Genomic DNA, 57,671 nt, shown 5'->3' with positions numbered 1-57,671 from the left:
ATGCAGTTAAATGAGGCAGAACAACGACAAAATCGTAAACAAATCGGCATGATTTTCCAGCAATTTAATTTGCTTTACAACCAAACGGTGAACGAAAATATAGCCCTTCCTCTGCGTTTAAATAAGACCTATGATCAACAACGGGTCCAGGAAGTGTTGGACTTTGTCCGTTTGTCAGAGAAAGGAGAGCATTATCCCAAACAACTTAGTGGCGGTGAAAAGCAACGTGTAGGTATTGCTCGAGCATTGATCACACAACCTAAAATATTGCTCTGTGATGAACCAACTTCGGCCTTAGACGGACAAAATGCATATGACATCATGGAATTATTACGGAGAATCAATCAAACTTTCGGAACAACGATGGTTATCGTCAGCCATGAATTAAATTTGATCAAGCAGTTATGCAATCGAACCGCTATTTTAGAAAAGGGCAAAGTGCTGGAAACGCTAGCAATTCAAAAAGGACAACAACAGCCACAATTTGAGACATATTATGAAAGAGTTCGGGAGAGTTTGGGATGATGACAGAGTATATAGATAAAATTAATTACTACCTTCCAGAACTGACAAAAGCTTTGTCGGAAAGTGGCATCATGATTATGATTTCGATCCTTGCTGCAGTGGTGCTGGGATTACCGCTTGGAACCTTTGTTTACTTAACGAAAAAAACACCAACTAAATCCAATCATTGGATAGGAATTTTCTTGAATGGCTATATTAATATTGTTCGTTCCTTCCCCTTTTTATTGTTTGTGGTTGCACTTATTCCTTTTACTCGATTTGTATTAGGAACAGCCTTTGGTACGTATGCCGCAGCTTTACCGTTAAGTTTTGTAGCCGTCGCAATATACGCCAGGCTTGTGGAACAAGTGCTCTTAGAAATGTCCAATGATATTTTAGAACTTGCACGATCTTTAGGCAGTACCAAGTTTCAATTGATCTTTCGTTTTTTGTATGTTGAAGCGCGTTCGGGGTTAGTCCTGGCTTTGACGTCAGTAATTATTAGTATGGTTTCTTATTCAACTGTAATGGGGGTGATCGGCGGTGGCGGGATCGGTGATTTTGCATTGCGTTATGGCTATCAACGCTACGAATATGCTGTGATGTATACGGCCATTGTCCTTATGATCATTTTTGTCAGTTTGATACAGATCAGCGGTAGCTGGTTGGCTAAAAAAATAAATAAAAAATAATAGTTAGGAGCAAAATCATGAAAAAAAAATTATGGATTAGTATGTTAGTGTTGGCGGGGGTAGCGGTTGTAGGGTGTGGAGGTCAGAAAAAAGCGGCTGATACAGAGAAAAAAGAAGACCAAGTTATCAAAGTTGCTTCGCATATTCCATCAACTGTTGAGGTAGTTGAGCTAGCTGCAAAAGAAATTGAACCCGGTTACAAAGTAGAATTAGTGCAAGTCAATGATAATATTCAATACAATGAGTTACTGAATGCCAAAGAAATCGATGCTAACTTTGCCCAACATGAGCCATTCATGCAAAAATTCAACGGAGAAAAAGATGGTAATTTAGTTGTAGTACAAAAAATATACAATGCTAAAGTTGGTTTTTATTCTAAAGAATATAAAGATATCCAAGATCTTCCAGAAGGTGCAAAAATTGCAATACCAAGTGATGTTTCGAATGAAGGCCGTGCATTGGCAATCTTAGACGATGCAGGTCTAATCAAACTAAAAGAAGGCGTTGGCTTTAATGGAACCATCAAAGACATTGTTGAAAATCCGAAAAAATTTGAATGGGTATCTGTTGATTTATTGAATCTAGCAGAAGCGTATAATGAAAAGGATATCGCGATGGTCTACAACTATCCAACGTATATTGCGAAAATTGGTTTAACACCGAAAGATGCTATTTTACTCGAGGAAAAAGTAGATGATCGTTTTGCAATCAGTTTAGTTGCTAGAGAAGACAACAAAGATTCAGATAAAATCAAAGCATTGAAAAAAGCAATGACGAGTGATAAAGTTCGAGAGTTACTGGAAACGAAATATAGTGAGACGTTGACAACAGCGTTTTAAAAAATCAGAGTCGTTAACATGTTAACGGCTCTGATTTTTTATTATCTGAGACAGAAAAAAAGGTTGTGATAGACTAAATTTAAGTAACAGCTATATTTGTTTGTAAAAGATAGTTTTATATAACTTGTTACTAACATATTTTAATAATGATTGCCATTCATTTTTATCCAAAGGGTTATCAAAATAAAAGAAATTTTCATTAGGGTAATCTTTTTCATAACAATCAGAAATCAGAATATCTGATTGTTCAGATTCATCAATAAAGACAATCGATTCAGAGCTAAAGAAACTTGAGAGACTTTTTTTCATTTCTGCTGTGGTGATTTGATTTTTTGAATATTGAATACAAATTTTTAACTGTTGTGACTTTTTAGAGGAGTCTATAAAGAAATAAAATAAATAAACAATATAGGTGAAAAAACCTTTTGATTTTAATTCGCAAAGATAAGGTGCTTCCAAAAATAATTGTTGTGCAAGTTCTGAAAGTTCGATTTCTATTTGCGGAAAATCAGCAAAATCAGTGCCTAAATTAGAGAGATTTTGGTCGTTTTCAAGCCATTCACTATTATCGATGGACAAGTATGTAATAGAGGTCAATGCAATCAAGAGAGCGTAATAAGAAAAAAGATAATCTTCACGCTTGGGCTTGATATCATATGCTGCATAGACTCTATCCAAAATAAATGTACAACTCTCAGAAAGTGGCAAATCAGACTCAATAAAGGCTGTAGCTATGTCTAGCTTCTGAGCTGTTGTATCAGTATTATAGATAAAAAGCCGACATAGAAAGCCAAAATAGCTTTCCTCTTGAGCAAGAGCTTCTCCAGAAATATTCATATCAACTGAAAATTTGATTGGATGAATGGTATTAAATAATTGTATGACTTCTAAAAAATCAGGATCAAGATCTATTAGCTTATTCCTATAAAGAATTCTCCATGCACATATGGTTTGATAATATTTCAAACGCATCTTTTGAGATTGTGAAACATTACATATGGGAACATCAATATCTTGAAGATAGGCTAAAGAGTCTCTGAAGGGCCAAACAACGCCTTTAAAAACCGACCAATAATAATAAAAAAGAAATAAGCGAATATTTGTCTCTAACCCCTGAAAATTTGATCGCGATTTATCTCTTGTAAAGATGAGTTTAATGTCGAAATCGCTTAAGACTTTGTTGATGGTATTTAGACTTTTATAGGTTTGAGCTACACTTAAGTTGATCTTTTGAGAGAGCGCTTCAACACTAATAAAATAATTCAATAACACAGAATGAAAAATCAAATATTCATGGGATTGCTGGATATAATGAAGTCTTAATGTATCAATAACAAAGCTTACATTTATCGAATTATCTAAAAAAATAGTAAAAAGAATATCATTTTTAATCAGACGAACATGTCCATGAGGAAAGAGTTCCGCTAAGTCATCATCAAGTACTTTAAGCTTTCGATAAATCAGATTTAATGACAGATCAGATTTCTCTGCAATTAGATTGACAGAGAGACCATTTTTACTAAATAAAATTAGTTTGAATAGTTCAAAGTTCTGCTGATCACTTTTCTTCATAAAAAAACTTTTCATAGTTTTATCCCTCCTTTGTGAATCATAATACTTATTTTAAAATAATCAATAAAAATACACGATAATTAGATTAAAAAGATAAAAAAATGAGAACGAAAGTTTCTTAGTCCCCTAAGCTTCTTTTGTTCTCATTGATTGATCACATGATATTATTATTTTTGGTCGCAGCTTCGATTGCTCTTGCATGGTGATCCATATTCATTTGATACTTATCGATCGAAGTGAGATCTTTTTCAATATGTCCTAAGCGAGCGTTTAATTCGTCAATTTTAGCTAAAGTCTTTTGTAAAACTTCAAGCATATGTTCATCTGTATTCATCATAGGTCTCCTTTATTGTTCATTCAATTTATTTTCATAAATGGGTGCTTTTGATCGGTAAAATAAGGCGTAAAGAATCGTACAAATCACTGGAATCAAACTTGCAACGAAGTATAACCCTTGGAATGAAAGAAAACTGCGTAATTCGCCTAAAACATAAGGTCCGACACCTAAACCAAGATCTAGTCCAATGAAGTAAGTGGATAATGCAATACCGATTCGATGACTATTTGGACTGGCTTTTAAACAGATTGCTTGGCCATTAGACATAAACGTACCATAACCCAAACCAATCAATCCTCCAGAAACAAGCAACATCCAACTACTTGTTGTCACACTCAGCAACAACAGTCCTGCTGTTAGAAAGATAAAACTAGGATACATCACTGCATTTTCACCACGAGCATCAAAGATTCTACCAGACATTGGACGAGTAGCTGTGATCACCAACGCATAAACTACAAAGAAAAAGGAACTAGCGCTGACCAGATCGATCACTTTGGCATAAGAGGAAAGAAAAGAGAGCACGCTTGAATAAGAAAGGCCCATCAAAAAGGCAATAAAAGAAATGAATAGCACTTTTTTTTCAATAAAACTATCAATTGTCCAACGAGATAAACTGGCTTTGTGTGCAGCACTTAATTGAATATTTTTTACCGGGAAGATAAAACAAGCAATCGTTGTAAGGAAAATAAGCACAATCGAAAACAAAATAATAAAATAAAAGCTTGTTGTATTTAACAAAATCATTCCAATAAATGGACCAATTGCGGCAGCTAAACTAGTGCTTAATCCGTAATAATTGATCCCTTCACCATGTTTTGACTTAGGAATATAAGCAGTTACAATCGCATTTGTTGCAGTTGATACTGTTCCGTAACCAAAGCCATTCAGTAAACGAACCAGATAAAGAATCCCGATACTTGGAATATAGAGATACGCAATTGTTGTGATGAGATAAAACAAAGCGCCATATCTTAAAACGGCTTTTCGTCCAAGCAGTTCCAGCATTTTTCCCATAAATAGGCGGGCAAATAAGGTACCAATAATATAAATTCCAGAGGCAAGACCCGCTTGGCTTAAGGAAGCATGAAGAGTGTCTTGAGCAATTACCGCAATGATCACCATCAATAAGTAATAAACCAGATAGACCACAAAATTGATCAAGGTGATGCTAATAAAACCTTTATTGAATAACTTTTCTTCTGAATGTTCCGTCATTGTTGAATGTTCCTTCTTTCTTGTTATGATAAGCTTAAATTGCAAATTACAATCCTTTTCTGAAAGCCAGTTGTATAGTTACTATACGAAAAAAGTTGTTAAAAAAAATGCGGATTTGTTTTCAAAAAAAGTTGTTAACAAAAAAACATAACAAAAGTCATATACATTTGTTGTTGCTTTTCGATGTGTTATCATCTTAAATAAGAATAGAATTTTTACAGAAAATTTTCATATAGATGATGAGGAGTTAGTAAATGGATAGCCACGTGTTACAAGAATATTTAGACGATCATTCATTTCCAATAGTAGTAAAGAAAAAAAGAACCTACCTTACTTATGAAGGTTTGCAAGATCGTTATGCTTATATTTTAAAAAGCGGTATTATCAAAACCAGTGTTATCTCGCCGGACGGACGAGAATTTAATCTTAGATATATCAATAGTTTGGAAATCGTGTCACTTTTGAGAGATGAATATTCTCAGTTTATAGATGCGCCGTTTAACATTCGAATCGAGTCAGAGCAAGCAGAATTGTATCAGATCGATCGGGTTCAGTTTTGGAAGGATATCAATCAAAGCAAAGAACTGCAGATGTATGTGAAAGATTATTATCGGGTTCGTTTGATGTATTCGATGAAGAAGATGCAGCAGATGTTGATGAATGGAAAATTTGGTGCGGTTTGTACACAGATTTATGAGTTGTATGACACGTTTGGCGTGCAGATCGAAGATGGCTTGTTGATTGATTTTGTGGTGACGAATGAAGAGATAGCACATTTTTGTGGAATTACTTCTGCTAGTAGCGTGAATCGGATGATGCAGCAGTTAAAGGACTTAGGTGCGATTAGGATTCAGGATCGAAAGATTGTGATTACAGATATGGAGATTTTGAAGGATAATATTATACTTTGAGTATTTTAGTAGATTGTTTCAACTCTTGTTGTAACAATCGGGTATAGGAAAGATGCATGTAAATAAAGAATAGAAAAATGCTTAGAATGTGATCATTCGTTTCTAAGCATTTTTTTGTTTTAAAAAGGGAAATTGAAGTTTAGTAGAAAATATTGCGTAACATTTAAAAATTCTTTTGTTTTGATCAGATCTTTTGATTTTGTATAATACTAGTTAATTGTTTTTGTGATTCAGTTATCAAAAACGCATACTCTTTATGAAACGTCTCAAACAATTTTGCACTAGCATAGTATTGTTTGACTACTTGCTTTTTATTGATTGGCGTAGTGGGATTGGTAAAATACTTTTCCAGAACTTCCAGCGGTTCTTTCCAGGATTCTAAACATTCGAGTGAATCCCGAAGGTTTAAAATCTCTTGATATGGGACAGTTTTGATGCAGATGACGGAATTTTTCATGGTAATGCTCCTTTTCTCTTTGTTTGATTTTTGTATGTAGAGCAAAAGAAAATGGTTAAAGCTGTCCGTCTCTATCGTTGAATGATGGCCAGTCCAGATAAAATTTCAAAAGTGTCTAGAAATTCTTACAAAAATTAGGTACAATAAAGAAGTTGGTACTACGGTACTGGCAAATGGGCAACTTGGATAGAGAGGTGCTACTTTCTATTCAGGGCTTCATTGAACGGTTGGCGCCGAACAATGAAGTGCCTATTTTTCTTTTCTCAAAATTTGCAGGATAGAAATAAAAAAAGACGATCCACAGATGACCTGTAATCGTCTACAAATAGGCAAGATAAAGAAACTATAGAATATGTCGCCACTGTAATGAGTGTACAACAAAAAATAGATTTATCCTTACGCTATTGGCAAAGTTGTTTGACAGGTGCTACTGTATAAACAAGGCTTCTGGTTTGGTTGGCGCCAGACCACGAAGAGCCAATTTATTTATTTTTAATGTTAGTTATTTCTATCCTATGTATTTTATTATACATAAAGAGTGGCTGGTTCACAATGGATTTTTTTGTGGTAAGGCATTAAATAACACGAAAATCATGCTCCTTATATATAAGAAAAAATAACAAAAATTTTTTTGAAATTGAGGATTTTTTTCTGCTAATTCAAAATTAGTGGAAATAGTCAAAATGATTTTAAGAATAGGACAAATTTGACAAAAACAGAATTATTTACGAGGAAAAGATAGCGAGAAGCAAAACCTTTGCTATGCTAAAAGTGGTCGCTTTCTCTTTTGCGATGGCGATACTGATCGCATGAAGGAGGTGAGCCATTGCTTATTTTATTTTCCACAATCATTGGTCCGATTATTGTTGGAGTAGTCTTAGGACTATTCAAATACTGGCTTGATAATCGGCAGAACTAGGAAGCGGCTAAAAGCCAAAATAAACCCCATCACTCCTCGAAAGTGATGGGGTCTTTGGTGAACCTATTGCTTATTATTTTCTATCTATAAGATACATGAAAAGAAAGGTAGAGTCAAGTATTTCTTGCTTAGTAGTTTCATTTATTGAGAATAGATTTAATTAGATAAATGAAAACCGGAGCTTGGGACGTAACTCCCAATGAAAAATCCAGATACCAGTCGATTTGATTGGCATCTGGATTATTTTTAAAAATTATACCACAAATCAAGTCATTCTTCCTCTGGATTTTAATTTTCAGTTAGAAAAAAATGCTAGTGCATTTGCCACTGTTCAATTAGTCAAAGAACAATTGATTGAAGAAGAAGTGATTTTTATTGACGGCACAAAGATTGAAGCCAACGCCAATAAAAAAACTTTGTTTGGAGAAAATCGATTGATCACTTATGCCATGTACCATAAAGAACAAAAGAAAAAATTCAAACAGAACCCTTTCCTTAGAAGAAACAGGTAAAATCTATCGCCAACAAAAAATTGACGTCGAACTAGCTTTCGGACATTTGAAGGCTAGTTTAGGGTTCACTCGATTTTCTATTCGATGGAAACAGCAACACACAATGAAATGGGTTTCGCGCTAATCGTAGTAAATTTAAGGAAATATCGGCTAAGTAAGCTAGAAAACAAGGAGGATTCTCCCAATAATCTAAAAAATAGAAGACTGAAAATCATTTTTTTACGATTTTCGCTCTTCTTATTTTATGGTTCTTGGAGTTAGGTACCAAACACATTTTCTTTTCAAAATAAGTTATCAAAACTTATAAGTATCGATAGCTTTTGTGCTATTCAAATAACTTACTGTCATTTTGCAAGTTCTTTATAGGATATTTCAATTTAAATCTCAATTGACTGGTGAGCTACTTTGGTTAATACAGTTTATTAATGTTCTCTATATTTAGTTTATAGTAAACAAAGAAAAATTGAAACGAGAGAAAGGCACCTATTAGTTTGAGATGTTTTTCTTTATATCAAAAAACGAAGATACTAGATAATTATTTTCAGTAAAATTAATTTTACTGAAAATATATTTAGTTTAAAGATATAAATTTAGCATATAAAGTTGAAATAGATAACTTTATATGCTAAATTTATATTTGTGATTTATTCACAAATATTAGTTTAGGGGAGTTATTCATGAAAAAAAGAAATTTGTTTTTAGTTATATGCTTACTTATTATAGGGGGTTCTGGATTATTTCATTCTACTAATGCTGATGCTGCAGTGATAGGAGATGATTATCCAGCTAAATGGAAAAATCTTCCTTTAGGTGCTACCATCGATGACTGGAAAATGAGCACAAGATATTGTACTTCTTTTGTAGCAAATAGACTCAGTAAGGTAAATAAATTTGATATTCAACGTGGTGGCTTGGATTGGGATGCTAATAAATGGGCAGCTAATGCTAAATCACAAGGATACCGTGTCGATAATACACCTGAAATTGGAGCAGTCGCTGCATGGTCATCAAAGTTTCATGTAGCATGGGTAGCTGATATTAAAGGAGATCAAATTTTAATTGAAGAATATAATTATGACTACAAAGGCAATTATAACGTTCGTTGGATTAGTAAAAATGCTCCAGATAATTATATTCATTTTAAAGATATTAAAGTTCAAGTACCTACTCCTACTTTACCTAATAAAAATGTAGCTCAACCAATTTCTTTAGGAATAAATTATGAAACGCATGTAAGTAAGGTTGGTTGGATGAATAATGTTTCAGATGGAGCCTTATCAGGGTCTACAGGTTTCGGAGTACCTATAGAAGCTATAAAAATTATATTTGGTAATAGAGATATAGATGGTTCTGTTGAATATAGAGTGCACGTATCTAAAATCGGTTGGATGCCATGGGTGAAAAGTGGTGAAATTGCCGGAACAACTGGTCAATCTAAAGGTGTGGAAGCATTAGAAGTTCGATTAACAGGTGAAGCTTCAAAATACTATGATATAGAATATCAAGCTCATGTAGAAAAAATGGGATGGCAAGCAACAGTAACTAATGGACAAACAGCCGGAACAACTGGTCAATCAAAACATGTACAAGCGATAAAATTTAATTTAAAAAGAAAACCGATATTACAAGGACAATCAGAACCAAACGCAAGCGGACTATACTATAGGTCGCATCTTGATAAAGAGGGATGGCTTGGATTTGTACAAAATAATGAAATTTCTGGAACTACAGGTTTAGGTATTTCTATGCAATCTCTTGAAGTATATGTTGATGGAAAAAAAGAAAATGTACAATTAGATGCACATGTTGAGAAGAAAGGTTGGATTAATAATTCTGGAGGGACAGTTGGAGAAAAACTATCTTTAGAGGCAATAAAAATTACTCTAAAAAATAATTTAGAAAATAAATATGATATTTACTATCAAACACATGTAACAAAAAAGGGATGGACTACATGGGTTAAAAATGGAGAGATATCTGGTACAGTTGGAGAAAAGAAACCTATTCAAGCAATTAGAATTAAACTAATTGAAAAAAAATAAATTCACATTTTTCATATATCTGATATTAACGAAGACAATCGATAAAGATGATTGTCTTCAGTTTTAGAGTAGAGAAATCCATTCTTTTTTTATGCAATTAGTATCTTCGTTTATGGAAAAAAATGTCATTAAATTTTATAAAAGAAGCTATCAAAAATAAAGTGAAGGAACATTCAAAAATTGGATGTTCCTTTTTAGTTTAATAAAGATTGTATCTTAAAAGTGTAAGAATAGAGTACACTCATAATTTACAAACTTGAACCAGTGATGTAAAGCCTTTTACATTGTATGATTTAGGTGTAAAATTACTTCTTTTGATAATTTGTCTTCATTAGTATATTTATGACAATTATAGCAAGAACCTCGATGTGCTTATTTTCATTCTATAATGTCAAAGAGTCTTTCCTTTTTAGTTACAATCATTTAAACTAAAAGACCACCTTGAAGTATTTGATAAAAATGGGAATGCAAAGCAAGTATTAAATTTAGATGGTAGCATTAACGAACTTAAGTCAGCTAAGATTAAAGGGAGAAAGATACGATGATAGATGTAGAAGATTTAGATTTTCTTTTCAATTTTTATGAACAACTAAATAATAAAAATGAAAAAAAAGTTGATTTAGATTCTTTTAAGAAAGAGAATGATGTAAATTATTCTTTTAAAGAAGATGTTGTGGAAGAAATTCAAGAAAATTTGAAAGAGTTTAAAGACTGTATTGCAGCTCTTAGACAAATTGATTTGAAAGATGATATACACGATACAGTTTATCTTTACTCATTTGTTTCAAACATGAATAAACTGTACAGAATCATGGGGAATTTAAGTATATCCTTTTCGGATTTCCAAGACTTTGATATTGAAATCTCAAAAAATTTGCCAAAAGGACCGAACGATGATTCCGAGCTCATTTAATTTGATAAATATTATAAAGTGATGGGTAGGGAATCAAAATGAAGGAAGATTTGAAATTTATATACAACTTCATATCTAGTGTAAATTCTCAAAAAGCTAATAAGCTGTTAAAAGAAGAAACATTAGCTGATACTAAAGAGAATGTCTATGAAAGTCTTGATACAGATTTTACGAATATGGAAATTGCTCTGAAAAAATTAAAATCCATTGATATTTTAAGTAATAATTTTGAAGATGAGATAGAATTTAAACATGGTATGGCATATCTGGGAATGGCATTAATAGATATTTCAAATGATATTGCTGAAATGAATGATATGTTGGGAGAATTAGTACAAAATTTAAACGCTGATGAGGGAAGCTGATAATACTGTAACTGATTAGGTATTAGTTTGGTTCTACGTCAAATTGTGCTGGTAAGCCAAATAACTTAGTAGTTTTTTAGCGTGAACTTTGAGCGGAGATTAATTGTAGATTATAATAGGTGTAGGACTAATGTCCGACTTTAAAAACAAGAAAAGTATCATGATGAAAATCATGGTACTTTTTCATTAGAAAGAAAGCTCAATAGAGTATAAGCAATTAACCATTTTGTGGGTGCTGCTTTAACAACAGTGTCTAATGTTCAATAGAGTTGCTCAAAATAGGATAGAGAATGCCACTATCCTATTTTGTTTATGAGAACACCTACGCCAATAACACTCATAAAAATATACGCGTTTGAATTTACAAATTCCTTTATTTTATTTAATAATAAGTTTCTGTTTAAAAAAATAAACTAAAGGACGTTAAAATATGTCAAAATCTATAGAAGACTTGTTAGAGGTTAGTCAGGGTGTCATTTTGACGACAATCGATAGAATGGGCTTTCCGAGAAATCAGCTTATTTCATTGCCAATATACAGAAATCACTACTATTCCATGCTCTTTGTGGTAGAAGAACAGTCAACACTTATTCAGTCTTTGGGAAAAAACTGCCGAGCAACAGTCTGTTTCTTCACAACGAAGCCGTATCAGGCAGTATATGTGAAAGGAATTATCACGGTACAAGAAGAGCTAAAAGAAAGCGAACTGAACGAGTACTTGCGGAAATATCCAAAATTAACGAAGTTAGTACAGCCCATGGGGCTAGATTTTCAAACATTGACAATCGAGACAGGGCAGGCTGAATCTATTGATCAGGATAGCAGCGAAATGGAAGACAGCTGTAATCGCAACGAAAGTTGAAAGGGTTCTTAACAATGTTCCCTAAAAAAGGAGGATGATTGAAGACAAGTACGGTCTTATCTGACAGTTACATGAGGCCCCTTATTCCCAATTTGAGAGAGGTGTACAAGTAGATTATCTGTAAAAGGAACTTACTCCAGTAAGTATTCTAGCTAGTAACAGATTAAAGTAAGCGATCTATTTGAGTAGGTGCTTTAGCCTTATAGTATAAAAAATACGTATATTGATGTACAAAAACAATGGTATATACGACAATAAATGTGTAATAGCAGTTAGACGAAATATACCTGAATCATCAACGCAAGGATTATGTGTGAATGCAAATAAAGAAAGCGCTTAATTATTCAGCAAGTGTACTTTTATTTTAGTACACTTGAGGATAGAATTATTTCTAAAAAAGAATAGCGAAAGGATGATTAGATGAAAAAGAGCGTGTATTTACTGTTACTATTGGTTTGTTGGGTGTGTGGAATAAGTGAGATCGGGACTGTGAAGGCGGAAGCGGAAGGTGTAGGACATATCGTGACATTTGCCCCAGATAATGATACAAGTTATCCTGATTGGTTTAAGACAGAGGTAGAAGACGGCGGTTTGGTCACAGAACGACCAGAAGATCCAGAAAAAGCAGGATACAAATTTATCGGTTGGTACCACACCTTGGATAATGAAGATCAACCGATTTATTGGAATTTTGAGAAGGATCAAGTGACGGATAATACCACGTTATGGGCAGCGTATGTAAAAAAACATATTGTGACATTTGACCCGGATAATGATACAAATTACTCTGATTGGTTTAAGACAGAGGTAGAAGATGGCGGTTTAGTCACAGAACGACCAGAAGATCCAGAAAAAGCAGGATACAAATTTATCGGTTGGTACCACACATTGGATAGTGAAGATCAACCGATTTATTGGGATTTTGAGAAGGATCGAGTGGCGGATAATACCACGCTATGGGCAGCGTATGTAAAAAAACATATTGTGACATTTGACCCGGATAATGATACAAATTACTCTGATTGGTTTAAGACAGAGGTAGAAGATGGCGGTTTAGTCACAGAACGACCAGAAGATCCAGAAAAAGCAGGATACAAATTTATCGGTTGGTACCACACATTGGATAGTGAAGATCAACCGATTTATTGGGATTTTGAGAAGGATCGAGTGGCGGATAATACCACGCTATGGGCAGCCTATGTCAAGCTGTATATAGTAACGTTTAATCCCCAGAATGGGACTGAAAAAAACGAATGGCAGACTCTTTCTGTGATCGCGGGTTCAACAATTGATCAAGCGATCTCTATTCCAAAGAGGGAAGGGTATCAATTTGTAGGATGGTCTAGAAAAAGTGAGGAACGTCTCTTTTGGATGTTTGACCATGATACTGTAAACGATGATCAACTCTTATACGCTATATGGGATAAAAATAAGGATGAAGTGAAAGAGCATGCGCCTGTGGCTAGTGATGGGACAAGTAAAAATAGGGAACAAAAAGAAACGAAACCAGCGCGTCGCTTACCACGAACGGGTACAATGACTAGCTCATTTTATTTGATCTTTATCGGACTTTTCATGTTAGGCAGTACCTATTATTTGAAATATAAAAGTATTTTAAGAAAGTAAATCCTAAAATATTAAAACGACAGTAGCAGACATGTAGAACGCAAGTAGACTCGAGCATAGGGATGGGCAATACGATCGAACTCAAAATATGGAGACCAGTCAATAGGTCGGTCTCCATATTTTATTAAATAGACTACTACCAAAAACATTAGATAACTATAATGATGGAAAGGTAGATGCGTTGCTGAACCAGTTGGCTACAAGTATTGGTAATGGGACTATTGAAACTGGTTTTTGCGCTAGAAATAACCTTCTTGGAACTAAAATAGTAATAAAAAAATCACTAGGCGATTCAACAAACGAAGGAGTTATGCAACTAACAATTGAATTATACCCTAAGCCAATTATCCCTACTGATATTAGAATTCCTCAACCAGAATATGATCAAGCTTATAGAGATGTTGAAGCTGGCAAGACTCCCCAGTTAAATGTTGAAGTTATTTTAAAAGGAGTAGCATTAACTGGTCTTGCAATTGTAATTGTTGTAGGATTGGCTACTGGAGTAGCTGAAGTGGCAAGTGTTATAGCTGCTTTCTTTGGTACTATGGCAGGAGCATTTTAATTATTAATACAACAGGGAAGTTCTAAAAGACTTCCTTGTTGTATTAATCGGAATAAAAATATAGTATACTAAGTTAATCAAAATGTATAAAAATAGAAATCTATTTTAAATAGGGGAGAAAGATAATATATGTTAAATGATTTAATAGGAGAACTTTCATTAGTAAAATATTTTTGTTTGTTAATCGTTCCATATTTCATTTGGTTTATTTTTAATAAATACTTGAGCCAGAAGTTATTGGTCGAGCAGAAAATTCCCAAAAAACAAGCAAAATTTATCAAAACTGATATGATGAATTTTCAAAGAAAAAGCTTAAAATATTATCAATTATTGATCTATTTATTTTTTTTACTATGGTTAAGTCTATTAAGTTTTATTGGGATGTTTTTCGGCTCTTATTTTGAATATGGATATTTTACCAATAGTTCTGATTCAATATCTTATGCTTTTTTAGCTTTATTAACTATTAGTCTCATATTGTTAGAGAATTTGGTTGTAGTCATAATACGATTTAGGTTCTGGAATAAAGATAGAGAAAACGAATTTTTTAAAGAATACAAAAATAGTCCAATTATATACAAATCACAAAAAAAAATAGAAATTTTATTGTCTGTACTATCGTTAATACTTTCTATATTGAATATTATTCTATTTTTTAACTCTACTGTATATTAACTACAGATTAGATATACTGAATATTAAATGTATCAATTGAGTAGATTTTTTAGCATAGGACTCACAAAAACATTATATTTGAAAAAAATTTAATGAGTAAGATATTTTTACTCATTTTTTTCGTTAGCTTGCTATCAAAACTTAAAAGTATTGATTGAAAAAAATTTAGTTACCAGAACCAAGATACTAAGCTGTCAAAAGTTACGATCACAAGTGGTCAAAATTTGAATGAGAAGAAAACCGGTACAAAATAGTGTGCTGTTTTTTCTAGAAGAAGACCTCTTAACCAAAAACATTTGTTTAAGGTCGCAAATCAATTGATATTAAAACGCTCTATAAATAAGGGGAATTTTAAATGGATAAGTAATTAGCTTAAAAGACACTGTCATAAAGAGCAGTGTTTTTTTGTTTTAACGGGGTTAGCTAATAAATTATTCATTATCCAAAGTATAAAACAAGAAAATAGCTGTATATAAGTATTTTCAAAGAGCAACTGACGGCGATAAAAAACAATACAACCTTCATTCTGGAATGCATCGTTTTCTTAACTAGCCTAAAGCGTGAAAAGGTGCGCCGAATAGATCTAATTTCTGTGTAAGCTTTTCAAAGTGATATCCAATTGTTTGCGGTTCTACTGACTGTTTTGGTTTTTTATGACATAAATAGACTGCGTTTTTTTTTGATAGCGAAGCAAAATTTTTTTAAATTTTTCAGTTAATGATATCACCCGTTTACAACGACTTGTCTTCACTGAAGTTTCTACAAGTTTAGTCCGTTGTCCAAACAGAATTAGTAGCGCAATTCGCTGTTTGGTCCGACGAACACTTAAAAGATTTCTTCAAAATCAATATCGGACCATTTAAGTGCCAAATTTCTCCAATACGCATCCCAGTCTCTAAGACCAATAGTATGGGCAATCCTCGAATTGATTTCAAACTTTCAGCCTATTGATGTACATATTTTTCGTATTAAATGCCTACTTGTTATTGTTTCAATTCGTCCTATGAATGGACAATTTTATCAAATATACCTCTTTTTCTTTAAGTATAATTATGATATGAAAATCAAATGATTCAGCACACCATTTACTCATAAGAACTATCTAAAAAAGGCGAACGTGCATAGGAAATTTTCTGAATAAAATGTGTGCATTTTTTTGAAACTACTTTTTTTTTTGAAAAAAAAAAAAAATGTCTTGTAACAGAGTATGTTATACTGCTTAAATAAAAATAACACACAGAAATTTGTTTCTATCTGTTTTCAGTATCATGTACACCTGATAATGGCTTTGTGGGAAGGTTTTCAGGAGTTTTTGTAAAGGCAGACTTATAATTAAATAACGAAAGATATTTTTAGGGTTAGTTCTCTTGTTTCATTCACTGACTAGTTACCTTTCACACTGTATAACAACGTTTTATTTTTTAATATTTAAACCTGTTCGTGTTTTATCAAAAACAAAGAAAAAATTGTTTGTCTATGTAAACTAGTTCACCAGATAGAAAGGAGAATGAAAAATTATTGAGATCAAGCTTTATTTAGGGAAAAAGCCCCCCCTCTAAAATATTTCTTATTCAAGGAATTACTTTCAGCGCCCAAGCATCAAGTGCCCTTTAATAAATTGATGGAAGAATCAACTATCTCATACGATTCATTAGTGCATCTGTTCACAGACATTTCCCGTAATCTTCAACGAATGTCTCTTGAAAAGCAAGTAGAGTTACGGCAAATAAAAAACTATAAGAAAAAATTGTATGAGTTGAGTCTACAGCAAACAGCAGTCACTAAAGATATTTTACTTTATTATTTGAACGAATCCGTTGTCTTTTCAATTACGCAAGAACTGTTGCTTGGTAATCAAGGAACCAGTGAAGACGTGGTCAACAAACACGAAATCTCTCAATCGACCTTTCGAAGAGAATTAGCGCTGTTAAATGAGTATTCGAGCCCCTTTGGCTTGTATACTTCACTACGAAAACAAGTTGAAATTGAGGGGAATGAATGGGCTATCCATCTGTTAGCGGGTTCTTTTTCGCCCAAGCTCTTGGATTCTGCCAATGAGACGAACTTTTACGAACAGTTGACTTTAGTAGAGAATGCTCAAGCTGATAATGACGGTATGCTGTAAGAGCGAAATGACTGTTTTTTTATGATTATTGTCTTTATTAATTGGCAAAGAAGAATAAAAAGAATGAGTAGACTAAGATGAAAGGAATGATCATACGTAATGAGTAAGAAACTGATTAATCACAAAATTTATGAATTAAAGGGTGTTACCTCAAGTTGAGGTTTGAAATATAAAAAAGGAGTTTATTGTGTTTCATTCATTTGAAAGGAGGCTTAGGTAGTAGCGAATGGAATACGCTCTTTTTTCAACAGATAAGTGGTAACATCGTACAAAAAAAAACATATAAACTGGAGGAAATACAATTTGAAAAAGAAGCAACTAATAAGTGTACTAGTATTATCAACCCTAGTGTTATCAAACGTCGCAACACCCGTATTCGCATTGGCGGAGACCGTGGATGAACCAAGTGCAGCAGTGAACGAGGAGAAAGAACAAGCCCCTTCTAATCGAGCAACAATTGTACAAGAAGGCAAATGGGGAACAAGCCCAATGACTTTAGATAGTGATGGAGTTTTAGTTGTTAAATCTGGGACACTCACAAATAATAGTGGTTTAAATTCTACGAAGTATGTTGATCCTAATTATCTAATTGAAAAATCTGATGTTAAAAAAATAATATTTGAGGGTAATGTTTTATTCCCTAAAGATTGTGTTAATTTATTGAGGGGGCAGTCAGACGATGCTCTACATCTGAAAACTATGAACAATCTTACTTCTGTTGATTTTACTGGTGCCAATATGAGCAATGTTGAAACAATTAACTTAATGTTTTTTCAATCTCCAGTAAGTGAAATTATTGGATTTAAGAATTTAAATTTTCCTAAATTAGTTAGTTCAAGCTACCTATTTAATCAAGCTAGTAATTTAAAAAGTGTTGAGTTGGATTGGGCTACGCCTAATTTGCTTGAAACTAAAGGTATGTTTAATTCTGAAAGTATAGAAAAAATAACTCTGGGTCAATGGGACACTTCTAAAGTAACAAATATGGAAACAATGTTTTCAAATACTGCAGTGACAGAGCTAGATCTATCTTCGTTTGATATGTCAAGTATAAGTGATATTGGTTGTAACAATATGTTTTCCCGAGATGAAAATTTAAAAAAACTAACCTTAGGACCGAAAGTTAATTTTAAATATAATAAAACTACTAATAATCCCAACTTACCTGCTATTCCTGTGACGGATACATACACAGGGAAATGGGTGAATGTAGAGAAACCTACGAAGGTATTTAACTCAAGTGAAGACTTTATGAAAAATTATAACGGTGCAACAGATGCAGGGACATACGTTTGGGGAGAAAAAGTAGGAGCAGTGACGGTTAACTATGTGGATGAAGCTGGAAAAACCTTGGCTTCTGCAGATACCTTGACTGGTAATCTGATGGGCGAAGCATATACCACGAACCCCAAAGAGATTGCGAACTATCAAGTAAAAGAAACCCCTGCAAATGCTAATGGAACCTTTTCAAAGGCCACGCAAACAGTTACCTACGTGTATGAAGTGAAAGAAGCAGCCCCTGTCACGGTTAACTACGTAGATACAGAAGGAAATGAGTTAGCCTCTGAGCGTTTAACAGGAAAAATTGGAACAACATATACGACTGAGCCAAAAGAATTCGATGGCTATACGTTAAAAGAAACACCAGAAAATGCCAATGGCACATTTACAACTGACGCACAAACCGTAACGTATGTGTATGAAGGGGAAAAAGCCGCGCCTATCACCGTAACCTATCTGAATCAATTAGGCACAGAGATTGCCCCAGCCGCAACTGTGGATGGAAAAGTTGGACAAAGTGTTGACATTGGAGCGAAACAAATTGAGGGGTATGACTTAGTTGGAGACGCTACGCAAACAGCGAAGCTATCAACTAAGCCACAAACAGTGACTTTTACTTATGCTGGACAAGAGGCAGAGGATCTAACCGTTGAATATGTAGATGCAAAAACAGGTGAACAGATTGCTGCTCCTACGACAATTACCGGTGGAAAAACTGGCGATGCTTATACCGCTGAAATTAAAGAAATTCCGGGCTATACTGTAGCCAACGAATCAGCGGCAACAGGTTTCCGTCCGTATGCAGCAACAACAATCCAAATTACCTATAACGAAAATGAAGCAAAGCCATTTGAACTAAATTACGTGGGTGTGCAGCAACAAACCGTTGTGGGCTTCTTACCTGAGGGTGTTACGACAGATGAGGTGACATTATCAGTGAAAAAAGCTAACGGTACGAAATGGGAAGCAACTGGCTATAGTGCAAAACCAACAGCGTCAGGATTCTTCCAAATTGAGTCTCGTTTTGTCAAAGGGTCAAAAGAGTTCTTGTTAGAAAATCAAGACCAAGTAATGGTGAGTTTTGTCGACAAAAATAATGAACGCTACCAAGGTATTCAAGTAGTTGAACCTTACGCTGCACCAGCAGTCAATGAATTCAAAGAAGGCGATACTTGGGTCACAGGAACAGTTCAAAATGGTGCGAACGTACTCCGTTTATCTGTAAATAGTGTGGCAAATCGAACAGTTACTACGGCAGATGGTTTGGGTAAAAATCCAACTATCGAAGGAGATCAAGGGATTGATGCACGTACAGGCGCTTTTTCTATCTATGGAAAAACATGGCGTAATAAGGCGGATGGTCCCAACAGTGAGTATACTGAAAACAATGAAACCAAAGCAGGCGATATTTTGAGCTTAGATTACGGGGTTCAAATCTATGGTGCAGTGAACAATCCGTCTACTACACTTGAAGTGAAATAAACACCGTTAGTATTAAATGTATAACAGAACTAGAATCCCACAAAGATCAAATACTCGATCTTTGTGGAGATTTCTAATAGAAGAAAGAATATGAGAGCAAAGGTAAAAAGTACATAGAAAAGAGGAAAAGGAAATGGAAAACAAGAATTGGAGTATCGTGATTTTAGTCGCGACGTTAGTAATAGGAGGATTAGGAGGATATTCTTATGGGAAATATGAATCGAATCGTGAGGAGACAGTCATTACAATGAAGCAAGGAGATATCACATCAGAAGAAATTTACAGCAATATCAAAGAGACTGCTTCGATGAAACAACAAGTGACTGCGATGATTATCGATAAACTGGCCGAAGCTGAATATGGCAAAAAGGTAACTGATCCGATGGTCCAAGAAGCATTTGATAAAACCAAGCAACAATATGGTGACGAGTTCCCTGCTATTTTAGCGCAAAATGGGTTGACAGAAGAAGGCTTGCGGAAAGAGGTTCGTTCAGAATTAGTCTTGCAAGAGTTGTTAAAGGCACAAGTCACGATTACAGAGAAAGAAGAACAAGAGGCTTGGAAGGATTTTTACCCAACGGTAGAGGCTCAGGTTATTCAAGTAAACACAAAAGAAGACGCAGAAAAAGTAGACGCACAAGTCAAAGAAAAGAAAGATTTTACGTCATTAGTCCAAGAATTTTCGACAAATGAAGTTACAAAAGCTGCAGATGGAAAGCTGTCGTTTAACTCAGGCACCACCGAGTTGCCCACATCTGTTGCAGCAGAAGCGTTTAAATTAAAAGATGGCGAAACATCAGGCATTCTTTCTGGGCGCCTCTTAACAAACACGGGGTATCAAGAAGAATATTATGTAATTAAAATGATCAAAAATGCGGATCGTGGGGAAGAGTGGACAAAGCATAAAGAGGCATTGGATGAACTAATTCGTACGACACAGATACAAGACCCTGTGTTTCGTTCAGAAGTGCTTTCTAGCGAACTGAAAAAAGCCGACATTCAAATCAAGGAGCCGGCGTGGACTCATCTACTAGATGCGTATACAAAAAAAGGAACAGAAACAAGTGAGACGGATGCGGAAAAATAAGGGATAAAAAGTTAACTTGAAACAACTGACTTTTGAAAATCAAACCAGTACGCAGTCCTTTTAAGATGACCTAAAAAGTATTCTAGTAAAATATGTCGTGTGAAAAGAAACTATTCATAAAAAAAAGCTAGCTCTTTTTACCTATACTTATCTGGTATGGGACATATCGGTAAAACTCAGTGTAAGAAAATAGAGTTTTCTAAGAATTTACTGTAATTTTATTCATGTTTGGCACGTTACTCGTTCGTCTAGAAAATGAGGTGGATAAACTAAAAAAGCTTAAATTCTACTAGAGTAAACAATCATACAAAAATGTAAATGTCCAAGCGCTATTCAAAAATTTGATGCGTTAAAAAGTCACTTGGTGCGGATGCTGAAGGGATTTTGTCTTTTGACTCTTAAACAGAAAATATTAAGCTAACTGCTTTTGAGATGAAAAAAGATGAGCGTTCAGCTGTTTTACCAGGGGTGTAAAAGATAGCGTAATGAATCAAACTCAGTATTACGTTATTCAAATGCTACAGCCAAGGGATTCAACCATTTGAGGAACTACCGTCACAACATTAGTGGAAAATGATAACGTCAGTTTGGAAGTAATCAACAGGAGGAAATGATGAAAGAAGTTAAAGAAATTGATTTATATTCACTTGTCGTTACCGTAAAAAAAAATATTTGGATTGTTCTGGTTTCAATGTTTGTTTTTACGAGTATTGCGGCAGTATACACTTTTTTTATAGTTACTCCGACATATAAGAGTGCTGCTCAGATGTTAGTAAAGTTACCTGCAACAGAAGAGGGTGAGGAGCTAACGGTAAATGATATTAATGTCAATTTAATGTTTATCAATACCTATAAAGATTTTGCAAAAAAAGGAAATTTGATATCCCATGAAGTGCATCAACGATTGCAGGACACAACAATGAATACTTTGTCTGAAAAAGAACTAAGTAATATGGTGGTCTTGAACAACACATCGAATTCTCAGCTACTAACGTTAAAAGCCGAAGCTGATAGTCCTTATGTTGCAGCTGAGGTAGCTAATTTAACTGCAGAGGTATTTAAAGAAAAAGCCGATGAGGTCATGGGAGTTGATAAGTTAATGGTGATCGCAGAAGCAACGCCAGATACAAATCCAAGCTCGCCAAATAGTAAAATGTATCTAGTCATTGGTCTACTTTTAGGACTCATTTTTGGTACAGTTCTCGCAATAGTGATTGAATTTTTGGATGATACAGTGAAATCAGAACTAGATATTGAGTCTATGGATTTATTAGTTTTGGCGCAAATTGCGGAAATGGACGTTAGTCGAGGTTTCAACTCACTAGAGGGAAAGAGCAAACGGACAGCAAAAACAAGAAAATGATCGACCAATTAAATAATTGACTGAATGGCCTCATTTTTTATATAAGGAGAACATAGATGGTTAGAAAAACAAAAATTGAAAAATTTGAAAAACGAATTAGTCAAAATCCTAAAATCGTCAACTTGGTAACCTATCATGATAATTTTTCACCGTATACGGAACAATACCGTACGTTAGGGACAAACTTGGAAACGCTCTGTGAAAAAGCTGCGATTAAAGATATTGTCATCACGTCTTCTTTAAAAGGAGAGGGAAAAACGACAACGAGCTCTAATTTAGCAGTAATCATGGCTAAAGCTGGTTTTAAAACGTTATTGGTGGATACGGATCTGCGTAAACCAAAAGTTAATCAGACCTTTGGACTTAGTAAAAACCCAGGATTAACTAATCTGTTAACAACACCAAAGTTAAATGAAGAACAGGTGATTAACACGCTGCCAGAAGTTGAAAATTTATCGATTCTGTGTAGTGGTTTTATTCCGAGTAATCCAACTGAATTACTTAACTCAAACAAAATGAGTAAGCTGATTGCAAAATTTCGAGAAGAATATGATTTTGTGATTTATGATATACCGCCAGTACTGATGGTGACGGATGCGTTAATCGTTTCTAAAAAAGTGGACGGCACTTTAATCGTTGTACGTGAACAAATTTCTGAAAAACGAGCGGTTAAAAGAACCAAACAATTACTGGATTTAGCCGATGCCAATATTTTAGGTGCTGTTTATAATGGTGGGCATGCTAAAGAGGGCGACTATTATTATTATCAATATCGTTATTAGATAAGGAGGAACAATATGTTTTTTAGTAGAAAAATCAAAATACTCATCCTTATCATAATGGATTTAGGCTGTATATTAATAGCTAATATACTTGCTTACCTATTTCTTTCTCCCTATGTATCTATCAATGCTATGTTTTTTAAAGCCGTTGTATTTTTATCAATAGGATTGTATTTAGCTTTAGGCTGTGCGTTTCATTTATTTATTCGAGTCAACCGATATATGAGTTTAAAAGAGTTAGTGGATATCACGATAGTATTTGCTCTTTCAGCTGTCGTCAGCATCACAATTTTTGAATACATAGAATACAGTTATAGTCGACGGTTTGTTTTTTTGATATTTATGATCTCAATGATTGAAATTATGAGTGGTCGACTTCTTTGGCGCTTCTTAGTCGAAAAAAAAGAAACCTATGCTCGGCGTTATTCTGGAGAATTTAAGCGAACATTGATTATCGGAGCGGGAAGTGCAGGTAAATTATTATTACATAGTTTTGAGCAGTCTGTGAATAGTTCGGATATCAAAGTGGTGGGATTAATTGATGACCACCCAGATAAGCAACACGTTTGGATTCATGGAGTCAAGGTGCTTGGACCGATTAAAGAGTTAGCGAAAATTATTTCCGACCATCAAGTGGAGATGATTACCTTAGCCATTCCTTCTTTAAACCCATTACAGCTTAATGAACTTTTAAATGAATTAGCTACTTTACCTGTTGAGGTCAATAGTATGCCTTCAATTGAGGAAGTAGCACGAGGGAATTTGACGGTCTCAAAAATGAAAAAAATTGACTTTGTCGCTCTTCTTGGTCGAGAAGAAGTACAGTTGGAATCACAACGATTGCAAGAACAGTTACATAATAAGTGTATTTTAGTTACAGGAGCTGGCGGTTCCATCGGCTCTGAGATCTGTCGGCAAGTGGTTAAATTTCAGCCAGAACAGTTAATTTTATTAGGACATGGAGAAAATTCTGTTTACCAAATTCAACGTGAATTAAGTACCAACAGTAAAGAAAGTCCATTACCTATTTTAATTCCTGTGATTGCTGATATTAAAAATCGAGAGCAAATGTTTGAAATCATGCAAAAATATCAGCCCGATTTAGTTTATCATGCTGCTGCTCATAAACATGTTCCGTTGATGGAAAAAAATCCAGAAGAGGCGCTTCGAAATAATGTGTATGGCACGTTGAATGTTGCTGAAGCTGCGAAACATCATGGTGTTCAAACGTTTGTGATGATTTCAACGGATAAGGCTGTGAATCCTACCAATGTGATGGGTGCTAGTAAGAGAATTGCAGAAATGATTGTGACAGGCTTATATGAAGAAGGAAAAACTCGTTTTTCTGTTGTTCGATTTGGTAATGTATTAGGCTCCAGAGGAAGTGTAATTCCTATGTTTCAAGAACAAATTGAGCAAGGAGAAGCAATCACTGTGACGGATTTTCGAATGACACGTTATTTTATGACCATTCCAGAAGCGAGTAAACTGGTGTTGCAATCTGGTTCGTTGGCTCATGGCGGTGAAGTGTTCATTTTAGATATGGGAGAACCAGTAAAAATTGTTGAACTTGCGCGTAAGATGATTCATTTAAGCGGATATACATCAGAACAAATAGCTATTCAAGAAACAGGGATACGCCCAGGTGAGAAGCTCTACGAAGAATTGTTGGTAGACAAAGAACGGAAAATAGAACAAGTAGTTGAAAAAATTTTTATAGGAAATGTTTGTGGGTTTTCATTGTCAGAAGTCCGTACTTTTTTAGTCGGTATTCAAGCATTACAAGGCAATCAATTGATCCACGAAATGATTGAATTTGCGAACTTATCAAGTCAGTAAAGTAGAAAGAGGGGATTAATTGGAAAAAATTGTAATTGTAGGTGCTGGTGGATTAGGCAAAGAAGTCGCGTTCTTAGTTCGTCGTATCGAAGAATATCAACTAATTGGATTCATCGATGAAGCAGTAGAAAAAAAAGGACAAACAATCGTTGGGTTACCTGTGGTTGGCGATTTATCTTATTTACAAAAGGTAAAATATCCTTTAGCGGTAGTGTTAGCCATTGCAGACGGTGAACAACGAGCGAGATTAGTAGAGACATTGCGAACCAATTTACATTTGTCATTTCCTACTATTCAAGATCCAAGCGCCTTGATCGGCTTCAACGTGACGATGGGAGAAGGGAATATTGTGATGCCTCAGGTGACATTGACAGGCGATATTCAGATTCAAAAATTTAATATAATCAATTTAAAATGTGCTATCGGTCATGATGTTCAGCTAGGTTCTTACAATACCTTATTCCCAAATTGTTTATTAGCGGGATATGTAGGGATAAATAATTATGCAGCTTTAGGAATGGGTACTCAAGTTATTCAGAATACTCAAATTGCTAATTATGTAATTACAGGTGCTGGTACAGTTGTGATTCGTGATCTGAAAGCAAAGAGTAAAGTAGTTGGTGTACCAGCAAGAGCACTCCACACATCAAATGAACCTCCAGTAATTCCAGATACATTGGAAAATGAAAAACATACATATAATCAAACAAATACTGGAAGGGGTGAGGAAAAACGATGAAAGTTTGGATTTTTAATGTGGGTGAACCATTGCCTTTTCCACAAAATAAAACACGTTTGAGAAGGATGGGAAATTTTGCCCTATATGCTTCAGCACTAGGGATAGATATACACTTATTTTCAGTCTCGTTTGATCATTACCAGAAAGTTCAAAGAACGACGGAAGAGCGTGCTAACTATGCTATAAATGATCATTTTCAATTATCTGTGGTAAAAGTGACAGGGTATCAAAAAAATGTGTCTCTTGCCAGAATAGTATATCACCGCGAAGCAGCTAAAAAATTTGTTAAAGCAATCAAAGAAGAAGAGGAAAGACCAGATATTGTTGTTCTTGGTAGTACTCCATTGGAAGTAGTTTGTGCAGTTGCTGAATGCTTAAGAGAATGGCAGATTCCTTATGTCATTGATATTAGAGATTTGTGGCCGGCTATTTTTTCAGAGGCAGTACCTAAATTAGTTAAGCCAATAGGCGAGTTATATTGTTGGTGTGCTGAGAAAAAAGTCCGGCGTGCTTATCAAGGTGCATCGGGATTAGTGGCACTTTCTCAAGGATTTTTAAATTATGGATTGAGTTTAGCCAGTCGTGAACAGAGTGTTCAGGATAAAGTAGTCAGGATGGGCTATCCAGAATACGCTAAACTTCAAGATAATCAAACTGTTTTTCAAGCTTATTGGGGACCGTGGGGGTTGAAAACAGAAGATTTTATTGTAGCATTTACAGGGAATTTTGGCCGACAATTTGATTTTAGACCCATTATACAAGCTGCGCAGAAGCTGATTCATAATAAACGAATTAAATTTGTTTTGTGTGGTGAGGGCGAAAATTTAGAACGGATCAAGCAAGAAGCACCTAAAAATATTAGTTTCCCTGGATGGGTAGAGCAAATTGGCGTTTTCTCTCTACTTCAAGCTGCATCTTTAGGGATTGCACCGTATCGTAATAGCATGAATTTTCGATTGAATATGCCGACAAAATTTGGTGAATATTTGTATTTTTCGTTACCAATTTTAACAGCTGTTCAAGGTGAAATGAAAGACTTTGTAACAGCCCATCAGTGCGGTTGTTACTACCAAAATTCAACTGAATTAGCACGTGCAATTGAAGCCTATGTTGCTGATTTTGACCAATTGGAACAAGAGAGAGAAGCTGCTAAAAAGGCATATCAGCTATTTTTTAATGGAGAAAAAACCAATGAACAGCTGCTGGAAGGCTTAAAGGAAATTATCAATCTAGAAGCAAGTGTTATAAATAAAAAAGAACAGGAGTAAATGAAATGTCACCCTATCAAGAATTAATTGAGAAAAAAACCGCACTTTCCGTGATTGGCTTAGGTTATGTAGGAATGCCGCTGGCCGTCGCGTTTTCAAAAAAGTTACCGGTTATTGGATTTGATACGAATCAAGAAAAGGTAGCTCAATATCTTTGCGGAATCGATCCTACAAAAGAAGTTGGAGCAGAGGAAATTGCTACAGCAGAAATCCACTTTACGAATAATGAAGCAGATCTAAAAAAAGCTTCGTTTCATATTGTAGCAGTGCCAACACCTGTTACAGTAGATAAAAATCCAGATTTAGAACCTATCAAATCAGCGTGCATGCTTTTAGGCCGCAATCTAAAAAAAGGAGACATTCTGGTTTTTGAATCCACCGTTTATCCAGGTGCGACAGAAGATATTTGTATTCCAATTCTGGAAGCTCAGTCTCACTTAATCAGTGGAAAAGATTTTTTTGTGGGCTATTCTCCTGAACGAATCAACCCGGGGGATAAGGTTCATACACTAGAGTCCATTGTGAAAATCGTTTCTGGTTGTGATAATGAAACCTTAGAAACCATTGCTCAAGTTTACGAATTGGTCATCGACGCAGGCGTGCATCGCGCACCGTCAATCAAAGTCGCAGAAGCTGCGAAAGTAGTTGAAAATAGCCAGCGTGATATTAATATAGCGTTTATGAATGAATTGGCGATGGTCTTTGACAAGATGAGTATTGATACAAGTGACGTATTGGCCGCAATGGCTACGAAATGGAATGCTTTAACTTTTTATCCTGGCTTGGTTGGTGGACATTGTATCGGAGTGGATCCTTATTATTTCATTTCAGAGGCTGAAAAATTAGGCTACCATAGTCAAATTATTGCAGCTGGTCGGAAAGTGAATGATGGAATGGGGGAGTTTATTGCAGAGGTAGCAATAAAAGAGTTAATCCAAAAAGACTGTTCTGTAAAAAAAGCGCGCATCGGGATTTTAGGCTTGACGTTTAAAGAAAATTGCCCGGATATTCGCAATACTAAAGTAGTTGATATTATCACTCACTTGCACAGCTATGGCGTAGAACAAATTTTAGTTTCAGATTGTTGGGCAGATCAAGCAGAGGTTTCTAAAGAATATGGCATTGAGCTAACACCTGAAACAGAACTAAAGAATTTAGACTGTCTGATTGTAGCGGTCGGTCATGATGCATATTGCCAATTCAAATCAACAGATCTACAGCAATTTTTTGCAGCCTCATCAGATATTTTAGTTGATGTAAAAGGCTTGTATAAAGAAAATCAAAAGGATTTCCATTATTGGAACTTGTAATAAATTACCCGCTTAGATTTTATGGAGACAGAAATACATCGCCAGTTATGAGGAGCAGCTTAAATGTTAAAAAAATGTATAACGGTAATGACACATGTGTTTATCATTATCGGATTCAATATCAGTTATTGCTATGCCATTTGTCCGTTGTTTGATTATATGGGATTTTCTGCTGTTTTCTCGTTAAATAAAGTAGTGATCATTAGTTTTTTAACCTTCTTTTTTTTGATTTTTGGTGTTAATATCATCAATCCGTTTATGTCATTAGTCTGGTGGATCTTTTTTTACATGTTTTTTGTCGGAGAATCAATTTATTATCAATACACAACGGAAGGCAATTTTAAAATTTTAATAGGTATTTCCCTCCTCTTACTTTTACTGCCTCTTGGCTCAATCGGACAAATAAAGTTAGTTCCTCACAGAATTAAGGGGGACAGTTTAACCTTACTGGTGGTTCTTTCGATTTTGATGTTTATTCCCATTTTTTTAGCTTCATTTAAGTACATAAATTTAAAAAATTTGTTGTTTATTGATGTTTATGATACACGAGCTGTTTTTAAAGCAAATAAGGTGCCCATCGTAGGGTACTTAATTGTTCCGTTGTCTCGTATTTTTATCCCGTATATTATCGTGAAATCAATGGAGCAAAAGAGATACAAATATGTTGTTTTAGGCATTGGCTTAATTCTATTTATCTATCTTTGTGGTGCAGTAAAGAGTGTCTTTATGGGATTATTAGCAGTTTTTCTATTTTATGCAGGTGATTACAGATTTAAACAAAAAATATGGACTGCGATGATGGCCGTTGTGAGCTGGTTCGGATTCATAGCTTATTACTTTACCGAAAATAATACGATTATCGATATGTTTACAAGGCGTGTTTTCTTTGTCCCTGCATATTTAAATAATTTATATGTCGAATATTTTACAAATAATTATACGTACTACTCTCATTCGCCACTTGGATTAGGTTTGAGTGAAGATATGTTAGACGGAACACCTTTATCTATCTTTTTAGGCGATGCCGTGATGGGGAAAGAAATTAACGCAAATGCAGGGATTATCACCGAAGGCTATGTTGGCTTTGGTATGCCTGGAGTGATCATGATTGTACTGTTTATTGTTTTACTTTTTGCGTATCTCAATAGTTTGGATATTCAACCTCAATTTTTTGGCATCATTTTTGTCTATATTTATTTGACGAATACAGCCTTTTTATCCGTATTTTTAGTAACACATGGATTATTAGTGTTTATATTATTTGCCTATTTCTACTTAAGTAAATCTGCAGACGGACAAGAATATAGCCGAAAGAACTTCAATTCGATGTGATCATCATGGAAATCTTAGATGCTTGAAAGGAGCAAAAGTGGTGCCAAAGAAAATTTTATTATCGTCCCCTCATATGAGTAAAGAAGGGTACGAGCAGGAATATGTGAAACAAGCTTTTGATACAAACTGGGTTGCGCCATTAGGTGAAAATGTTGACAAGTTTGAACAAGAAGTAGCAAAAGAAGTAGGGACTGATTATGCAGTGGCTCTGTCATCAGGAACGGCTGCATTGCAAATGGCCTTGAAAGCTGCAAATGTAGCAGATGGTGATATTGTACTTTGCCAAAGTCTTACCTTTGTAGCAACCGTAAATCCAATCATCTATCAAGGGGCGACGCCTGTTTTTATTGACAGTGATTGGGATAGTTGGAATATGGATCCTGTCCTGCTAAAACAAGCACTGGAAAAATATCCTCAAGCAAAAGCCGTTGTAGTTGTCCATTTATATGGATTACCGGCAAAAATGCAAGAAATTACCGCACTTTGTCAAGAATACGAGGTTTCATTGATTGAAGATGCTGCAGAATCTTTAGGCAGTTATTACAAAGCGCAAGCAACTGGAACATTTGGTGAATATGGTATCTATTCGTTTAATGGCAATAAAATTATTACAACTTCCGGCGGCGGGATGCTCGTTGGGCAGCAGGAAGAAAGAATGGAAAAAGTTCGATTCTGGGCGACTCAAGCTAGAGATCCAGCTCGTCATTACCAACATAGTGAAGTAGGACATAATTATCGACTAAGCAATATCCTAGCAGGTATTGGTCGTGGTCAGTTGAAGGTCTTAGCCGAACGGGTCAAAAAGAAAAAGGAAATTTATGCCTTTTATCAAGAACAGTTACAAGACTACTCAGAAATAACTTTTATGCCTGAGAATGAATGGGCGGATGCCAATTATTGGTTAAGTTGTTTTTATTTTAATGATGGCAAGTCGCCACTCCTTTTAATAGAAGCATTGGAGCGAGAAGGAATTGAAGCACGACCGATTTGGAAGCCGATGCATTTACAGCCAGTTTTTGCAGAGTATGAAGTAGTTGGCGGTGCAGTGTCAGAAGCATTATTTAATTCGGGGATATGTTTGCCCTCGGATACGAAATTAACAAAAAATGAGTTGGCACGTGTAGTGAATAGTATTAAAAAAAATTTAGCTAATCAGTAAAATTTTACAAAAATAAATAAAGAATTGTCCGTACTTCTTATTCTTTATTTTGAGTAGCGATAGGGGAACTAAAGAAAGGGCGGTTTTTATAATGTGTTCACCAGTAATTAGTATCATTGTTCCCATTTACAAAACACACAAAGCTTATTTGTTGAAATGCCTTACCAGTTTAATTGAACAAACGGCAGATGCAATCTATTTCGAAATATTGCTAATTGATGACAATAATTTTCAAGATGAAACTGGAACAATTTGTGAAGAGTTTGCTTCGATGTACGAAAATTGTGTCGTTTATCATAAGGAAAATGGCGGTGTTTCAAGTGCTCGAAATTTAGGTATTAAAAAAGCAAAAGGGGAATTTTTATGTTTTCTCGATGCAGATGATTGGTTGGAATGTCGTGCTGTTGAAACTATGGTGAGAGCAATTGAGAAAGAATCAGATCTTGATCTGCTGTTATTTTCGCTGATGATCCATTTTCCCGATAAGCAAATTAAAAACCAATTTTGGCATACTTCTAATGAGCTATTTACAGAAGCTGACCGGCAATGTTTACAGTTGCAGCATTATGCTAAAGGGATTACCGATTATTATCCGCAATTTTTAGCATCAGGAAATCACGGGAAGTTGTATCGACGATCCGTAGTGATTCAGCACAATTTGACCTTTAATGAGCAATTGACACGAATGGAAGACAATCTTTTTAACTTATATTTCGTCGAGTATGCAAAAAAAATCATGTTTATTGATTCAGTAGTTCATGATTACAGAAAAAATAGTGAGAGTGTCACGAATAGACCAAATACGAAAATCATTGAGGAATTTGAAAAGGCGTATCGAGAAATTGAAATATTTCATCAAAAATTTGATAAGCCAAGTATTTATGATGAGGCCTTAGTGATTAAACGGTTAGTTGGCATTCATATCTATTATGATTCTTTTTGGAAAATAGCAACTGAACCCCCTCATAAAAATCAGTTAAATGAATTGTTACAGACAGAACCATACCATACTTGTTTGAAGAAAGTGAACTATACTTATTTGACTCCAAAAGAAAAAGTATATATTACTGTCTTAAAAACGAAAAATTATACGCTATTATCTTTATTGCACAAACTAGAAACGTTTTACATAAATGTTAAGGGTCAAGCAGTTAATAAAAATAACTAACACATACATGTATAAGTAGTCGTCTATTCTAAGAGTTGACTAGTTGAAAGAGAATTCAGATTATGAGATAGGAATAAGAAATGGTTAAAGAAAGATCGATTACTTTGTAGCGATTAGCAATGGAACGAGAGGAGTAAAGTCAATGCTGGTAAAGATAATGAGATATAAGGAAATTGTGAAAGATATTTTAATTAATTTACTTTCGGTGATGCTTGTAATGACTGTGATACAACTTCTTGTCTTTCCTTACCTTTCAAGAAAATTACCTGATGAACTATTTGGGCAGATCATTGCGCTTTATGGAATGAATAATATGATCATTTTATTTTTGGGAAATACACTTGGAAATGTTCGAATGCTTAAGCAACATGAAGACGTAGATTTTTCGTTATTGAGTCAATTAACTATGATTGCTTCACTAGTTATTATGGCGCTGTTAAGTTTTTATTATGGTTCTGCCTTTTCATTAGGAACAAATTGTCTGTTTGTTTTGTTTACTGGATTAGCGAATCTAAGAGCCTATACAACGGTCGATTATCGTATTTCTTTAACGTACAATAAAGTTTTACGCTTAAATTTTTGTTTAGTTTGCGGCTATCTCATAGGCGGTATAATCTTTTATTTTACCTCGAGTTGGGTGTGGATTTTTCTAGCAGGAGAAATTGGCGGACTCCTTTACCAATGGGGTTCTAAAAATAATTTGCTAATTGAATGTTTCACAACATTCTCAAAAAAAGTAGATACAAAAATGTGGCGTGAATTTTTTTCATTAAGTACCTCTAATGGGTTTGCAAATGTCGCGAATTATTTGGATCGATTTGTTATTACACCGTTGTTAGGAGCTACAAGTATGGGTGTTTATTATGCAGCTTCATCACTTTCGAAAATCTTAACGATGATGATTACACCAATGTCAAGCGTTCTTTTGTCTTATACAACAAACCAAACAATTGGTTTTGCGCGAAAAAAGATATTGACCTTGTATGCTATCATGCTGGGAATTGTCATTCCTAGTTACTTTATTTTAATAACGTTATCTAATTATTTAGTGACGATATTGTATCCTAATTATGCACACGAAGCAAAACCGTTACTTCCTATTGTGACGATAGGCATTTTGTTAAATGTGATCTATAGCGTACTACATCCATTTATTTTAAAAAAATATTCAATCCATTATCAAATGGTGATCCAAGTGATTTATTTAATTTTTTATGGCGTACTATCGATTGTGCTTAGTCACCGTAATGGACTAATAGGGTTTGCTTGGGCCTTTTCATTGGCTTCGGTTATCAAATTATTCATGCAGTTGGTAATCGTTGTTTTCAAAAAAGAACCTAGTAGAAAAACACTTTTGTCATAAATAAAGAACCTACACCGTCATTACTGGATAAGCAAAAAAACTATAGCAACGACTATTTTAAAAAGAGAGAAGTGACAATCGTGAATGTGATTCATGTGAATTCAGGCCATACGAATACTATCTATAAATCAATTGTAGACAATTTATTTCAATCTGGGGTGGATCAACGGGTTTATAAATTTGTACCTTACGTTCATCAAGATAGCATAGATTATGATGACTATGTGGATATAAGACAAGTATATGATAAATGGAATCGTTACTTTTTCCATATAAAACATGAGAAAGCACAGAATGATTTTATGGCCTACTTAGAGGATAAGAAGCCAGACATTATTCATGCCCATACATTGTTCTCTAATGGTTACTTAGCTTATAGAGCTTACCAAGAAAAAAAAATTCCTTATGTTGTCGCGGTTAGAGGAACGGATATCAATATTTTTTTCAAATACATGCTTCATTTAAGAAAAGTAGGACTGACTATCTTACTCCATGCCTCTAAAATTATTTTTATTTCGCCAACACTAAAAAAAAATTTGTTTGATACCTATGTACCTGAAGGGATTCGAGCGCAGCTGGAAGCAAAATCTACAGTGATACCTAATGGGATTGATGAATTTTACTTTGATGGAGTTTCTGTACCTAAAAAACGGAAAGAGGCTGGAAAGCTGGTCGTTTTGACTGCCGCTTGGATTGATAAAAATAAAAATCAGCTGACTGTTTGCAAGGCACTTGAGCATCTACGTATGACTGAAGGAATTGATATCGACTATCGCATTATAGGTGGTGTGCAAAAGGAAAAGACGCACCAGCATTTGTTAAAGCAATTACAATCGTTTGATTTTGTCAAAATTATACCTCGAATGGACAAAGCTGAATTAATCCAAGAAATCCGAGCAGCAGATATTTCGGTGATGGTTTCATATCAAGAAACTTTCGGCTTGTTTTATATTGAGTCGCTACTTCAAAATACACCAATTATCTATACTAAAAATCAAGGGATTGATGGTTTTTTTGAAGAAGGACTCGTTGGCTATTCAGCAGATCCCCATTCGGAGCTGGATATTGCGAGTAAAATACTAAAAGTCTTAGCAAATTACGAAAGATTATCGTCAAATACACAAGAGCAGACTAGTCAATTTACATGGTCAACAGTAACTGCTAGTTATAAAGAGCTTTATGAATCTGTTCTCACAAACGCAACAAATCAAACATAAATAATACTACATAAATATAAAGGAGTTTTTGGTGATGTCTTATATACGCAAAGAGGTAAGGAGAAAAAAAACAAAGAAAATCAATTACAAAAAACTTTTAGTAATCTTATCAGCACTAGTTATGATAATGACAATTAGTATCGGTTTTCTTTATAGCAAAAAAAGAAATCAGGAGATTCTTTCTACTCAGGTTGTACAAGAAACAATAGAGAAGTCGGATTCGTCGATAGCCTCTTTATTTGTGGATGACGAACAGATTTTTCTCAAACCTAATGTGACTATGGGACAGTTGAGCCAACAACGAGTCGAAGTAGATAAGATAGAAAATAAAATGGAAAAAGAACAGCAGTTGAAGGTATTAGAGGAAGCAAGTGATAAATGCTATATTTTAGCAACGCTCACAAATTTATACCAAGATGCTATTCGTACTGACGGGACAATTGCAGAACATGCGCAACTAAAATCAGGTGCATCTATTGAAAACACAAAAACACTTAAAAAAGTAGTAGAAGCCAATCAGGAAAAAGACGACTTTTATCAACAAGTATGGGTGCTCTTAACGAAATAAACACGGATTGTATTAGCGATAACATTAAATAATAGCAAAAATTTTTAAGAACGGAAGACTTTAAAACGAGGCTGAAATTATTATGAGATATAGAAGCGAATGTGTAGTAAGAGTTATCTCTTTCAATCATTTGACAAGCAATAATCAAAATTTGGTTCAGTAAATAAAAAGGAGAGACGTAAATGATTGATTTACATTGCCATATTCTTCCAGGGATAGATGATGGTCCTAAAACAATAGAAGAGTCACTTGAAATGGCAGAAAAAGCAGTGGCAGATGGAATCTTGCGTATCGTTTGTACTCCGCATTATTCTTTACAGTATCCTAATACACGTATGTTCATTGCTCCGAAAGTGCAGCAATTACAGCAAGAACTAGATAAGCGAAAGCTTCCGTTAACCTTATATGCTGGGCAGGAAGTACGTTTGACAGGGGAGCTGATGCACCAGATAGAAACAGATAAAATTCAATTCATCGATCCCAAGAAGCGTTATTTTTTACTAGAATTCCCTAAGCAGGAAGTTCCTTTTTATGCGGTGACGCTGATTGAAAAAGTAATAAAAAAAGGAACGATTCCCATTATTGTTCACCCAGAATGCAATCTTGGTTTTATTAAAGATCCGAATAAACTTATTCCCTTTATTGAATTAGGTGCATTGACACAGGTAACAGCACCGAGTCTTTTAGGGCTTTATGGAAAACAAATTCAAACAACAGCTGAAAAAATGGTTGATCATGGCTTGATTCATATGCTTGCTTCAGATGCCCATCGTCGACAAGAGCGAGATTTTTATTTGAGAGAAGCCTATAAGGTTATTGAGCGAACCAAAGGAATAGCAAAAGTACAGGAATGGAAAACAACTGCGGAAAATGTTTTAGCGGGTCAAACGATAATAATGCCAAGCTATCGACCTATTTCACATAAGAAGTTTTGGCTATTTAATTAAGAAACTGAAAAGGAGTTAGTTGAGATGAAAAAAAAGAACAAACCTGAGCGGAAGAAAAGAAAAGGGTGGCTGACCTTTCTGTGGGGATTTCTTTTTCTTCTCCTTGTTATTGTAATTGTTGCTGCTGCCTGTATTGGAAAAATTTATTGGGATGTAAAAAAAACATCCAATGCCATCCATAACGATGTACCAATTGAAATGCGGGGCGCCTCATCATTTGATCATAAGAAAGATGATATTGTAACAGGTAAACCTTTTTCTGTCTTAATTATGGGGATTGATACAGGAGATTTTGGCAGGACGGATATTGGACGTTCAGATACGATGATGGTGGCAACCGTGAATCAGAAGAAAAAAGAAACCTTACTTATGAGCGTTCCACGGGATACATACACAGAAATTAGTGGTAAAGGTTTTCCAGATAAAATTAATCATGCGTATGCTTTTGGCGGTGCGGCGATGGCAATGGACACAACAGAGAATCTCCTAAATATTCCAATCCATTATTATATTTGGCTAAACATGAAAGGAATGTCAGATTTGGTTGATGTTTTAGGTGGAATAACGGTGATGAACCCAACCGCATTTACTTATGCTAAGTTTGATTATCCAGTAGGCGAGTTGAAAATGGGAGGACTTGAAGCATTACAATATACACGGATGAGAAAAGAAGACCCTCGAGGCGATTACGGACGACAAGAACGACAGCGAATTGTACTGGAAGCGATCAGTAAAAAGTTATTAAACCTCTCTAATGTGACCAAGTACCAATCTATTTTGAATGTATTAGGTGAAAATATGCAGACTAATTTAACTCTAGAGGAAATGCGAGATATTGAACAAAATTATCACTCTGCACTCGTCAATATTAGGGGAGACTATATGCAAGGTGAAGGAGCGATGATTGACGGCGGCTCCTATCAGCTCATTCCGGAAGCTGAGCTTTCACGTGTTCAAAAAGAACTTGCAAAAAGTTTACAACAGTAACGATAAAAATTTTACTAGAAATATGTATGTTAAGTCTTTCTAGCTTGTACCTAAGTGTTAAGACAGCTACTAGGACAATAAAAAGAAAACAGCAAAGGAGAAAGCTGAATGAGAAAAAGAATTAAATTTAACTGGTATCAGTTGATTATGAAACGGCTTATAGATATCGTTTTGTCAGGAATAACACTTATCATGCTTAGTCCATTGTTTCTGTTACTTTATCTATTAGTAGGAGTGATAATTGGAAGACCTGTACTATTTTGTCAAGATCGTCCAGGGAAAAATGGGGAAATATTTAAGCTCTATAAGTTTCGGACAATGAACAATAAGAGAGATGATCAAGGGAAACTACTTTCTGATGATGTACGTTTAACACCGTTCGGTCGATTTTTAAGAACTACTAGTTTAGATGAGTTACCAGAGCTATGGAATGTCTTTATCGGAGATATGTCACTTGTAGGTCCAAGACCCTTATTAGTAAAATACTTACCATTATATACAACGGAACAACAAAAAAGACATCTAGTGAAGCCGGGATTAACTGGTCTGGCGCAAGTTAGTGGTCGTAACTTATTAAGCTGGGAAGAAAAATTGAAGTTAGATGTTCATTATGTAACTCATCTGTCTTTTTTTCATGACATAAAAGTTATCTGCTTGACAGTTGTGAAACTGATAACTAGAGAAGGTATTAGTGCACAAGGTCATGCAACAATGCAAGAATTTAAAGGAAACGAAAAAGAAAGCTGAACATTACGGTGATTGAGACATCTAAAGGACATGCTAGTTATTTAAAATTCGGATAATATGAAAAAAATGAGTACTATTGTAATAATCATAAACAAAAAAATGATCGCACAAATATGGGAAAAGGTCCGAAAATATAGAATAAATAGAGGTTGCTTCTGCTCCCACTGTTGGATAAATGTCAATAAAGTAGACACAAATAGAGAATAGGTTTGCGGAAGGAAAGTAGAGTTTATTACCACGTACGAAAATTAGAATAAAAAATCCATCAACCCCTATTGAAATAAAAGAATTTTTGTTATAGAAAATACATTTAGTATATTCTGTTTTGACGTAGTATTTAAAAAATCAGTCCAATATATCATTGCAATAAAGGTCTTAATTCATAAAAATAACAATTAATAATTCATATTACTCGTTTTATTCAAAAAAATTCTATACAATATAATTAGAAAACAAGTAAAGCATTAATGGAGGGGATAATAATGAATAACGTTATGGAACAATTAAGGAAGTATACATTGTTACGAGGAATTGTTTATATGATTTTTGGCTTGTTGGTTGTGATTAACCCAAGAAGTGTATTCCAATTAGCTGTCTATTTTATATCTGCTTATATTGCAATTATGGGTGTATTAAATCTTTATGATGGTTTTAAAGTCAAAAAAGCAACTGGAACTTATGGAATGAGTTTTCTTGGTGGAATTGTTTTACTAGTGATTGCGGGCATCGTGCTTGTTTTTGCAAAAGGAATCGTAAGTATTTTACCGATTTTCCTAGGTTTAGTGATCGTGATTGTTGGGGTCACTCGTGCTATTCAATCATTCAATTTACGCACATATGTCAATGTTAGCTGGTTGCCGATGCTGATTTACAGTGTAATTTTGATTATTGCTGGATTGGTTTTAACATTTAATCCATTTAGTAGTTTGCTAGTACTTTTCCAATTATTTGGTGGTATTTTGATTTTTATGGGAATTGGCGAAATCGTTTCTTACTTCCAATTGCGTAAAATCAATTAAAAGTGAATGGATAAAATTTAAGCCGTAGATAAAATCATGTGGAATGATTTTATCTACGGCTTTTTTGTTGTAAAAATAGAAAATAGACTTGCAAAAAAAATAGTGGAATGGTACTCTTAATTTCTAATTGAGAATGATTTTCATTGTCAACGGATGTGAAGTTTTATTCTACAGCTCTATCAAGCATAAAATGATAAAAGAATAGGAGAAAAATGATGGACATTGATTCAATTGAACAAGTCATTAGAGCGCGCCGAACGATTCGGACATTATCGGATCAAGCGATCTCTATGGAAGTTATAGATGAACTATTAACAAGTTCCAGTTATGCCCCCTATCATTCGAAAGAAGAGCCGTGGGAAGTCATTATCGTCAAGACGACACAAGACCGTCAGTTATTCGTAGAAAAAGTCATGGCAAGCTATGACCGATTAGACACGTGGGCACGTTACGATCAGCAAAATCTAGAAACAGCTAAAAAAAGAACCCGTGATTATTTTCTGGATGTTCCCTTAACATTGATTGTCACAGCGCCTAAGCATGAAAGTGAAAAATTGAACTTGGAAGCAATTGGCGCCGTTTCAGCGTTTATCCAAAACTTTCAATTAGCAGCTTGGTCAAAACAAATTGGTGTTACTTGGCGTACGATTCCAGTAATCTTTGACGAAATATTCAAAGAGGCAGTTGGAGTGGCAGCGGATCGACAAATTATCGGGTTACTTGATATCAGCGCAATAGATGAAAAAATGAAAATTCCGACAAGTCGCAGAAAGCCGTTGGAACATTGGACAGCTCAACTGTCTGATAAATTAAAAAAAATGAGTGAAAGTAATGAGTAGTTCAGATACACAGGAGGCGTATTTTTTTGCAAGCAATCAAGGCAAGTGATATAAGAACCAAAACTAAAAGTCAGCATGTTTTTCCGTTGATTCTTTTATTATTAGTGGTGCTTATCTTCTTTTCGATCGTTTACTCTTTGATCAATGGGCAAGCGAATATTTCGATGGAAGATGTATTTCAGATTCTCTTAACTAAACTATCTGGTGGTAGATTTGGATCGCTTGATGGGATCACTAGTAATTCAGCGGTCAATATTATTTGGTTCGTTCGAACGCCAAGAGTGATCTTAGCTGTTTTTGTAGGGATGGGTTTGGCAATAACGGGTGCTGTGATGCAGGCAGTTGTTCAAAATCCTCTAGCTGATCCTTATATTTTAGGGATTTCTTCGGGTGCTTCACTTGGTGCGACCTTTGCGATTTTGGTTGGGTTTGGTACAGGGAGTATTTTTTCTCAATTTGGACTGGCTTTTGGTGCGTTTGTCGGTGCGATGGCAGCGGCGTTTGGAGTCCTTGTTTTATCAGGGATCGGTGGTCGGATGACGTCAGTTAAATTGGTTTTATCGGGTTCAGTGATCGGCGCTCTTTGCAGTTCGATTTCGAGTTTTATTGTGTATCTTGCCAATAATGCGGAAGGGATGAAGACCGTGACATTTTGGGCGATGGGGAGCTTGGCTTCTGCTAGTTGGAATAAGCTGGCCGTTTTATCGATCACTGTTATTGTGATCACTAGCTTCTTCTTATTTCAACATCGTATCTTGAATGTGATGCTGTTAGGCGATGAATCGGCTGTGACGTTAGGTGTTCCTTTGAGTAAATATCGTCAATTGTATTTACTTTTGGCTGCTCTTTTAACGGGTGTGATCGTGGCCTATTCTGGCATGATCGGTTTTGTGGGATTGATCATTCCGCATATCGTTCGTGGCTTGATTGGGTCAGATCATAAACGTTTGCTACCGATCGTAGCTTTATCAGGTTCTCTTTTTATGATTTGGGCTGATTTGCTTTCAAGAGTCTTAATTCCAAGTGTTGAACTGCCGATAGGGATTATCACGTCTGTGATCGGTGCACCGTTATTTATCTATATTATTGTCAAAAAAGGCTACAATTTCGGAGGCTAACAATGGAATTAACTGTAAAAGACTTAGACATCATGATCGGACAAGAATCGATTGTTAAAAGCATCTCTTTTCAAACACAAAAGAAACAATTTGTGGGGATCATCGGAGCCAATGGCTGTGGAAAATCAACGATGCTCAAAGGGATCTATAAAGGAATCAAACCACAAGCTGGTCGTGTATTTTTAGATGAGTTGGACCTTTTAGCTGTTTCCGAAAAGAAAGTGGCTCAAAAGTTAGGTGTAGTAAATCAATTTAATGAACTGAATTTTGATCTAAGCGTTTTTCAAATGGTTTTATTAGGCCGAACACCTCATAAGAAGTTATTAGAATCAGATACACAAGAAGACATTGAGATTGTGATGGATGCGTTGGCTAAGACAAATTTGACCAGTTATTCTGATCGAAGTTTTTTGTCCTTATCTGGTGGTGAAAAACAACGAGTAATCTTAGCTCGAACGATTGCGCAACAACCTAGTTATATGATTTTGGATGAGCCAACCAATCATTTGGACATCCGTTATCAACTTGAAATATTGAACTGTGTAAAAAATCTTGGAATCGGTGTTTTAGCGGCCCTTCATGATTTAGAGCTAGCTGCACATTATTGTGATTATATTTATGCGATGAAAGCAGGAAAAATTATTGCTGAAGGCAAACCCGCGGACTTATTTACGGCCGAGTTGATCGAAGAGATTTATGGCGTTAAATGTACGATTTATCAAAATCCAGTGACTCATCGTTTAGGATTTGCCTATTCATTGGACTAGTCACGAGATTTAAATATATATGTAGAGGAAGCGAAAAAAATGAAAAAAGCACTTATTATTAGTTTATTAGGTTTAACGTTAGTAACAGGTTGCGGTCAAAAAGAGCAAAAGGCTGCTGAAAAAAATCAAAGTGAAGGCTATCCTGTAACGGTTCAAAATTTTTCTAAAGCGGAAGGTGCAGAAAGTTGGCAAAAGAAAGAACAAACTTTTGATAAAGTACCAGAAAAAGTCTTAGCAAATACGCAACCTGCTGCAGAATTATTACTGCATCTTGGCTTAAAAGATAAAATAGTTGGTGTGGGTGCAGTATTTGGTGAACCTGATAAAGCAGTCGAAAAAGAGTTTAATGAATTGAATCATTTATCGACGGACTATATCGGCAAAGAAATGGCGTTAAGTGTTGATCCAGATTTGGCATACGGACGCGGTGGGTTGTTTGATAACCAAGACTGGGGGATCGGCACAGTTGATACGCTTAATGAAATGGGGATCAAAACCTTCGTCTTGAACTCTTCTGTAACAGGCGGTACGTTTGACTCTGTTTATGATGATATCGATAACCTAGGCAAAGTTTTTAACGTATCGGACAAAGCAGATGCATTTAAATCAGAGTTGAAAGAACGCCAAGCAAAGGTGGATAAAAAATTAGCTAAAATCAAAGAGGATCAAACTTTTGCGTATCTTCATACAGCGGATCCAGCAGAATTATATGTTTATCCTGCCCACAACGAAACATTTTTCAATGATATTTTCAAAATGGTGAAACTAGACAATATTTTCAAAGATGAAAAAGGCGAAGTCAGCGTAGAAAAATTGATTGAAACGGATCCTGACGTTTTGATCGTTGCAGATTGGGGCACGATGAAAGATGGCATCTCTGGTGAAAAAATGATTGATGCTGTGTTGAAAAATCAAAAATTATCAAGTATGAAAGCTATTAAAAATAAAAAAGTTTATGCGGTCGATTATAATTATATGTTTGGTTATGGCTATCAATCGTTAGATGGAATCGAGAAATTAGCAGATCAAATGTATCCAGAAAAATAAGTCAATGCTAAAAAAGGTGTCCAGAACAATAGATTCTTGTTCTGAACACCTTTTTTAGTTGTAGTCATTTTCAACATTGGCAAAGAAAATGATTATTATTTTTTGTATAAAGCGCCACTTGTTCTTAAGTTTACATCTGCTCCTGCGATTGTTTTAGCATTTGTACTGGTATGAGCTTGGAAGCTTCTATAATTAGAACCAGAATAATGGAAAATGTCAAACACGATATGTGTACCAACTTTTTGGTCATCGATTGTATCGATTAAGTAACGGTCACAAGCCTTGAAGGCAGATTTAATTGGGTCTATTTTTCCTTTAAAGACATGAGTTTCATTGTTTAATTTGAATGTTAGTGTAAATGATTCTGCATCCACATTTAATGATAGATCATTCATTTTACCTGTATATATTTTATCTTCAATTTTCATATCAAGGTTTGACAAGAATGTTGTAGTTGAAGTATAGGCGCCTGAACGCGGTGATTCTGCTTTCTCGGCAGTTGCATAGCTAGAAAAGAACGTACCAAAAAATACTAGCATTGCACTAACGATAAATAATTTTTTTAAATTTTTCATCAATATCCTCCTTATTTTTAATTCACCAATGTTGAAAAAATATTATAAAAAACAAATCATGTTGCTGTTCACGAGGTTTTATTCGGTCACTAGACACATAATTATTTCTATAAACAGTTATCCGATAGTCGTCTTACAATGAAAAACGTATCTGTAAATTACTTGAGAATACTGATGAATCATTGAAAAAGCTATCTGAAATAAAGCTAATATGAGTAGTATATATTAATTTTAGTACAAAAAATAGCTGATTTTTGTAGAGGACAAACTCGGTTAACAATTTACTATCGAAAGAAGAGAAAATAAGATGAAAGCATAACAACAATTGTCTATAATTAGCCAATAAACATTAGTAAAAAAACATTGAAATAATCATACAGTAAAGGTTTCAATCGCTTTTTTATAAAAATTTAAATGAGAATAAAATAAGCGGAAAATGAAAACTGGTCTAGAAAAAACTTGGATTTATGCTATACTAAATTTAGTTTGGTACATTCATTTTTAATGATAAAAACAGTGAAATTTACTGAATGTAACAAACGATTGAATCACGGTTCTACATAAATGATAATGAAGTGGATTTCAGAAAATTTACACAATATTTACTCCATTATTATGATAAATTTACACCACTAAAATACAATGGATATAGCTAGAGTATGAGACTGATTTCAACTTTAGGAATATCGAAATGTGAAGGGATGGAAAAAGTGAAAAAAAGAACGAAATTGTTAGGGTTGCTGTCTGTTATTGGTTTGAGTGTTGGGTTACTTACAGGATGTGGGTCAAGTGGCGATAAGAAAGCCGCGGATGATACGAAACCACTAGAATTACAATTTGTTCCAACCAACAATGATGGTTCAATGGAAGCAAAAGCGAAACCTTTCGCAAAATATTTATCAGAAAAATTAGGTCGTGATGTCAATGTTACTTTGGCGACGGATTACTCAACAATCGTTGAAGCAATGGCATCTGGTAAAGTAGATATCGGGATCATGCCACCATCAGCATATGTTCAAGCACGCAATCAAAAAGCGGCAACAGCGATTTTATCTTCTGAACTGGGAGCGTATAACCGTGAAACAGGAAAACCAGAAGCGAACAAACTATCTAGTACATTTAAAGGCGAGGTTCTTGTAAGAGCAGATAGCGGAATCAATTCATTAAAAGACTTAAAAGGCAAAAAAATCGCTAGTTTAAGTCCGAATTCAGCCAGTGGCTATATTTATCCTGTGGTTGAAATGAAAGAAGCTGGAGTCGATCCGACAAAAGACGTTACGTTAACAACTGTTAATGACATCCCAAGTGAAATCACAGCCGTTTTAAATGGTCAGCAAGATGCTTGTTTCGTTTTTGAAGGAGCACGCAACGTGTTTGCCTCAAAATTTGAAAAAGACGACTTGTTTAAAGACTTAAAAGTCTTATATTTAACAAAAGGGAATATTCCAAATGATGCAATCGCCGTTCAGCCTAAAATGGACAACGAATTACAGGCGAAAGTCAAAGACATTTTCTTAGCAATGCCTAAAGATTCAGAAGGGGCAGAAGCGATGGCGATGTGGGGACACAAAGGCTATGTAGAAGCTGATGACAAAAATTACGATACAGTTGAAGAATATACAGAAAAAGCAGCAGAATAAAGCGTTGATACATTTGAGTGATGTTTAGAGGATGAAGCAAAACTAAAGAATAGCTTTGCTTCATTCTCTAAAACTAAATAAACGGCGAGAAAAAGCAGCTCGTTCGGAAATAGGCTGGAATTCACAAAAATTTGAAGAACATCAATTAGGAATCATTCAACATCGAAATTAAAAATTTCGTGTTTCTTGTCATTTTCGTGAATTTCTTCTTATTTCTCGGAGCTAAACGCTTTTATCTCGACCTCTTGCTATTTTTTATTAAAAGGAGAAATCATGATTCATTTTGAAAATGTAACAAAAACCTATAATAATGGCGTCAAAGGACTTAAAAATATTAATTTAACAATCAACGACGGTGAGTTTGTATCTGTGATCGGATTAAGTGGTGCAGGAAAAAGTACGTTATTGCGCTCAATCAATCGCTTAAACGAAATCAGTGAAGGCAATATCATCATTGATGGTGCTTCGATTACGAAAGCAAATAAAAAAGACCTACGCAGAATACGCAGAAATATCGGGATGATTTTTCAGCACTTCAATTTAGTGAAGAAAAGCTCTGTTCAAAAAAATGTTATTTCAGGTAGATTAGGTTATTATTCAACCTTTAAAAGTATTTTTGGAATTTTCTCAAAAGACGATTACGCTTTAGTTGATGATGCGTTAGGGCGTGTAGGTTTAGCGGATAAGTTGCACTCAAGAAGTGATGAGTTAAGTGGTGGACAACAGCAACGTGTATCAATTGCAAGAACGTTGGTTCAACAAGCATCGATTATTTTAGCGGATGAACCGGTTGCGTCATTAGATCCGATCACGACACAAAAAATCATGAAAGATTTAAAGAAAATCAATCAGGAATTGAATCATACTGTAGTGATCAATCTTCACTCAGTCGATTTAGCCCGTGAATTTTCTAGTCGAATCATTGGCTTACGTGATGGAGAAGTTGTTTTTGATGGCACGGCTGCTGAAGCGACAGACGAAGTTTTGACAAATATTTATGGTGCAGACATTTTGAAGCAAACTGAAGGTGTTGCATAATGAAATTAAAAGATACGATTCACCGCGATTTATATAAACGTTTATTTATTCTAGTGTTGGTTCTTTTATGTGTGTTTTCAAGTGCAAGAGTTACGGGAGCACAAATGGCGGACGTCTTTAATAACTTAGATCAGATGGGCATTTTTTTACAACGTTTTCTTAGTCCTGATTGGTATTATATTCCTAAAATCATTGAACCGATGCTGAAAACGATCAAAATGTCCGTTGTGGGAACAACATTGGGTGTCGTTTTTGCTGTGCCGTTTTCTTTTTTAGCAACAACAGTTGTGACTAGAAACTTTTTTGTGACAACGATCATTCGTTTTTTGATGAGTATTGTTCGTACGATCCCCAACCTATTATTGGCTGCCTTGTTTGTAGCAATGTTTGGAATCGGTGAATTTACAGGGGTATTGACGATTGCAGTATTTACGTTTGGTATGGTTTCACAGTTGATTTATGAGGCCATCGAAACGATCGATCATGGGCCAATCGAAGCGGCTGAATCAGTCGGTGCAACGAAAACACAGATTGCTTTTTGGTCGATTGCACCACAAATAACACATCAAATCGCTAGCTATTCTTTATATGCATTTGAAGTCAATATTCGAGCATCTACGATCTTAGGTTATGTTGGTGCGGGCGGGATTGGTGTGATTTTGAATTCTTCATTGAGTTTGATGCGCTATGACCGAGTGTCGATCATTATTTTATCTATATTAGTTGTGGTGATCACGATCGATTGGATCAGCGAAATTATCAGAAAGAGGTTGGTATAATGAGCATAAATCGGAAGTTAAAAAGCTATTTGCCAATCATCATTGTTTTAGCAATCATTCTTTATTCAGCAGCAGGGATTGATTATTCCGAAGCTGGAAATATGTCTTTTGATATGGTCAAATCCGTTCTTTCTGGGTTATTCCATCCTGATTGGGGTTATGTCTATGATGGTAGCGGAGAGGATTTACTGAGTTTGCTATTGTTAACGATCGGAATTGCATTTTTAGGTACCGTGATTGCGACTGTTTTAGCATTGCCGCTAACCTTTATTAGTGCTCATAATTTATGGAAGTCAAATACGATCGTCTCAAAAATCGGTAAGTTCATTTGTAATGTTTTAAGGGCTTTTCCTGAACTTGTATATGCCATCATTTTTGTAAAGATGGTTGGGCCTGGTCCTTTTGCTGGTGTCTTGGCAATTGGTGTTCATCAGATCGGAATGTTAGGTAAATTATATACAGAAGAAATCGAGTCGATGGATGAAGCGCCTGTAGAATCAATGACAGCAGTCGGTGCTAATTTTTGGCAAACGATGTTTTATGCACGCTTGCCGCAATTGATTCCAACCTTTTTATCACTTGCATTGAATCACTTTGAAATAGCGGTTCGAAGTGCTGCAACGCTTGGTTTAGTTGGAGCAGGTGGAATCGGTGCGCCAATGATTTTTGCGATTCAATCAAGAGCTTGGGATAAAGTGGGTATTATTTTGTTTGGGATCATTATTACAGTATTCTTGATCGATGCTGGAACTGGTTATTTACGTAAAAAACTACAGTAAATCGTGAGGATAAAAAAATGGAAAAAGTAACGATATTAAGTACAACAGATGTCCATGGTTTTTTGACAGCTGCAGCAAATGAAGAGAACGGTCTTTGTTCTCTTCCTGCGGTTGCTGAAAATTATCATGAACCTATAGTGATCGACAATGGTGATTTTTTAGTGGGTAGTCCTGAGACTACTTTTTTTAATACAACTATGGCCGTTTCGCCATTGATTGAACTAGCCAATAACATTGGCTTTGATGTAATGGTTCCGGGAAATCATGATTTTGATTACGGAATCGATTTTTTGAAGCGTCAAGTTGCTGCATTTAATGGAAAGTATCTTTGCGCCAATGTGCTGGATTTATCAGATGAACTGATTTTTGAGCCATATACGATTATTGAACGTGGGAATCTGAAGGTTGGTGTAATTGGTGTGATTACAGGAGTTATACCGCAAATCACTGATTATGAGCAAATCAAAGACTTGAAATTTATCAATGTGATTGAAAGCTTAAAACACTGGGTACCATTATTACGTGAACAAGTCGATGTATTGATCGTAAGTTATCATGGCGGGATCGAGCGAGATATGAACACAGGTCAGCCAACGCAATATGATACAGGCGAAGACCAGACTTATCGAATCATTTGTGAAATAACGGGAATCGATGGCGTGATTTGCGGTCATCAGCATCGAATCAATGCAGGGATATTAAACGATACGGCTGTTGTACAGCCTGGCTATCGAGGGAATTATATTGGGGAATTGACTTTTTCTGTTCAAGAGAATCATATGATGGATAAAAAAGCACGATTGATCGATACAAAAAAATACCCAGCAACTCATTATGATGTATTCGATAAAGAAGATTATGAAAATTGGTTAAAAAAAGAGCTTGATCTAAGTCGTTTTGATCAGTATTTAGCGAAGAAAATTCCAGGAGCTTTATATGCTGTCAATTTAAAAGGAACAACGATTGGAGACTTTTTAAGCAGTTTTAGACCTCCCTACACGCTGTCGACCTATCATGTATCTAGAAGTGAACTGAAAGCTCTATTATTAAGTCAATCCATTCAAGGTGTAACACTAGATAATGGTCAGCTTCTACCGGATCAATCAGATTATCGTATAACAGCGAATACAGCGATTTTTCCAAGTTATCGTTTAGAAATGAACTATATTTATAATGTTTTTGACGAATATATCGCTCGTGTAAACAACTATACTGACTAACAAACATTAATTTAGGCTTGAGGTGAAACGAAATGAAACAGCAATTGAAAATCTATTACACATCAGATGTCCATGGTTATTTATTCCCAACCAATTATGCAGATACACAAGAAAAAAATATGGGACTGTTAAAATGCATCCCAAACTTTCAAAAAGATGAGAACACCTTACTCATCGATGGCGGAGATATGCTTCAAGGCTCCGCTTTAGCAACATACTGTCAAGCTCATCCAGAAGAAGGTTTTCCTCAAGCAAAAGCATTGAACCATGCAGGGTATGACTTTGTTACATTGGGAAATCATGATGTTAATTATGGAACCAGTTATTTGTATCAGTATTTAGACGCACTCGATGCAACATGTGTCTGTGAGAATCTTCTAGATGCAAAAAGCCAAACAAAAAAATTTCCATGGACAATCAAAACATTAGCGAATGGTTTAAAAGTCGGTATCGTAGGTGTAGTGACAGATTACATCAATGTTTGGGAAAAAGCTGAAAATATCAAAGATGTTACCGTTTCTGATCCATTTACAGCGGCCAAACAAGCGTTGGAAGAAGTCAAATCGCAAGTTGATCTTACGATTTGTATTTATCATGGTGGATTTGAAAGAGATGTAAAAACCAGTACGATTTTATCTAAAACAAGTGAAAATATCGGCTATAAAATCTGTGAAGAACTCGATTTTGACTTACTTTTGACAGGTCATCAGCATTTATTGATCGAGGGCCAATTACTACATGGTACCTATATTGTACAGCCGTCATCTAACGCGCTTAATTATTTTGAAATCAATATTGAAAAAATACAGAATAATATAGAAATAACTTCAACTGTCGGCAAACCTAGCACGGCACCAGAATCTTATTTAATGGATGAGCTACAGCCATTAGAAACAAAAGTCCAAGAGTGGCTGGATCAAGCAATTGGCCAATTGAGCAGTGATGCATTAGCTGAGGATAAGCTAGAGATGGCATTATATGGAAGTCCGGTCATAGAATTGATTGGAGCCGTTCAACTGCAAGCCAGTAAAGCTCAGATCACAGTAGTTTCTTTGGCTAATACATCACCTGGATTTCATAAAGATGTAACGATGCGGGATGTGATTGCAACTTATCCATACACCAATCAGTTGATTACACTAAAAATCACTGGTGCTCAATTGAAGCAAGTTGTGGATAAAAATGCGGATTATTTTAGTTTAAATGAACAAAATGAAGTAGTCATTTCGCCAAGTTACTTGTATCCTAAAATTGAACATTATCATTTTGACTTTTTCGTTGGAATCGAGTATACGATCGATCTTTGTCAGAAGGCTGGAAAACGTGTCACTGCATTGCGTTATAAAAATCAACCAGTCAAAGATACTGACGAATTTACGATTGCATTAAGTGATTATCGAGCAAGTGGTGGAGGCGGTTTTAAAACCTATCTGGAATGTCCTGTTATTGATGAAGGGGCAGAAGAAATTGTTGGATTGATCATTGATTATATTCAATCACAAGAAGAAATTGTAGTGCCTAAAAACATGCATTACAAGATAAATCATTCGTGTGATCACGAGTTATAATGGTTGTTTATTGCAATAAAAATACTGTACAAAACTTTTTAGTTTTGTACAGTATTTTTATAAATAACGCGTGCAATTAATTGGATAAACTTATGTAGGGGAAAATAGCCGCCTAATTTAATGATAAAACTTGTCCAATATAAACAGTTGAATCACTTAAATTATTTTTTAACATTAAATCTTGAAGAGATAATTTGTTTTTTTCAGCAATTACAGAAAGTGTATCACCTTGCTGAACTGTATAAGTAGTTGGGGCAGGTTCTGTTGAGCGTTCAGTTTGTTGGTCAGGTACCTCTGATGAAGGGATGGTTGCTTGAGCTGTTTGACTTGAATCATCAGTGGTCGAGCTAGATTCTTTCGTTGTGCTTACTTGTGTTGAACTTTCTCTTACAGGAACATTATGTTCTGTATTGTTAGATACTGCTGGTTGATTCGTTGTTACATGAGCTTGTTCAAGCTGATTGACTTGTTTTTCTATACTGTTTAATTGTTCTTTTTGCTTAGCACTTGCTTGAACATTTAAAAATAGTAAAAAGCCCAATGCAAGTGTATTTATGAATAATAATAAAATAACAGTTATGATTGTCGGTTTTGATGCAGATGCTGGACGTTGCTGGTTGCGTCGCGAGTATTCTTCTTCCAAAATACGTTCACTCCTTTCGTAATGAATTTACTGAATAAACCCTGTAAAACAAAGCAATACTAGTATATCACAATAGTGTGTTACACTCCAAGTATAAAAAAAGTGTGCATGCTGAATTATATTTTTTTTAGGAAAAAGATGAAAATAAAAAAACGTATAAAACTAAAAAAAACATAATTAAATGATAATCAATAATTAATTAACAATTTTATAGGCTGTGTTTTTATAAGAAGTTTGTTTTTTTGAAACGAATTTTAAAAATAATTATTTTAAATACTAGTGGAACTTCTCTTATTAAGTTTATAATAGAGAGGGATAGCAAGCGTGCAAGAATTTGTCAGATGCATTAGACAGAAAAATTGCGTTTGCATCCATGAAAATGAGCACGCGATCGAAAGAAAATTGAGATAAAGTGAATAGTAAAATTCGATAACGATGCAATAAAACTGGAGGCAAGTAAGATGGAGCACAAACAACTGGACCAATTTCCAAAAGATTTTTTGTGGGGCAGCGCATCAGCTGCTTATCAAGTAGAGGGCGCTTGGAAGGAAGACGGCAAAGGCATTTCAGTTTGGGATGAATTTGTTCGGATTCCAGGTAAAACATTTAAAGGGACAAATGGCGATGTTGCAGTCGATCATTATCACCGTTATAAAGAAGATGTTGCTTTAATGAAAGAACAAGGTTTAAAAGCATATCGCTTCTCAGTAGCTTGGACTCGAATTTTTCCTAATGGACGTGGACAAATCAATCAAGCGGGATTACAGTTTTATATCGATTTAGTAGATGAACTGATCAAAAATCAGATCGAACCCGTGTTGACACTTTATCATTGGGATTTACCTCAGGCACTTCAAGATGAATATCAAGGCTGGGAGTCTAGAAAAATCATTGAAGACTTTACAAATTATGCGCAAACTTTGTTTGAGGCTTTTCGTGGGAAAGTAAAATACTGGGTTAGTTTGAATGAGCAAAATATTTTTATCAGTCATGGCTATTTGATGGCATCACACCCACCAGCAGTTAGTGATCCTAAAAGAATGTATCAAGCAAACCATTATGCTAATCTAGCAAATGCATCGGTTATAAAAAAATTTCATGAACTAGATATGCCAGGTGCTATTGGGCCAAGCTTTGCGTATAGTCCAAATTATTCACTTAATAGTGATCCTAAAAATATTCTAGCTGCAGAAGATTCAGAAGACTTAAATGCTCATTTTTGGATGGATGTTTATTTGTTTGGAAAATACCCAATTGCTGCCTTTAAAATGCTGAAAGAACAAGGTTTAGCACCTATAATAGAAGCAGGTGATGAAGAACTTTTAGCAGCTGGAAAACCAGACTTTTTAGGGATCAATTACTATCAAACCAATACAGTTGTTTTTAATCCGCTTGACGGTGTTGGTTTAGGCAAAATGAATACAACAGGAGAAAAAGGGTCCTCAGAAGAATCTGGACTTCCGGGTGTCTTTAAACGAGTAGAAAATCCTTTTGTTGAACGAACAAATTGGGATTGGGAAATTGATCCAGAAGGTCTAAGAATTGGTCTTAGAAGAATCGCTAGTCGTTATCGGATCCCTGTTTTGATCACTGAAAATGGACTTGGGGAATACGATAAACTAACGGATGAAAAAGAAATTCACGATGATTATCGTATCAATTATTTAAAGGGCCATGTTCATGCAATTAGAGAAGCAATCACTGATGGTGTTGATGTTTTAGGCTACTGCACATGGTCATACACGGATTTGTTGAGTTGGTTGAATGGCTATCAAAAACGTTATGGTTTTGTTTATGTAGAGCAAGATGAAAACCAAGACGGTAGCTTGAATCGCTATAAAAAAGATAGCTTCTACTGGTATCAAAAAGTCATTCAGGAAAATGGTCGTACAATATAAAATCATAATCAAAAATTTTTAATATAAGTTTCAAAAACAACGTTTAGTGATTGCTGAGTTAGTCACTAAACGTTGTTTTTATGAGTAGCCTTGCTAAACGGTAACAAGCAACACTTTTTACTTTTAATTCTTTTGCCTGTAGACTTATTTACGAAACTTGAGTAAATCATCATAGTGTAAAAATAAAGATTAAAACCAAGGAGGAACTGTCATGACTCAAAAAGTTGCATTCGTCACAGGAGGAAGTCGTGGAATCGGTTTAGCGATTGCCAAAAGATTGATTCAAGATGGATTTAAGGTAAGCATCGTTGGCCGTAATCTAGAGCATTTACAAGAAGCTTCTGAAAAATTAGAGGCAACTGCGGATCAATTATTGACGATTCAAGCGGATGTGTCAAAACGTGAGGAAGTTTTTTCAGCGGTGAAAAGGACAGTTGAAGTATTTGGTGATTTTAATGTTATTGTAAATAATGCTGGAATTGGACCAATCACACCAATCGATACGATTACAGAAGCGCAATTTGATGAAGTCTTTAGAGTCAATGTTGGGGGTGTATTATGGGGAATCCAAGCCGCCCAAGAAGTGTGGAAAAAATTAGGTCATGGAGGGAAAATCATTAATGCTACATCCCAAGCGGGCGTGGTTGGAAATCCAAATCTTAGCGTTTATAGCGGAACTAAATTTGCGATTCGTGGTATCACACAAACCGCAGCAAGAGATCTCGCAGACGAAGGAATCACAGTCAATTCTTATGCTCCTGGAATCGTTCGGACAGAGATGATGCTGGATATCGCACACGATGTTGGTCAAAATGCTGGAAAAGATGATGAGTGGGGAATGCAGCAATTTGTGAAAGATATCACCTTAAAACGTTTATCAGAACCAGAAGAAGTCGCAAATGTTGTCTTCTTTTTAGCCGGAAAAGATTCCGATTATATCACAGGACAAACAATTATTGTCGATGGCGGGATGCAGTTTCACTAAGAGCGTTTAATTCAGGTAGTTTAAAGATTCTATTACAAGCACTTTCCTAGTTTCCTTGATATAATTAATTTGTATGGTGTAGAGGAGATCCATTATTTTGAGTAAGTTGGAAAATAAAGGAGGATATTACATGAATAGATTTGACGTAATTATTATCGGAAGTGGACCAGGCGGCATGGCGGCAGCTTATGATTTAGCTGCAGAAGGGAAAAAAGTTGCTGTGGTAGAAGCAGATCTTTGGGGTGGTACTTGTCCTAATCGAGGTTGTGATCCCAAAAAAGTTCTTTATGGCGCTGTTGAGGCCAGAGATAATGTACTACAATTGAAGAATAACGGTTTTGATGCAGCTCCTGAAATAAATTGGGGCAATTTAATGGCGTTTAAAGAAACCTTCACCCAAAAAGTTCCTGTTGAACAAAAATCTGGATTAGCAAGTGCAGGAATTCAAACAATCACAGGGTTTGCCTGCTTTAAAGACAAGCATACGATCACAGTAGAAAACAAAGACTATCAATCTGAGCGATTTATTTTAGCTACAGGACAGCGATCAGCTATTTTAGATATCCCTGGAAAAGAACACTTTGGTACGAGTACTGATTTTCTGAATATGAAAGAGTTGCCTGAAAAAATCGTATTTGTTGGTGGCGGGTATATTTCTCTTGAACTGGCCAATATTGCAAGTAGCAGCGGCAGTGAAGTCCATTTATTGCATCATAATGAGCGCCCTTTAAAAGGATTTGATGAAACACTGACTGAAGCGTTGATCGAAAATCTCAAGCTTAGAGGAATTCATTTTCACTTTAACGAATCAGCTGAGTCGATTACCAAACAAGGTGAGCAAGTTGAAATAACCTTAACTACCCAAGGAACAATGATAGCTGACCGTGTCTTTTGTGCAACGGGTCGGATTCCGAATGTCGAAGGCTTGAACCTAGAAAAAATCGGTGTTGCCTTCACCCATAAAGGCATTACAGTCAATGAACAATTGCAAACGACTGTAGAAACTATTTACGCACTAGGAGATTGTATGGAAAAAACACAGCCAAAGTTAACCCCTGTTTCTAGTTTTGAAGGGAGTTATCTTGCCAAACTTCTTAGCGGGAAAACACAAGCTGCTATTCAATATCCAGCTTTACCAACGATTATTTTTAGCTCACCAAAACTAGCACAAGTTGGTTTAACAGATAAAATCACTTTAGAAAATGAAAAATATAAGGTACAAGATTTAGACTTATCTCAATGGTTTTCGTATAAACATATCAACGAGCCGTTAGTCAAAGCGAAAATCATTACAGAAAAATCGACCGGTCTATTAGTCGGTGCGACCGTCTTAGGGAACGAGGCGGATCAGCTGATCAATATGTTTACTCTAATGATCAACCAAAAATTACCAGCCGAAAAAATCAATGAGATGATCATGCTTTATCCGACTGTTTCTAGTGATTTAAGTTATCTTTACTAAAAATAAGCTGCAAATGAAATCTAAACCATTTCATTTGCAGCTTGTTTTAATTATTTATCATAGAAGAAAATTAAATGTTGACTTGCCTTTAGCTGTAAGTAATAATAGGATAATTACATCAAAGATAGTGGAAAGTTGTTTATAAAAAAATGACTCATAAATATAATTTATCAATTATATGAAAATAAAGCATTAGATATTATAGACGATTCTTCTTAAAATAAAGATAGTGAAAAACTGAGCAAAGTTAATTTTAAACAGCTAGGAGAATGGCGATGGAAACAACGAAAAAAAACTACACCCCCTTGATTGGTTCTTTATACACAAATTTTATTTTTCAAGGTATGGCAGCAATCATTTTATCTCAAAATCTTAATGCCCTGATGGATAGCTGGCAAGCTACAGTACAACAAGTGACATTAGTCATTAGTGGTATTGGTTTGGGGCGCGTGTTGATTTTGTATTTTGCTGGTTATTTTTCGGATAAATTTGGGCGTAAAAAAACAGTACAGCTGGGGATCATAAGTTATTTGATTTTTTTCTTGGGAATTCTGATCAGTCAAAATTATTTACAAGGGCTCTTTTTTGCCTTATTTGCTGGATTTAGTAATGCCTTTTTAGATACAAGTACGTATCCAACTTTGATGGAAGCTTATCCGAATGAAAAAGATAACAGTTCTCTTAGTGTGTTGAACAAAGCCTTTATTTCTTTGGGGCAGTTTATTTTACCGTTGCTAACGCGATTTATGTTGAACCATGGAATTTATTATGGACTTGTTTTCGTTGGCTGCGCGTTAGGGTTATTTCTTAATTTGCTGTATATTTCTAAACTAGGATTCCCAGAAAGGGCAGAAGTGGATGAGAGCGCATCGCAAATAGTGAAAGAAGAAGTAAACGCCAAGGGAAAACAACCGCTATTTAAAATAGAAGGATTAGCATTGTTAGTGTTTAGTTTTACTTGTGTGTCTACGTTTAATATTTTTATTTTATGGGTACCATCTTTTGCAGAGTCTTTGAATCTTATGAATCACTCGAATAGCTTAGTGTTGGTCAGCGCATATAGTATTGGTTCGTTTGCATCAGTATTTTTGACGTCATTGATCGTAAAGCGGGGCGTTGCGCCAACGTTATTAATTGTATGGTGCACGTTCATTTCATTGTTCTTGCTGATTGGAATGACGTTGTTTCCAAGTGTACCGATGTTTTTGCTTGGCTCGATCGGCATCGGTGTTTTTGCAGCAGGAGGAATCTGGCAGCTAGGATTAGCAGTGTTGTTGGAGTTGTTTTCAAAAGGAAAAGGACGGATCACGAGTTATTATTCGATTGCAACATCCGTTTCTGTAATGATCGTGCCTTATATTACAGGACAACTGGAAAAAATCAATGTTTCGCTGATTTTTGGGTTGAATATTGTATTGACAGCTATTGGTGTTGTTGCAGCAGTGATCATTCGATACCGCTATAAAAAAGTAATGAGTGAGTGGGAAGCAATCGATAAAGAAATTGTTGACTTAAAAGGAATCGTTGATTAAAAAAAGAAAGGTATGTCTGGAAGAAGAAGACATACCTTTCTTTTTTACTTACCCAATCAAATTAACTAAAATCCCAGTGATGAAAACAGATGTAATTGTTACAGTAGAAAACCCAGCAATAATCATCTTCGGTAGAATTTGTCCTTCGATCAGGGCAATCTCTTCAGGTGTGCCATTGATACTTTTCGCTGCTTCCTGACTCAAAATCATTGTGCCCGGGAAGCCATACAATGAAGTCAAACCGATCGCAATCGACATCGATAAGCTATAGCCAAGAAACTTCCCGGCAATTGCCGCAAATAACACATTTCCAGTAACCCCCACTAAAAATGAAAGCGTCAATGGTAGAATCAACTCGATCAAATCATGAATAGAAATCGTTGCTAAAGGACCAAAGATAATAATTAAAATAGCTAACATCATTAATCCGTACGCATCAATCCCATTCAAAATATTCGGTTTGAAAATATTCAACTCTCTCAAAGCAATCCCAAACAGTAAGCAAAGAATGAACGTGTTGATCATACCATTGGTCAGGTTATTTACGAATGTAGCAAGTAAAACAGTTACTCCGACAACAAAGAGCGTACCTGCAGTTGTATGGAAAAGCTCTGGCAAACGTGTCTTTTTAGGTTCTTTTTCTTCCACTTCTTCGGCGCTAACAAAAGCATCAGGATTTTCTTGGTATTCTTGATGCAGACGATTGGCTTCTTTTCTTAAAATCAATGAAGTTAATGGGAAACCGATCAACCCTTGAAAGGCAGAAATCAAAACAGGTAAAACTGCTACAGATAACAATCCGGCAGCAATTGCAGCATCTTGAACCATGATGATTGAAATTGTGCCGCCAGAAATCGCACCGATAGCCGCAATCGCGTAACTTTGATCTTCAAATAATGGACCAACGAGCAATAATGCAGCAACGATCCCAAGTGTTGCGGCTACACCAATCAAGAATGTCCGCCATTGTTGTTTAAATTCTTTTAAACTGA

General features: G+C 35.3%; 53 protein-coding genes (2 of these 53 running past the window's edge). 46 read left to right on the top strand and 7 right to left on the bottom strand.

The genetic code is table 11. The features are described 5' to 3' along the window. The 3 genes in view from BCR21_RS07380 to BCR21_RS07370 are tightly spaced (at most 17 nt apart) and all read left to right on the top strand, a layout consistent with a single transcriptional unit that may run on beyond the window. On the top strand, positions 1 to 525 hold the 3' portion of the coding sequence (locus tag BCR21_RS07380; protein WP_069645842.1) for a methionine ABC transporter ATP-binding protein. 207 nt of this gene lie to the left of the window's left edge; the window shows 525 of its 732 coding nt (coding positions 208-732); its start codon lies off the left edge, out of view; the stop codon is at positions 523 to 525. Continuing rightward, positions 522 to 1,196 carry a methionine ABC transporter permease gene (locus BCR21_RS07375; protein ID WP_069645841.1) on the top strand — a complete coding sequence of 225 codons (675 nt, stop codon included), beginning with the start codon at positions 522 to 524 and terminating at the stop codon, positions 1,194 to 1,196. Before BCR21_RS07380 ends, BCR21_RS07375 begins: the two co-directional genes overlap by 4 nt. Before the next feature lie 17 nt (positions 1,197 to 1,213). Further along, positions 1,214 to 2,035, top strand: a complete 822-nt coding sequence (locus BCR21_RS07370; protein WP_069645840.1) for a MetQ/NlpA family ABC transporter substrate-binding protein — start codon at positions 1,214 to 1,216, stop codon at positions 2,033 to 2,035. Between the two features lie 90 nt (positions 2,036 to 2,125). Here BCR21_RS07370 and BCR21_RS07365 read toward each other — a convergent pair whose 3' ends face one another. The 3 genes from BCR21_RS07365 to BCR21_RS07355 form a co-directional block, all read right to left on the bottom strand. After that, positions 2,126 to 3,622 (bottom strand): helix-turn-helix domain-containing protein, encoded by a 1,497-nt coding sequence (locus BCR21_RS07365; RefSeq protein WP_069645839.1) that lies wholly within the window; start codon positions 3,620 to 3,622, stop codon positions 2,126 to 2,128. Positions 3,623 to 3,761: 139 nt separating this feature from the next. Further along, the gene (locus BCR21_RS07360; protein WP_069645838.1) at positions 3,762 to 3,941 is read right to left on the bottom strand and encodes a hypothetical protein; all 180 of its coding nucleotides are present in this window, start codon (positions 3,939 to 3,941) and stop codon (positions 3,762 to 3,764) included. Positions 3,942 to 3,953: 12 nt separating this feature from the next. After that, positions 3,954 to 5,162: an MFS transporter gene (locus BCR21_RS07355; protein ID WP_069645837.1), complete on the bottom strand. Its 1,209-nt coding sequence runs from the start codon at positions 5,160 to 5,162 to the stop codon at positions 3,954 to 3,956. 254 nt (positions 5,163 to 5,416) lie between these two features. Between BCR21_RS07355 and BCR21_RS07350 the strand changes: the two genes are divergently transcribed. Further along, positions 5,417 to 6,073 carry a Crp/Fnr family transcriptional regulator gene (locus tag BCR21_RS07350; protein ID WP_069645836.1) on the top strand — a complete coding sequence of 219 codons (657 nt, stop codon included), beginning with the start codon at positions 5,417 to 5,419 and terminating at the stop codon, positions 6,071 to 6,073. 184 nt (positions 6,074 to 6,257) lie between these two features. On the opposite strand, the gene BCR21_RS07345 is transcribed toward BCR21_RS07350, so the two are convergent. Continuing rightward, positions 6,258 to 6,530 (bottom strand): hypothetical protein, encoded by a 273-nt coding sequence (locus BCR21_RS07345; RefSeq protein WP_069645835.1) that lies wholly within the window; start codon positions 6,528 to 6,530, stop codon positions 6,258 to 6,260. Positions 6,531 to 7,356: 826 nt separating this feature from the next. Between BCR21_RS07345 and BCR21_RS16830 the strand changes: the two genes are divergently transcribed. The 32 genes from BCR21_RS16830 (at position 7,357) to BCR21_RS07185 (ending at position 42,560) form a co-directional block, all read left to right on the top strand. Further along, complete coding sequence (locus BCR21_RS16830) at positions 7,357 to 7,449, top strand: type I toxin-antitoxin system Fst family toxin (protein ID WP_139125625.1); 93 nt, start codon at positions 7,357 to 7,359, stop codon at positions 7,447 to 7,449. A 224-nt stretch (positions 7,450 to 7,673) separates the two neighbouring features. Further along, on the top strand, positions 7,674 to 7,961 hold the full coding sequence (locus BCR21_RS07340; protein ID WP_069645834.1) for a hypothetical protein: 288 nt from the start codon (positions 7,674 to 7,676) through the stop codon (positions 7,959 to 7,961). 677 nt (positions 7,962 to 8,638) lie between these two features. Continuing rightward, positions 8,639 to 10,003 (top strand): CHAP domain-containing protein, encoded by a 1,365-nt coding sequence (locus BCR21_RS07335; RefSeq protein ID WP_069645833.1) that lies wholly within the window; start codon positions 8,639 to 8,641, stop codon positions 10,001 to 10,003. A gap of 541 nt (positions 10,004 to 10,544) precedes the next feature. Continuing rightward, positions 10,545 to 10,916: a hypothetical protein gene (locus BCR21_RS07330; protein WP_069645832.1), complete on the top strand. Its 372-nt coding sequence runs from the start codon at positions 10,545 to 10,547 to the stop codon at positions 10,914 to 10,916. A 38-nt stretch (positions 10,917 to 10,954) separates the two neighbouring features. Continuing rightward, entirely contained in the window at positions 10,955 to 11,281 is a 327-nt protein-coding gene (locus BCR21_RS07325; RefSeq protein ID WP_069645831.1) for a hypothetical protein, read from the top strand. Between the two features lie 430 nt (positions 11,282 to 11,711). Next, the gene (locus tag BCR21_RS07320; protein ID WP_069645830.1) at positions 11,712 to 12,143 is read left to right on the top strand and encodes a hypothetical protein; all 432 of its coding nucleotides are present in this window, start codon (positions 11,712 to 11,714) and stop codon (positions 12,141 to 12,143) included. Positions 12,144 to 12,563: 420 nt separating this feature from the next. Next, positions 12,564 to 13,769: an InlB B-repeat-containing protein gene (locus BCR21_RS07315; protein WP_069645829.1), complete on the top strand. Its 1,206-nt coding sequence runs from the start codon at positions 12,564 to 12,566 to the stop codon at positions 13,767 to 13,769. 181 nt (positions 13,770 to 13,950) lie between these two features. Next, complete coding sequence (locus BCR21_RS07310) at positions 13,951 to 14,331, top strand: hypothetical protein (RefSeq protein ID WP_069645828.1); 381 nt, start codon at positions 13,951 to 13,953, stop codon at positions 14,329 to 14,331. A gap of 129 nt (positions 14,332 to 14,460) precedes the next feature. Further along, positions 14,461 to 15,006 (top strand): hypothetical protein, encoded by a 546-nt coding sequence (locus BCR21_RS07305; protein WP_069645827.1) that lies wholly within the window; start codon positions 14,461 to 14,463, stop codon positions 15,004 to 15,006. Between the two features lie 1,603 nt (positions 15,007 to 16,609). Further along, the gene (locus BCR21_RS07300) at positions 16,610 to 17,131 is read left to right on the top strand and encodes a helix-turn-helix domain-containing protein (protein ID WP_084013259.1); all 522 of its coding nucleotides are present in this window, start codon (positions 16,610 to 16,612) and stop codon (positions 17,129 to 17,131) included. A gap of 303 nt (positions 17,132 to 17,434) precedes the next feature. Further along, positions 17,435 to 19,894, top strand: coding sequence for a MucBP domain-containing protein (locus BCR21_RS07290; protein ID WP_139125623.1), 2,460 nt, complete (start codon positions 17,435 to 17,437; stop codon positions 19,892 to 19,894). A 133-nt stretch (positions 19,895 to 20,027) separates the two neighbouring features. Further along, the gene (locus BCR21_RS07285) at positions 20,028 to 20,981 is read left to right on the top strand and encodes a peptidylprolyl isomerase (protein WP_069645823.1); all 954 of its coding nucleotides are present in this window, start codon (positions 20,028 to 20,030) and stop codon (positions 20,979 to 20,981) included. A gap of 613 nt (positions 20,982 to 21,594) precedes the next feature. Next, complete coding sequence (locus tag BCR21_RS07280) at positions 21,595 to 22,344, top strand: YveK family protein (RefSeq protein WP_069645822.1); 750 nt, start codon at positions 21,595 to 21,597, stop codon at positions 22,342 to 22,344. A 56-nt stretch (positions 22,345 to 22,400) separates the two neighbouring features. Then, on the top strand, positions 22,401 to 23,126 hold the full coding sequence (locus tag BCR21_RS07275) for a CpsD/CapB family tyrosine-protein kinase (protein WP_069645821.1): 726 nt from the start codon (positions 22,401 to 22,403) through the stop codon (positions 23,124 to 23,126). 15 nt (positions 23,127 to 23,141) lie between these two features. Further along, a complete protein-coding gene (locus BCR21_RS07270; RefSeq protein ID WP_069645820.1) occupies positions 23,142 to 24,965 on the top strand; it encodes a polysaccharide biosynthesis protein in 1,824 nt (607 codons plus the stop codon). A gap of 19 nt (positions 24,966 to 24,984) precedes the next feature. After that, on the top strand, positions 24,985 to 25,704 hold the full coding sequence (locus BCR21_RS07265) for an acetyltransferase (protein WP_069645819.1): 720 nt from the start codon (positions 24,985 to 24,987) through the stop codon (positions 25,702 to 25,704). Further along, positions 25,701 to 26,972 (top strand): glycosyltransferase family 4 protein, encoded by a 1,272-nt coding sequence (locus BCR21_RS07260; RefSeq protein WP_069645818.1) that lies wholly within the window; start codon positions 25,701 to 25,703, stop codon positions 26,970 to 26,972. Before BCR21_RS07265 ends, BCR21_RS07260 begins: the two co-directional genes overlap by 4 nt. A 5-nt stretch (positions 26,973 to 26,977) precedes the next feature. After that, positions 26,978 to 28,282, top strand: coding sequence for a nucleotide sugar dehydrogenase (locus BCR21_RS07255; RefSeq protein WP_069645817.1), 1,305 nt, complete (start codon positions 26,978 to 26,980; stop codon positions 28,280 to 28,282). Between the two features lie 63 nt (positions 28,283 to 28,345). Beyond that, positions 28,346 to 29,614 (top strand): hypothetical protein, encoded by a 1,269-nt coding sequence (locus BCR21_RS07250; protein ID WP_069645816.1) that lies wholly within the window; start codon positions 28,346 to 28,348, stop codon positions 29,612 to 29,614. 73 nt (positions 29,615 to 29,687) lie between these two features. Continuing rightward, a complete protein-coding gene (locus BCR21_RS07245) occupies positions 29,688 to 30,773 on the top strand; it encodes an aminotransferase class I/II-fold pyridoxal phosphate-dependent enzyme (RefSeq protein ID WP_069646033.1) in 1,086 nt (361 codons plus the stop codon). A gap of 91 nt (positions 30,774 to 30,864) precedes the next feature. Then, the gene (locus tag BCR21_RS07240) at positions 30,865 to 31,941 is read left to right on the top strand and encodes a glycosyltransferase family 2 protein (RefSeq protein WP_069645815.1); all 1,077 of its coding nucleotides are present in this window, start codon (positions 30,865 to 30,867) and stop codon (positions 31,939 to 31,941) included. A 142-nt stretch (positions 31,942 to 32,083) separates the two neighbouring features. Further along, positions 32,084 to 33,304 (top strand): lipopolysaccharide biosynthesis protein, encoded by a 1,221-nt coding sequence (locus BCR21_RS07235; RefSeq protein WP_069645814.1) that lies wholly within the window; start codon positions 32,084 to 32,086, stop codon positions 33,302 to 33,304. 80 nt (positions 33,305 to 33,384) lie between these two features. After that, the gene (locus BCR21_RS07230; RefSeq protein WP_069645813.1) at positions 33,385 to 34,521 is read left to right on the top strand and encodes a glycosyltransferase family 4 protein; all 1,137 of its coding nucleotides are present in this window, start codon (positions 33,385 to 33,387) and stop codon (positions 34,519 to 34,521) included. Positions 34,522 to 34,555: 34 nt separating this feature from the next. Continuing rightward, positions 34,556 to 35,089 (top strand): cell division site-positioning protein MapZ family protein, encoded by a 534-nt coding sequence (locus BCR21_RS07225; RefSeq protein ID WP_069645812.1) that lies wholly within the window; start codon positions 34,556 to 34,558, stop codon positions 35,087 to 35,089. A gap of 182 nt (positions 35,090 to 35,271) precedes the next feature. Further along, positions 35,272 to 36,036, top strand: a complete 765-nt coding sequence (locus BCR21_RS07220) for a tyrosine-protein phosphatase (protein ID WP_069645811.1) — start codon at positions 35,272 to 35,274, stop codon at positions 36,034 to 36,036. 24 nt (positions 36,037 to 36,060) lie between these two features. Then, positions 36,061 to 37,023 (top strand): LCP family glycopolymer transferase, encoded by a 963-nt coding sequence (locus BCR21_RS07215; protein WP_069645810.1) that lies wholly within the window; start codon positions 36,061 to 36,063, stop codon positions 37,021 to 37,023. 108 nt (positions 37,024 to 37,131) lie between these two features. Next, complete coding sequence (locus BCR21_RS07210) at positions 37,132 to 37,770, top strand: sugar transferase (RefSeq protein WP_069645809.1); 639 nt, start codon at positions 37,132 to 37,134, stop codon at positions 37,768 to 37,770. A 482-nt stretch (positions 37,771 to 38,252) separates the two neighbouring features. After that, complete coding sequence (locus BCR21_RS07205; RefSeq protein ID WP_069645808.1) at positions 38,253 to 38,789, top strand: HdeD family acid-resistance protein; 537 nt, start codon at positions 38,253 to 38,255, stop codon at positions 38,787 to 38,789. Between the two features lie 215 nt (positions 38,790 to 39,004). After that, on the top strand, positions 39,005 to 39,628 hold the full coding sequence (locus tag BCR21_RS07200) for a nitroreductase family protein (RefSeq protein WP_069645807.1): 624 nt from the start codon (positions 39,005 to 39,007) through the stop codon (positions 39,626 to 39,628). Between the two features lie 26 nt (positions 39,629 to 39,654). Continuing rightward, positions 39,655 to 40,746, top strand: coding sequence for a FecCD family ABC transporter permease (locus BCR21_RS07195; RefSeq protein WP_069645806.1), 1,092 nt, complete (start codon positions 39,655 to 39,657; stop codon positions 40,744 to 40,746). A 2-nt stretch (positions 40,747 to 40,748) separates the two neighbouring features. Continuing rightward, positions 40,749 to 41,513, top strand: coding sequence for an ABC transporter ATP-binding protein (locus tag BCR21_RS07190; protein ID WP_069645805.1), 765 nt, complete (start codon positions 40,749 to 40,751; stop codon positions 41,511 to 41,513). A gap of 39 nt (positions 41,514 to 41,552) precedes the next feature. Then, entirely contained in the window at positions 41,553 to 42,560 is a 1,008-nt protein-coding gene (locus tag BCR21_RS07185; RefSeq protein ID WP_069645804.1) for an ABC transporter substrate-binding protein, read from the top strand. 95 nt (positions 42,561 to 42,655) lie between these two features. Here BCR21_RS07185 and BCR21_RS07180 read toward each other — a convergent pair whose 3' ends face one another. Further along, on the bottom strand, positions 42,656 to 43,135 hold the full coding sequence (locus tag BCR21_RS07180) for a hypothetical protein (protein WP_069645803.1): 480 nt from the start codon (positions 43,133 to 43,135) through the stop codon (positions 42,656 to 42,658). Between the two features lie 701 nt (positions 43,136 to 43,836). Between BCR21_RS07180 and BCR21_RS07175 the strand changes: the two genes are divergently transcribed. From BCR21_RS07175 to BCR21_RS07150, 6 genes are all read left to right on the top strand, one after another. Continuing rightward, a complete protein-coding gene (locus BCR21_RS07175) occupies positions 43,837 to 44,775 on the top strand; it encodes a phosphate/phosphite/phosphonate ABC transporter substrate-binding protein (RefSeq protein ID WP_069646032.1) in 939 nt (312 codons plus the stop codon). 273 nt (positions 44,776 to 45,048) lie between these two features. Next, positions 45,049 to 45,813 (top strand): phosphonate ABC transporter ATP-binding protein, encoded by a 765-nt coding sequence (gene phnC, locus BCR21_RS07170; RefSeq protein ID WP_069645802.1) that lies wholly within the window; start codon positions 45,049 to 45,051, stop codon positions 45,811 to 45,813. Then, a complete protein-coding gene (gene phnE / locus BCR21_RS07165; protein ID WP_069645801.1) occupies positions 45,813 to 46,592 on the top strand; it encodes a phosphonate ABC transporter, permease protein PhnE in 780 nt (259 codons plus the stop codon). Before phnC ends, phnE (BCR21_RS07165) begins: the two co-directional genes overlap by 1 nt. Continuing rightward, a complete protein-coding gene (phnE, locus tag BCR21_RS07160) occupies positions 46,592 to 47,371 on the top strand; it encodes a phosphonate ABC transporter, permease protein PhnE (protein ID WP_069645800.1) in 780 nt (259 codons plus the stop codon). Before phnE (BCR21_RS07165) ends, phnE (BCR21_RS07160) begins: the two co-directional genes overlap by 1 nt. 17 nt (positions 47,372 to 47,388) lie before the next feature. Further along, on the top strand, positions 47,389 to 48,591 hold the full coding sequence (locus tag BCR21_RS07155) for a bifunctional metallophosphatase/5'-nucleotidase (RefSeq protein WP_069645799.1): 1,203 nt from the start codon (positions 47,389 to 47,391) through the stop codon (positions 48,589 to 48,591). A 32-nt stretch (positions 48,592 to 48,623) separates the two neighbouring features. Next, positions 48,624 to 50,159 (top strand): bifunctional metallophosphatase/5'-nucleotidase, encoded by a 1,536-nt coding sequence (locus BCR21_RS07150; protein WP_069645798.1) that lies wholly within the window; start codon positions 48,624 to 48,626, stop codon positions 50,157 to 50,159. Positions 50,160 to 50,271: 112 nt separating this feature from the next. Here the strand turns inward: BCR21_RS07150 and BCR21_RS07145 are convergent, their stop codons facing one another. Further along, positions 50,272 to 50,802, bottom strand: a complete 531-nt coding sequence (locus tag BCR21_RS07145) for a LysM peptidoglycan-binding domain-containing protein (protein WP_069645797.1) — start codon at positions 50,800 to 50,802, stop codon at positions 50,272 to 50,274. A gap of 461 nt (positions 50,803 to 51,263) precedes the next feature. On the opposite strand from BCR21_RS07145, the gene BCR21_RS07140 reads away from it, so the two are divergent. The 4 genes from BCR21_RS07140 (at position 51,264) to BCR21_RS07125 (ending at position 56,679) form a co-directional block, all read left to right on the top strand. Continuing rightward, a complete protein-coding gene (locus tag BCR21_RS07140) occupies positions 51,264 to 52,700 on the top strand; it encodes a glycoside hydrolase family 1 protein (protein ID WP_069645796.1) in 1,437 nt (478 codons plus the stop codon). Positions 52,701 to 52,911: 211 nt separating this feature from the next. Next, positions 52,912 to 53,685: a (S)-acetoin forming diacetyl reductase gene (locus BCR21_RS07135; RefSeq protein ID WP_069645795.1), complete on the top strand. Its 774-nt coding sequence runs from the start codon at positions 52,912 to 52,914 to the stop codon at positions 53,683 to 53,685. A gap of 130 nt (positions 53,686 to 53,815) precedes the next feature. Further along, positions 53,816 to 55,147, top strand: coding sequence for a dihydrolipoyl dehydrogenase family protein (locus BCR21_RS07130; protein ID WP_069645794.1), 1,332 nt, complete (start codon positions 53,816 to 53,818; stop codon positions 55,145 to 55,147). Between the two features lie 275 nt (positions 55,148 to 55,422). Beyond that, complete coding sequence (locus BCR21_RS07125; protein WP_069645793.1) at positions 55,423 to 56,679, top strand: MFS transporter; 1,257 nt, start codon at positions 55,423 to 55,425, stop codon at positions 56,677 to 56,679. 48 nt (positions 56,680 to 56,727) lie between these two features. Here the strand turns inward: BCR21_RS07125 and BCR21_RS07120 are convergent, their stop codons facing one another. Continuing rightward, positions 56,728 to 57,671 carry the 3' portion of a hypothetical protein gene (locus BCR21_RS07120; protein WP_069645792.1) on the bottom strand. The gene runs 226 nt beyond the window's last position, so 944 of the gene's 1,170 nt are visible here — the last part of the coding sequence; its start codon lies off the right edge, out of view; its stop codon occupies positions 56,728 to 56,730.

This window comes from Enterococcus ureasiticus, assembly GCF_001730285.1.
Classification (GTDB): Bacteria; Bacillota; Bacilli; order Lactobacillales; family Enterococcaceae; genus Enterococcus_L; species Enterococcus_L ureasiticus.
The sequence above is the reverse complement of the archived record's forward strand: the minus strand, read 5'-3'. Positions and strand labels throughout refer to the sequence as shown.

Excerpts from the sequence above, each read along its gene's own strand:
- BCR21_RS07375 (WP_069645841.1), top strand. The coding sequence starts at position 522 with ATGATGACAGAGTATATAGATAAAATTAATTACTACCTTCCAGAACTG.
- BCR21_RS07370 (WP_069645840.1), top strand. The coding sequence starts at position 1,214 with ATGAAAAAAAAATTATGGATTAGTATGTTAGTGTTGGCGGGGGTAGCG.
- BCR21_RS07365 (WP_069645839.1), bottom strand. The coding sequence starts at position 3,622 with ATGAAAAGTTTTTTTATGAAGAAAAGTGATCAGCAGAACTTTGAACTA.
- BCR21_RS07360 (WP_069645838.1), bottom strand. The coding sequence starts at position 3,941 with ATGAATACAGATGAACATATGCTTGAAGTTTTACAAAAGACTTTAGCT.
- BCR21_RS07355 (WP_069645837.1), bottom strand. The coding sequence starts at position 5,162 with ATGACGGAACATTCAGAAGAAAAGTTATTCAATAAAGGTTTTATTAGC.
- BCR21_RS07350 (WP_069645836.1), top strand. The coding sequence starts at position 5,417 with ATGGATAGCCACGTGTTACAAGAATATTTAGACGATCATTCATTTCCA.
- BCR21_RS07345 (WP_069645835.1), bottom strand. The coding sequence starts at position 6,530 with ATGAAAAATTCCGTCATCTGCATCAAAACTGTCCCATATCAAGAGATT.
- BCR21_RS07335 (WP_069645833.1), top strand. The coding sequence starts at position 8,639 with ATGAAAAAAAGAAATTTGTTTTTAGTTATATGCTTACTTATTATAGGG.
- BCR21_RS07330 (WP_069645832.1), top strand. The coding sequence starts at position 10,545 with ATGATAGATGTAGAAGATTTAGATTTTCTTTTCAATTTTTATGAACAA.
- BCR21_RS07325 (WP_069645831.1), top strand. The coding sequence starts at position 10,955 with ATGAAGGAAGATTTGAAATTTATATACAACTTCATATCTAGTGTAAAT.
- BCR21_RS07320 (WP_069645830.1), top strand. The coding sequence starts at position 11,712 with ATGTCAAAATCTATAGAAGACTTGTTAGAGGTTAGTCAGGGTGTCATT.
- BCR21_RS07315 (WP_069645829.1), top strand. The coding sequence starts at position 12,564 with ATGAAAAAGAGCGTGTATTTACTGTTACTATTGGTTTGTTGGGTGTGT.
- BCR21_RS07305 (WP_069645827.1), top strand. The coding sequence starts at position 14,461 with ATGTTAAATGATTTAATAGGAGAACTTTCATTAGTAAAATATTTTTGT.
- BCR21_RS07285 (WP_069645823.1), top strand. The coding sequence starts at position 20,028 with ATGGAAAACAAGAATTGGAGTATCGTGATTTTAGTCGCGACGTTAGTA.
- BCR21_RS07280 (WP_069645822.1), top strand. The coding sequence starts at position 21,595 with ATGAAAGAAGTTAAAGAAATTGATTTATATTCACTTGTCGTTACCGTA.
- BCR21_RS07275 (WP_069645821.1), top strand. The coding sequence starts at position 22,401 with ATGGTTAGAAAAACAAAAATTGAAAAATTTGAAAAACGAATTAGTCAA.
- BCR21_RS07270 (WP_069645820.1), top strand. The coding sequence starts at position 23,142 with ATGTTTTTTAGTAGAAAAATCAAAATACTCATCCTTATCATAATGGAT.
- BCR21_RS07260 (WP_069645818.1), top strand. The coding sequence starts at position 25,701 with ATGAAAGTTTGGATTTTTAATGTGGGTGAACCATTGCCTTTTCCACAA.
- BCR21_RS07255 (WP_069645817.1), top strand. The coding sequence starts at position 26,978 with ATGTCACCCTATCAAGAATTAATTGAGAAAAAAACCGCACTTTCCGTG.
- BCR21_RS07250 (WP_069645816.1), top strand. The coding sequence starts at position 28,346 with ATGTTAAAAAAATGTATAACGGTAATGACACATGTGTTTATCATTATC.
- BCR21_RS07245 (WP_069646033.1), top strand. The coding sequence starts at position 29,688 with ATGAGTAAAGAAGGGTACGAGCAGGAATATGTGAAACAAGCTTTTGAT.
- BCR21_RS07240 (WP_069645815.1), top strand. The coding sequence starts at position 30,865 with ATGTGTTCACCAGTAATTAGTATCATTGTTCCCATTTACAAAACACAC.
- BCR21_RS07235 (WP_069645814.1), top strand. The coding sequence starts at position 32,084 with ATGCTGGTAAAGATAATGAGATATAAGGAAATTGTGAAAGATATTTTA.
- BCR21_RS07225 (WP_069645812.1), top strand. The coding sequence starts at position 34,556 with ATGTCTTATATACGCAAAGAGGTAAGGAGAAAAAAAACAAAGAAAATC.
- BCR21_RS07220 (WP_069645811.1), top strand. The coding sequence starts at position 35,272 with ATGATTGATTTACATTGCCATATTCTTCCAGGGATAGATGATGGTCCT.
- BCR21_RS07215 (WP_069645810.1), top strand. The coding sequence starts at position 36,061 with ATGAAAAAAAAGAACAAACCTGAGCGGAAGAAAAGAAAAGGGTGGCTG.
- BCR21_RS07210 (WP_069645809.1), top strand. The coding sequence starts at position 37,132 with ATGAGAAAAAGAATTAAATTTAACTGGTATCAGTTGATTATGAAACGG.
- BCR21_RS07205 (WP_069645808.1), top strand. The coding sequence starts at position 38,253 with ATGAATAACGTTATGGAACAATTAAGGAAGTATACATTGTTACGAGGA.
- BCR21_RS07200 (WP_069645807.1), top strand. The coding sequence starts at position 39,005 with ATGGACATTGATTCAATTGAACAAGTCATTAGAGCGCGCCGAACGATT.
- BCR21_RS07190 (WP_069645805.1), top strand. The coding sequence starts at position 40,749 with ATGGAATTAACTGTAAAAGACTTAGACATCATGATCGGACAAGAATCG.
- BCR21_RS07185 (WP_069645804.1), top strand. The coding sequence starts at position 41,553 with ATGAAAAAAGCACTTATTATTAGTTTATTAGGTTTAACGTTAGTAACA.
- BCR21_RS07180 (WP_069645803.1), bottom strand. The coding sequence starts at position 43,135 with ATGAAAAATTTAAAAAAATTATTTATCGTTAGTGCAATGCTAGTATTT.
- BCR21_RS07175 (WP_069646032.1), top strand. The coding sequence starts at position 43,837 with ATGGAAAAAGTGAAAAAAAGAACGAAATTGTTAGGGTTGCTGTCTGTT.
- phnC (WP_069645802.1), top strand. The coding sequence starts at position 45,049 with ATGATTCATTTTGAAAATGTAACAAAAACCTATAATAATGGCGTCAAA.
- phnE (WP_069645801.1), top strand. The coding sequence starts at position 45,813 with ATGAAATTAAAAGATACGATTCACCGCGATTTATATAAACGTTTATTT.
- phnE (WP_069645800.1), top strand. The coding sequence starts at position 46,592 with ATGAGCATAAATCGGAAGTTAAAAAGCTATTTGCCAATCATCATTGTT.
- BCR21_RS07155 (WP_069645799.1), top strand. The coding sequence starts at position 47,389 with ATGGAAAAAGTAACGATATTAAGTACAACAGATGTCCATGGTTTTTTG.
- BCR21_RS07150 (WP_069645798.1), top strand. The coding sequence starts at position 48,624 with ATGAAACAGCAATTGAAAATCTATTACACATCAGATGTCCATGGTTAT.
- BCR21_RS07140 (WP_069645796.1), top strand. The coding sequence starts at position 51,264 with ATGGAGCACAAACAACTGGACCAATTTCCAAAAGATTTTTTGTGGGGC.
- BCR21_RS07135 (WP_069645795.1), top strand. The coding sequence starts at position 52,912 with ATGACTCAAAAAGTTGCATTCGTCACAGGAGGAAGTCGTGGAATCGGT.
- BCR21_RS07130 (WP_069645794.1), top strand. The coding sequence starts at position 53,816 with ATGAATAGATTTGACGTAATTATTATCGGAAGTGGACCAGGCGGCATG.
- BCR21_RS07125 (WP_069645793.1), top strand. The coding sequence starts at position 55,423 with ATGGAAACAACGAAAAAAAACTACACCCCCTTGATTGGTTCTTTATAC.